Annotated in this window: 40 protein-coding genes and 4 pseudogenes (2 of these 44 only partly in view); 15 read left to right on the top strand and 29 right to left on the bottom strand. The window is 60.4% G+C overall.

What is annotated here, in order from left to right:
* A protein-coding gene (locus CAURIM_RS05345; protein WP_201828378.1) for a DEAD/DEAH box helicase crosses the window boundary here: on the bottom strand, positions 1-1411 show its 5' end (the start). Its footprint begins 1661 nt before the window's first position; 1411 of the gene's 3072 nt are visible here — the first part of the coding sequence; the start codon lies at positions 1409-1411; its stop codon lies off the left edge, out of view.
* Positions 1412-1654: 243 nt separating this feature from the next.
* Here CAURIM_RS05345 and putP point away from each other — a divergent pair, with 243 nt between their 5' ends.
* From putP to CAURIM_RS05330, 3 genes are all read left to right on the top strand, one after another.
* Positions 1655-3217, top strand: a complete 1563-nt coding sequence (gene putP, locus CAURIM_RS05340) for a sodium/proline symporter PutP (RefSeq protein ID WP_070443710.1) — start codon at positions 1655-1657, stop codon at positions 3215-3217.
* Between the two features lie 325 nt (positions 3218-3542).
* Complete coding sequence (locus CAURIM_RS05335) at positions 3543-4085, top strand: HNH endonuclease family protein (protein ID WP_070443707.1); 543 nt, start codon at positions 3543-3545, stop codon at positions 4083-4085.
* A gap of 47 nt (positions 4086-4132) precedes the next feature.
* Positions 4133-4576 (top strand): DUF2269 domain-containing protein, encoded by a 444-nt coding sequence (locus tag CAURIM_RS05330; RefSeq protein ID WP_070443704.1) that lies wholly within the window; start codon positions 4133-4135, stop codon positions 4574-4576.
* A 103-nt stretch (positions 4577-4679) separates the two neighbouring features.
* On the opposite strand, the gene CAURIM_RS05325 is transcribed toward CAURIM_RS05330, so the two are convergent.
* The 12 genes and pseudogenes from CAURIM_RS05325 to CAURIM_RS05270 form a co-directional block, all read right to left on the bottom strand.
* Positions 4680-6674 (bottom strand): DEAD/DEAH box helicase, encoded by a 1995-nt coding sequence (locus CAURIM_RS05325; RefSeq protein WP_201828379.1) that lies wholly within the window; start codon positions 6672-6674, stop codon positions 4680-4682.
* A gap of 76 nt (positions 6675-6750) precedes the next feature.
* Positions 6751-8301, bottom strand: a complete 1551-nt coding sequence (locus CAURIM_RS05320; protein WP_201828380.1) for an RNA/DNA-binding domain-containing protein — start codon at positions 8299-8301, stop codon at positions 6751-6753.
* A 58-nt stretch (positions 8302-8359) separates the two neighbouring features.
* Positions 8360-9538: an imidazolonepropionase gene (gene hutI / locus CAURIM_RS05315; RefSeq protein WP_201828381.1), complete on the bottom strand. Its 1179-nt coding sequence runs from the start codon at positions 9536-9538 to the stop codon at positions 8360-8362.
* A 21-nt stretch (positions 9539-9559) separates the two neighbouring features.
* Positions 9560-11236 carry a urocanate hydratase gene (gene hutU, locus CAURIM_RS05310; protein ID WP_201828382.1) on the bottom strand — a complete coding sequence of 559 codons (1677 nt, stop codon included), beginning with the start codon at positions 11234-11236 and terminating at the stop codon, positions 9560-9562.
* Between the two features lie 306 nt (positions 11237-11542).
* Positions 11543-12762: pseudogene (locus CAURIM_RS05305) on the bottom strand (IS30 family transposase).
* Between the two features lie 19 nt (positions 12763-12781).
* Positions 12782-12991: pseudogene (locus tag CAURIM_RS05300) on the bottom strand (helix-turn-helix domain-containing protein); the annotation flags it as partial.
* Positions 12992-13281: 290 nt separating this feature from the next.
* Entirely contained in the window at positions 13282-14154 is an 873-nt protein-coding gene (locus CAURIM_RS05295; RefSeq protein ID WP_201828383.1) for an endonuclease domain-containing protein, read from the bottom strand.
* 197 nt (positions 14155-14351) lie between these two features.
* Positions 14352-15571 (bottom strand): annotated as a pseudogene (locus CAURIM_RS05290) (IS30 family transposase).
* Between the two features lie 19 nt (positions 15572-15590).
* Positions 15591-15800 (bottom strand): annotated as a pseudogene (locus CAURIM_RS05285) (helix-turn-helix domain-containing protein); the annotation flags it as partial.
* A gap of 347 nt (positions 15801-16147) precedes the next feature.
* Positions 16148-17701, bottom strand: coding sequence for a histidine ammonia-lyase (gene hutH / locus CAURIM_RS05280; protein WP_201828384.1), 1554 nt, complete (start codon positions 17699-17701; stop codon positions 16148-16150).
* 185 nt (positions 17702-17886) lie between these two features.
* Positions 17887-18615 carry an IclR family transcriptional regulator gene (locus CAURIM_RS05275; RefSeq protein WP_201828385.1) on the bottom strand — a complete coding sequence of 243 codons (729 nt, stop codon included), beginning with the start codon at positions 18613-18615 and terminating at the stop codon, positions 17887-17889.
* 37 nt (positions 18616-18652) lie between these two features.
* Positions 18653-19999, bottom strand: coding sequence for a YjiH family protein (locus CAURIM_RS05270; protein ID WP_201828386.1), 1347 nt, complete (start codon positions 19997-19999; stop codon positions 18653-18655).
* Between the two features lie 362 nt (positions 20000-20361).
* Here CAURIM_RS05270 and CAURIM_RS05265 point away from each other — a divergent pair, with 362 nt between their 5' ends.
* The 5 genes from CAURIM_RS05265 (at position 20362) to CAURIM_RS05245 (ending at position 27592) form a co-directional block, all read left to right on the top strand.
* On the top strand, positions 20362-21777 hold the full coding sequence (locus tag CAURIM_RS05265) for an amino acid permease (protein ID WP_201828387.1): 1416 nt from the start codon (positions 20362-20364) through the stop codon (positions 21775-21777).
* Between the two features lie 2 nt (positions 21778-21779).
* A complete protein-coding gene (hutG, locus tag CAURIM_RS05260) occupies positions 21780-22748 on the top strand; it encodes a formimidoylglutamase (RefSeq protein WP_201828388.1) in 969 nt (322 codons plus the stop codon).
* Positions 22749-22781: 33 nt separating this feature from the next.
* On the top strand, positions 22782-23108 hold the full coding sequence (locus CAURIM_RS05255) for a (deoxy)nucleoside triphosphate pyrophosphohydrolase (protein ID WP_201828389.1): 327 nt from the start codon (positions 22782-22784) through the stop codon (positions 23106-23108).
* A 64-nt stretch (positions 23109-23172) separates the two neighbouring features.
* A protein-coding gene (locus CAURIM_RS05250) for an IS3 family transposase (protein ID WP_408909948.1) occupies positions 23173-24365 on the top strand; the annotation gives its coding sequence in 2 pieces (ribosomal slippage) (positions 23173-23455 and positions 23455-24365; 1194 coding nt in all).
* 110 nt (positions 24366-24475) lie between these two features.
* Complete coding sequence (locus CAURIM_RS05245; protein WP_201828391.1) at positions 24476-27592, top strand: DUF3427 domain-containing protein; 3117 nt, start codon at positions 24476-24478, stop codon at positions 27590-27592.
* Between the two features lie 345 nt (positions 27593-27937).
* On the opposite strand, the gene CAURIM_RS05240 is transcribed toward CAURIM_RS05245, so the two are convergent.
* Positions 27938-29173 carry an MFS transporter gene (locus CAURIM_RS05240; RefSeq protein WP_201828392.1) on the bottom strand — a complete coding sequence of 412 codons (1236 nt, stop codon included), beginning with the start codon at positions 29171-29173 and terminating at the stop codon, positions 27938-27940.
* Positions 29174-29267: 94 nt separating this feature from the next.
* Between CAURIM_RS05240 and CAURIM_RS05235 the strand changes: the two genes are divergently transcribed.
* Positions 29268-29789, top strand: a complete 522-nt coding sequence (locus CAURIM_RS05235) for a hypothetical protein (RefSeq protein WP_236659285.1) — start codon at positions 29268-29270, stop codon at positions 29787-29789.
* A 68-nt stretch (positions 29790-29857) separates the two neighbouring features.
* On the opposite strand, the gene CAURIM_RS05230 is transcribed toward CAURIM_RS05235, so the two are convergent.
* From CAURIM_RS05230 to CAURIM_RS05220, 3 genes are all read right to left on the bottom strand, one after another.
* Positions 29858-30709, bottom strand: coding sequence for a hypothetical protein (locus tag CAURIM_RS05230; protein ID WP_201828393.1), 852 nt, complete (start codon positions 30707-30709; stop codon positions 29858-29860).
* A gap of 62 nt (positions 30710-30771) precedes the next feature.
* On the bottom strand, positions 30772-31644 hold the full coding sequence (locus CAURIM_RS05225; RefSeq protein WP_070718768.1) for a DNA primase: 873 nt from the start codon (positions 31642-31644) through the stop codon (positions 30772-30774).
* Positions 31645-31720: 76 nt separating this feature from the next.
* Positions 31721-33442: a carboxylesterase/lipase family protein gene (locus CAURIM_RS05220; RefSeq protein WP_201828394.1), complete on the bottom strand. Its 1722-nt coding sequence runs from the start codon at positions 33440-33442 to the stop codon at positions 31721-31723.
* A gap of 115 nt (positions 33443-33557) precedes the next feature.
* Here CAURIM_RS05220 and CAURIM_RS05215 point away from each other — a divergent pair, with 115 nt between their 5' ends.
* On the top strand, positions 33558-34325 hold the full coding sequence (locus CAURIM_RS05215) for a hypothetical protein (RefSeq protein WP_201828395.1): 768 nt from the start codon (positions 33558-33560) through the stop codon (positions 34323-34325).
* 153 nt (positions 34326-34478) lie between these two features.
* Entirely contained in the window at positions 34479-38222 is a 3744-nt protein-coding gene (locus CAURIM_RS05210) for a multifunctional oxoglutarate decarboxylase/oxoglutarate dehydrogenase thiamine pyrophosphate-binding subunit/dihydrolipoyllysine-residue succinyltransferase subunit (RefSeq protein WP_201828396.1), read from the top strand.
* A 652-nt stretch (positions 38223-38874) separates the two neighbouring features.
* On the opposite strand, the gene CAURIM_RS05205 is transcribed toward CAURIM_RS05210, so the two are convergent.
* From CAURIM_RS05205 to CAURIM_RS05195, 3 genes are all read right to left on the bottom strand, one after another.
* On the bottom strand, positions 38875-44289 hold the full coding sequence (locus CAURIM_RS05205; RefSeq protein ID WP_236659286.1) for a G5 domain-containing protein: 5415 nt from the start codon (positions 44287-44289) through the stop codon (positions 38875-38877).
* A 120-nt stretch (positions 44290-44409) separates the two neighbouring features.
* Positions 44410-45006 (bottom strand): adhesin domain containing protein, encoded by a 597-nt coding sequence (locus CAURIM_RS05200; protein WP_201828397.1) that lies wholly within the window; start codon positions 45004-45006, stop codon positions 44410-44412.
* Positions 45007-45392: 386 nt separating this feature from the next.
* A complete protein-coding gene (locus CAURIM_RS05195; protein ID WP_201828398.1) occupies positions 45393-46169 on the bottom strand; it encodes a hypothetical protein in 777 nt (258 codons plus the stop codon).
* A gap of 161 nt (positions 46170-46330) precedes the next feature.
* Here CAURIM_RS05195 and CAURIM_RS05190 point away from each other — a divergent pair, with 161 nt between their 5' ends.
* Positions 46331-47470 carry an Mrp/NBP35 family ATP-binding protein gene (locus tag CAURIM_RS05190; RefSeq protein ID WP_201828399.1) on the top strand — a complete coding sequence of 380 codons (1140 nt, stop codon included), beginning with the start codon at positions 46331-46333 and terminating at the stop codon, positions 47468-47470.
* Positions 47471-47477: 7 nt separating this feature from the next.
* Here the strand turns inward: CAURIM_RS05190 and CAURIM_RS05185 are convergent, their stop codons facing one another.
* The 3 genes from CAURIM_RS05185 to sigE all read right to left on the bottom strand — a co-directional run bounded on the left by CAURIM_RS05185 (position 47478) and on the right by sigE (position 49333).
* On the bottom strand, positions 47478-48056 hold the full coding sequence (locus CAURIM_RS05185; protein WP_070718753.1) for a twin-arginine translocase TatA/TatE family subunit: 579 nt from the start codon (positions 48054-48056) through the stop codon (positions 47478-47480).
* Positions 48057-48123: 67 nt separating this feature from the next.
* Positions 48124-48573, bottom strand: coding sequence for an anti-sigma factor family protein (locus CAURIM_RS05180; protein ID WP_083276391.1), 450 nt, complete (start codon positions 48571-48573; stop codon positions 48124-48126).
* Between the two features lie 94 nt (positions 48574-48667).
* Complete coding sequence (gene sigE / locus CAURIM_RS05175) at positions 48668-49333, bottom strand: RNA polymerase sigma factor SigE (protein ID WP_201828400.1); 666 nt, start codon at positions 49331-49333, stop codon at positions 48668-48670.
* A 162-nt stretch (positions 49334-49495) separates the two neighbouring features.
* On the opposite strand from sigE, the gene CAURIM_RS05170 reads away from it, so the two are divergent.
* A complete protein-coding gene (locus CAURIM_RS05170) occupies positions 49496-50143 on the top strand; it encodes an O-methyltransferase (RefSeq protein WP_070443206.1) in 648 nt (215 codons plus the stop codon).
* 393 nt (positions 50144-50536) lie between these two features.
* Here CAURIM_RS05170 and glgC read toward each other — a convergent pair whose 3' ends face one another.
* Complete coding sequence (glgC, locus tag CAURIM_RS05165; protein WP_070443154.1) at positions 50537-51754, bottom strand: glucose-1-phosphate adenylyltransferase; 1218 nt, start codon at positions 51752-51754, stop codon at positions 50537-50539.
* 165 nt (positions 51755-51919) lie between these two features.
* Here glgC and glgA point away from each other — a divergent pair, with 165 nt between their 5' ends.
* Entirely contained in the window at positions 51920-53074 is a 1155-nt protein-coding gene (gene glgA, locus CAURIM_RS05160) for a glycogen synthase (protein ID WP_201828402.1), read from the top strand.
* A gap of 11 nt (positions 53075-53085) precedes the next feature.
* Positions 53086-54543, top strand: coding sequence for a GH32 C-terminal domain-containing protein (locus CAURIM_RS05155; RefSeq protein ID WP_201828403.1), 1458 nt, complete (start codon positions 53086-53088; stop codon positions 54541-54543).
* Positions 54544-54882: 339 nt separating this feature from the next.
* Here CAURIM_RS05155 and CAURIM_RS05150 read toward each other — a convergent pair whose 3' ends face one another.
* From CAURIM_RS05150 to folP, 5 genes are all read right to left on the bottom strand, one after another.
* On the bottom strand, positions 54883-55770 hold the full coding sequence (locus CAURIM_RS05150; RefSeq protein WP_201828404.1) for a methyltransferase domain-containing protein: 888 nt from the start codon (positions 55768-55770) through the stop codon (positions 54883-54885).
* 9 nt (positions 55771-55779) lie between these two features.
* The gene (locus CAURIM_RS05145; protein WP_010187237.1) at positions 55780-55947 is read right to left on the bottom strand and encodes a DUF3117 domain-containing protein; all 168 of its coding nucleotides are present in this window, start codon (positions 55945-55947) and stop codon (positions 55780-55782) included.
* A gap of 131 nt (positions 55948-56078) precedes the next feature.
* Entirely contained in the window at positions 56079-56375 is a 297-nt protein-coding gene (locus CAURIM_RS05140; protein WP_201828405.1) for a DivIVA domain-containing protein, read from the bottom strand.
* 3 nt (positions 56376-56378) lie between these two features.
* Positions 56379-57116 carry a glucosyl-3-phosphoglycerate synthase gene (locus CAURIM_RS05135; protein ID WP_201828406.1) on the bottom strand — a complete coding sequence of 246 codons (738 nt, stop codon included), beginning with the start codon at positions 57114-57116 and terminating at the stop codon, positions 56379-56381.
* Positions 57117-57119: 3 nt separating this feature from the next.
* Positions 57120-57671: the 3' portion of a dihydropteroate synthase gene (gene folP / locus CAURIM_RS05130; RefSeq protein WP_201829591.1), read on the bottom strand. It continues 261 nt past the right edge of the window; only the last 552 of its 813 coding nucleotides appear in the window; its start codon lies off the right edge, out of view — the gene reads right to left on this strand; its stop codon occupies positions 57120-57122.

Genomic DNA, 57671 nt, shown 5'->3' with positions numbered 1-57671 from the left:
CAACGAGCTCTTCCCAGCCAGGCTGTTCCAGCTGGCGGGCCATCTCCGCGGTCGCGGCGAGCTGCTCCAGTTCCTTTAGGGCGCGCTTACGGGCGGTATCGGCCAGTTCGCGCATGTACTGCGAGATCTTGTTGAGGGCCTGTGTATCCGCCATGACCCACTCGCCGCGCAGACGAATCAGGCCGGACTTGGAGGAGATGAGCTCGTGCATTTCGGCGTCGGTAAGCTGCGTATCCCCCACCGAAAGCTTCCAGTCATAGCTGAACAGCTTCTCCATGCCGATGTGCGCCTTGGTGGCGGCATCAGCAGGATCGCGCACCTCTGTGGTTTCCAGCTTGGCTTTGGTCTCCATGTGGGACCACGACTTGGGCAGCAGCACGGTAAAGCCGGCTTTGCGCAGGGCGGCGGCGTCGTGGGTGACAAAATCCACGAGCTGTTCCGTGGTCAGGTACACATCCCAGTCCCCCGCATTCCGGCTCGCCGGCGCGGAATTGTACTTTAGCCGCGGAGCCACATCGAAGGCGTGACGACGGGCTTCACGCAGCTTCTCGACGCTCCCCCGGTCCAACTGGTCTTGGCGCACCGGCAGGGGTGAATCGGTCCCGGAGCGAACCAGCAGACGGATGGGCCACGCTGCGTCCTCGACGGCGACATTATCATTTGGTGGCTCCTCCACGAGGAACACCAGCTGCAGATCGACGGAGGTAATGGAGTCCTTCCACTCGTTGAGCCCGCGCAACAGCTGGGCCCGCCCTTTCTTCACGGGCGCGGTTTTCAGCAGCGCTTGGGCGAAGTCGTGCCAGGGGGCAGCACGTGGGGCGTCGATCTGCGGGCGCAGCTGGGCATAGGCAATCCAGTGCGTGAGCTCATCGGCCAAATCATCAGACAGGGCCCGGTTATTAATGGACAGGATGCCGGGTGCAGACGCCAGCATTTCCGCCAACCAGCTGCGCTCGCCCAAACCGGAGGCCAGCTGCCACATCGGATACCACTCGCCGGCTTGATAGGACAGGCGGATGGTCACGCGGCCGGCGCGGACAAAACGGTAAAGCCCGCGGTAGGCGCGGATGAGCCACAGGAGATCCGGCGCGATGGTCGCACGCTGCTCCACGGAGACCGCTTGGCTTTCGGTGTCGAGGTATTCCAGCTTGGCCAGTGTTTCCACCGCTTCATCCGGGGCAAACATGGCCATGGGCACCATGAGGGAGACATCCTTGCCCTTCGGAGTGCGCAGGGAGACTCGCGCGCGGTTGCGGAAGGTCTTCTTGCTCAGGATGCTATCGACCACATCCGGGAAAGTTCCCTCTGGGACTGCTGAGGGCATGATGATCTTGTGCCCTTCGACCTGTTCGATCCATAGGCTCAGGCCGGAGACGGGCAGCCAGAGGCCATGCAGCAGGTAAGAAGCCATAGGGCCCAGTTTAGCAGCACGCCTTCTGGGGGTCAGGGTTGCAGAAAGTTCCCAAATCCAGCCCAAATAAGCAATCGTTACAGTCTCGTTACATAACGACGTAACACCAGTAAGACCGTACATTAAGCTGTGACCAAGGTAACCAAATACTGGTCAACCAGCCAATTTTCAGTTGGGTAGGAGCTTGTGCCTCGTTAGCGTGGTGAGGTCCTATTTTTTAATCTCAATCTCAAGGAGAGATCAGTGCAAGACTCCACTTGGTATGTCGTTGCGATGATCATCTACCTGCTTGCCATGGCCGCTATCGGCTTCTGGAGCTACAAGCAGACGGATGAGTATGACGACTACGTTCTCGCCGGCCGCGGCCTTCACCCGTTCGTAGCCGCCCTGTCCGCCGGCGCTTCCGATATGTCGGGTTGGCTGCTCATGGGCCTGCCGGGCGCTTTGTTCCTGACCGGTATGTCCGAGCTGTGGATGGCCATCGGCCTCCTCATCGGCGCTTGGGCCAACTGGAAGTGGGTCGCGCCGCGCCTGCGCTCCTACTCCGAAATTGCCGGCAACTCTATTACCGTCCCCTCCTTCTTTGAGAACCGCCTGCACGATAAGTCGCGCGTGCTGCGCATCATCGCGGCGGCGATCATTATCTTCTTCTTCACCTTCTACGTCTCTTCCGGCATGGTGGCTGGCGGCCGTTACTTCGAGTCCAGCTTCGGCGGTGACTACATGGTCGGCATGCTCGTCGTGGCTGCCGTGACGGTCTTCTACACTTTCGTCGGTGGCTTCCTTGCGGTGTCCTACACCGATACCGTCCAGGGCCTGCTCATGTTCGCCTCCCTCATCATCGTGCCGATCATGGTGCTCTTCTCCTTGGACAACCCGGGCGAGATCTTCAGCTTCGCTGCTGAGAACCCCTACGCCACCAATGGCGTTATTGAGAACCCCGATTACTTCTCCCTGTTCTCTGGCGTATCCGCCGCCGTCATCATCGGTAACTTGGCTTGGGGCTTGGGTTACTTTGGCCAGCCGCACATCATCGTGCGTTTCATGGCGCTGCGTAAGCCTTCCGATGCCCGCGCGGGCCGCTTCTACGGTGTCAGCTGGATGGGGATTTCCCTGATTGGCGCTATCTTCGTGGCGCTGTCGGGTACCGTGTTCTTCACCCAGACCGGCCACTCCATTACTGACCAGGAAAACTACGAGACCATCTTCCTGGACATGGCTCAGGTCATGTTCCACCCGCTGTTTGCTGGTCTGGTTCTGACCGCCGTTCTCGCAGCCATCATGTCCACGATGTCCTCCCAGATGCTGGTTGTCTCCACCTCCCTCATCGAGGACCTCTACCTCATCTTCGCTAAGAAGAAGCCGCGCCAGGAGGTTCTGATCAACCTCTCCCGTACCGCCGTCGTGGCCATCGCCATCATCGCTGCCGTGCTGGCCATCAACCCGTCGGATTCGATCCTGGGCCTAGTTGGCTTCGCCTGGGCTGGCTTCGGCTCCGCCTTCGGCCCAATCGTCCTGCTGGCGCTGTACTGGAAGCGCCTCAACTCCACCGGCGCTATCGCCGGCATGCTCACCGGTGCGATCGTGGCCATCGGCTGGGGCATGAGCCCGCTGGGCGATACCCTCTACGAGCTGGTTCCGGGCTTCATCTCCGCTCTACTCGTGGCTGTCGGCGTTTCCCTGGCCACCAAGGCCCCGGATGCGAAGGTCACCCAGGAGTTCGAGGAGGCTACCCGCTTGGCCAAGCTCGTTGAGAAGAACGATGACTTGGACTTCGAGGAGGCCGCAGAGAAGGTTCAGAAGTAACCCTCCTCTCTCCCCGATCCTTCTGCGCAAACCCCGCTTCAGCAGTCCAGTTACTGCTGTGGCGGGGTTTCGCTTGTGATTGACTCGGATGGCTCTACAAGGTCGCTACTCAAAAGCCTCTATTCAAAAGGCATTTCTCAAAAGGTGCCTTTGCCTCGAAAACGCCGTGTGCGAGCCTCTAAAAGGTGCCTTTGCCCCCAAAGAAACCTTCTGACTAATGCCTTTTGGGAAAAGCCGTATGGCTGCCCCACCTAACCCGTTTCTACAGTCACGTGCTTCCTGCTTATACGGGAACCGCTCATACACCCAAGCAGTCTAAAAGTGCATGAACCTGCGCGCGGCCTATATCGGTTTCCTCTCTATAGCCACGGTGGCCTACGGCGGCTACCACCTCCTCCCCGGCCCCGACCTGGGTGTGACTACCGTGCCTGCGCGCGTGGAGGCCCCTGGCTATGACCGCGATGACTTCGGCGGCTGGGCTCCCGGAACCCGCGATAATGTCAAAGCCGCGCAGACCACCAACGGCACACTCTATGACCCCTATTCCCGCGCTCCGGCGCCGGCGCGCGTGGAAGTCGACCACGTCTTTCCGCTCTCAGCGGCCTGGGACCTTGGCGCATCAACGTGGCCGCGTGATAAGAAAATGGCCTTCGCCAATGATCCGCTCAACCTCGTCGCTACCGCCCGCAATTTGAACCAAGCCAAGTCCGATTCCTTGCCGGCGGACTGGCTCCCACCGGCTGATCGTTGCGACTATTCGCAGCGGCTTGCCGCTGTGGCCCGCAAGTATCAACTCCCGCTTCCCTCCCGCGACTATGCGGTCATGCGCCACCAGTGCCGATTCGATTTCATCTCACAGCACCGTTAGACTTTCGCTGGGAAAAGCCCCGTACAGAAAGGTAAAGCGCACTCCCCATGACTAGCTTGCTCATTTTCCTCCACGCCTTCGCCGCTATCTTGTTGGTCGGTACCGTATGTATCTCCACCTCCGCCTTCCCAGCACAGCTGGCAAAGGCTGGCGCTGGTGATGCTTCGGCTGCTGGTGCCGCCGGCATCCTCAACAAGATCACCTCGACCTATGGCTATATTTCCGCCATTGTTCCGGTTATTGGCCTGGCCGTTTTCCTTACCGACCTGGATGCCTACAAGTCCCAGGTCCAGTTCCACATTGCCCTTCTGCTCTCCGTCATCGCTTGGGTTATTCTGCTCGTGGTGGTTATCCCGAAGCAGAACAAGGCCATGGCTGCGATTGCTAGCCCGGGCAGCGCCGATGTGGCCAAGCTGAAGAAGCAGCTGGCTATGTTCTCCGGCATCTTCAACCTGCTGTGGGTTGTCTGCGCCATCCTGATGTACGTCTAAACTTTCCGGTTTAGCCCTCAATAGCAAAACCTCCCAAGCCCTCAATGAGAGTTTGGGAGGTTTTCTCGTGCAGCATTAAGGCCGCTGCGTTGCCTGGCAGAGACTAGTCGCGCCAGCCGCCGCGGCGCCCACCACGATCACGACCGCGTCCACCGCGGTCACGGTCGCGGTATCCGCCGCGCTCACCGCGTCCACCACGGCCACGTCCACCGTAGCCGCCGCGGCCGCGATCATCGTCGAAGTTCCGGCGCGGTGGGCGGCCGGTGTCCTTCTGAATCTTGATGAGCTGTCCGGAAATACGGGTGTCCTTCAGACGATCCAGCACCGCCGGGTCCAGGTTCTTCGGCAGGTCCACCAAGGTGTGGCCCACCGCGATGGTGATGCGGCCGAAGTCCTTGGAGGACAGGCCACCTTCATTGGCCAGCGCGCCCACGATGGCTCCGGGGCGCACGTTCTGGCGCTTGCCGACGTCCAACCGGTACGTCTCAAAGTCCCCGTCCGGTCGGCGCGGGCCGCGGTCACGGTCGCGGCCAGCGCGCTCACGGCCACGGCCACGCCCGTCGCGTTCGAAGCGGTCGCGCTCGCGACGGTCCTTCTTGGATACCGGACGCTCCTTGAGCAGGAAGTCCGTCCCGCCCTGTAACTGCACGGCCAGAGCAGCAGCGATATCATCCATCGCCACGTTCTCAGCCGCGGAGTACTCGCGCACCATGTCACGGAAGAACTCGAACTGCTTGTCCTCCTGCGAAGCGCCGATGGAAGCGAAGAACTTCTCCTTGCGCTTAGCGTTGACCTCATCCGCGGTCGGAAGGTCCATCTCCTCCAAGCGGGCATTGGTCACGCGCTCGATGGAGCGCAGCATGCGGCGCTCACGCGGGGTGACAAACAGGATGGCCTCACCAGTGCGGCCAGCACGGCCGGTACGGCCGATGCGGTGCACGTAGGACTCGGTGTCATTCGGGATGTCGTAGTTGACCACGTGGGTAATGCGGTCCACGTCAAGACCGCGAGCAGCCACGTCGGTAGCCACCAGGATGTCCAGGCGGCCATCCTTGAGCTGATCGACGGTGCGTTCACGCTGCTGCTGGGCAATATCACCATTGATGGCAGCAGCGTTGTAGCCGGCCTCCTTGAGGCTGTCGGCCACGTCCTCGGTCGCGTGCTTGGTGCGGCAGAAGACGATGATGGCGTCGTAGTCAATGACCTCGAGGATGCGGGTGAAGGCATCCATCTTGTGGCGGTGCGGGGTCAGCAGGAAGCGCTGCGTGATGTTGTCATTCGTGCGGCGCTCCGACTTCACAGTGACCTCAGCGGGGTTGTTGAGGTACTGCTTGGACAGGCGGCGAATCGAGTTCGGCATGGTGGCCGAAAACAGTGCGACCTGCTTTTCTTCCGGGGTGTCCTCAAGAATGCGCTCGACGTCTTCCTGGAAGCCCATGTTGAGCATCTCGTCCGCCTCGTCGAGGACGAGGAAGCGCAGCTGTGAGATGTCCAGGGAGCCCTTCTCCAGGTGGTCAATGACGCGGCCTGGGGTGCCGACGATGATCTGGGCGCCACGGCGCAGCCCGGAGAGCTGAATGCCATAAGCCTGGCCACCGTAGATAGGCAGAACCTCGATGCGACCCAAGTGGTCAGCGAAGGACTGGAAGGAGTCCGCTACCTGGAGGGCCAGTTCACGAGTGGGTGCCAGGACCAAAGCCTGCGGGTAGCGGGCCTCGGTATCGATCTGGGAGAGAACCGGCAGCGCGAAGGCTGCGGTCTTACCCGTACCCGTCTGGGCGAGGCCGACGACGTCGCGGCCTTCCATGAGGATCGGGATGGTTTCTTCCTGAATTGGGGATGGCTTGGTAAAGCCCACCTTGGACACGGCTTCCTGAACGTCATCGGGAAGGCCGAGGTGTGCAAAACCCTGGGAGTTGTCGTTGGCTGATTCTTCTTCAGCGCCGGTGTCCTCAGGGTTATTCGCAGCCCCGGTGTCCTGATTCGACACCTGCGAAGCGTCCAATGCTTCGCCACCTTGCGAGTTTTCCTGAGATTCCGACTTATTGAATTCTTCCGGCTCGTTGACGCCGCCGGTGGCGTTATCGGTAATGCTCATTGCTCACACCAGAGTACGGTACCAACATCCAATTAGCTATTTCGCCGAAGATTTACCCGAGCTTTTCCACTAGGGGCTACTCCTTCGCAGCGTAACGCGTGGCTCGGTCACCGTGTTTGCCGCGCATGATGACGTGCCCAGACTCGATAAGCTTGCCCAGCGCGTAACGCACCTGGCCGCGGGTGAGCTGCGTACTGTTTACGATGTCCACGAGCGAGAGCTCGCCCTTCCGGCGCAACGCAGCAAGCACAAGTGCGGGGTTTCCGCCGAGCTTGGCGACGAGCCCGTCTTCCACCACACTGCCCTCACTGCCTATGCTCGCAGACTCCGGAGCAGACAGAGAGGAAGCGTTAGCGCCGTGCGGTGCCGCGTCATGTTCGTCATCGTCTCGCCCCGCCCTCCAGAGGATCACGGTGAAGCGCACACCAGTGTCGATGAGGACGGGCGGACGCAATCCAGCTTTCCGAAGCGATTCAAAAACCACCCGCATTCCTCCGCCCTGGCCCTCAATGACACGCTCGCCGTCCTCAAGCCGCAGCTTCGTGCTCAATGTGTATAGGCGCGGGTTCACAGCGACGGGTGACAGCATCTTTCCCCTAAGCTCTTCCACGGAGATGCCCCGCAATCCACCGGGGCTGGTCACAATCAGTGCTTGGCGGGTCAGCCGGACAGTGACAAATTTGCCGGCGCCTAAGCTTTCTGGGCCAAGGTCGCGGTGGACCACGGCATTAGCAATGACTTCACGAACAGCCTCCAGCGGTAGTTCTGGAACCTCGCGCAGGTGGCCATCTGTGTCATAGACCAAGTCAGTGTCGATATTCCTGTGCACCCACGCCACGGCTCCATCCACCAGATCCGGCACAGGGCCGTAGAATTCCTCCAGATTCCGGGTACGCGGTCCTTCTTCCCCCGCTGGGTATTGCACGGCCGCAGAAATATGCAGGTCGGGAAAGAATCCCTGCGGAAAGCGCCCCAGAGCGTATAAACCTGCCACACTCAGCTGCCCTTGTGAATCAACCACGCGGAATAGCTCCAGCAGCTCGGCATCGCTCGCACCCCGCAAACGAGGGGTGGCGCTGCGCAGCTCCGCCACCGCCTCCTTAAGCACCGAAGCATCACAGACTTCTAGGTTTGACCCGGGAACCGGTGCTGAGTCATAGGCAATGGCCTCGCGAGCGTGCAGCTTATCCACCTCGACCATGCGAAGATCATTGGCGCTCATGACGTAGTCACCATCCGCCATTCGCAGGTAAGGCCGACCCCGATAGAGTGCCGGCCGCTGGTGCGGCAGCACGCCTTCGACGTGTCCAAGCACGACAGCTCGCCCTTCGACGTACAGGGTCTGAGTCTCAATGAAGGGCGCGGGTTCCACTAGAGTGCGTGCCTGATCCGCCAGCGCGCTTTCGATGGCGCCGGGATCGTCCACGCCGTGCACCGCAAAGTCGGGTTCCGCCACTCCAATAATGACGGTGCCACCGCGCGGCATGTTGGCGAAGGCACACAGAGTAGCCCCGAGGGACTGCGGCATTCCCCCGCGTCCCGACTTCACTTCCACGGTCGTAGTATCCGACTGCAAAAGGCGACAGTGCTCGAGGTATTCCTCGAGCTCATCAACCGTCCACATCATGCCTGCAGAATACCGCAGACTACAAAGTTTTACACTCTAGAGTGCAAGACTTTACGTTCTAGACTTCACGGCCACCCACGAAGGTCTTCCAGGTCATCGGCATGCCCGGGCGATAAGCCAGGTGGATAGCGCTCGGGGCATCGAGGACATGCAGGTCGGCGGCAGCACCGACCACCAGCGAGCCCTTAGCCGGGCGGCCTTGCGCGTCCTTACCTGAGCCAACATCCTGGCGGCGCAGCGCGGTGGCACCGCCCAGCGTGCCGGCGGCGATGGCCTCATCAAGCGTGAGGTGCTGCTGGAGCACAGCCGTGGTCACGCAGAAGTTCAGCGAGGAGGTATACGAGGTACCCGGGTTGAGGTTCGAGGCGATGGCGACGGTCGCGCCGGCATCAATAAGCTTCCGGCCCGGCGCCAGCGGCTCGCGTGTGGACAGATCGCAGGCTGGCAGCAGCGTAGCCACCGTATCGGAGGAGGCCAGCGCCTCGACATCGGCATCGCTGAGGTAGTTGACGTGGTCCACGGAGGCAGCGCCCAACTCCACCGCGAGTGCTACGCCTGGGCCCTCGCCGAGCTGGTTGCCGTGCACTCGCACGCCTAAGCCCCGGGCCTTGCCCGCCTCGAGCACGCGGCGCGACTGCCCCTCGTCGAAGGCGCCGCGCTCGCAGAAGACATCGATCCACTGCACGTGCTCGGCCACACCGTCCAGCATCGGGCCGACAACCTCGTCGAGGTAAGTCTCGGCTTCCGCTCCCGGCGGCACGAGGTGTGCGCCGAGGAAGGTAACGTCATCGACGTGGCGAGCCGCCACGCGAGCGGCCTCCACCTCAGATTCAGTATTAAGACCGTAGCCGGTCTTCGTCTCCAAGGTCGTCGTACCCCCGCGGCGGGCGGCGGCAATGCGCTCCACCAACAGCTTTTCCAGGCGCTCCTCCCCCGCCGAGCGGGTAGCGTCCATGGTCACCGCGATGCCACCGGCCTGGTAGGACTCACCCGCCATGCGGGCTTCGAACTCGGCGGAGCGGTCGCCGTCGAAGATCATGTGCGTATGAGAATCCACCCATCCCGGCAGGACCGCGCGCCCGCCCAGGTCGACTTTCTCATCCGCGGCCGGCGCCTCGGACTCCGGTCCGATCCAGGCGATGGTGCCGTCGGTGTTGGCGATGAGGGAGGCGTCGGCAAGCGTGCCAGCCTCCGACACCGTGCGCAGCTCTGAGATTCCAGTAAACAGGGTGGACATGATCTTCTTTTCCTCTCTTATCTAGTCGCGGGCCTTGAATTCCATCGGGATACGCACGCCGCGCTCGTCGGCGACTTCCTTGGCGCGAGTGTAACCGGAATCCACGTGGCGGATAACACCCATGCCCGGGTCGTTGGTCAGCACGGCGCGCAGCTTGGCGGCGGCCAGCTCGGTGCCGTCGGCCACGGTGACCTGACCGGCGTGAATGGAGCGGCCCATGCCCACGCCGCCGCCGTGGTGGATGGATACCCAGGTGGCACCGGAGGAGACAGCGGTCATGGCGTTGAGCAGCGGCCAGTCAGCCACGGCATCGGTGCCGTCGAGCATGGCCTCGGTCTCGCGGTACGGGGAGGCCACGGAACCGGAGTCGAGGTGGTCGCGTCCAATAACGATCGGAGCCTTGATCTTGCCTTCCTTGACCAGGTCATTGAAGAGCAGGCCAGCCTTGTGGCGCTCGTTGTAGCCCAGCCAGCAAATACGTGCCGGCAGGCCCTCGAACTCCACGTACTCCTCGGCGGCATCAAGCCAGTTGTGCAGGTGCTCGTTGTCCGGGAAGAGCTCCTTGAGCGCTTGGTCGGTGACCTTGATGTCCTCAGGGTCGCCGGAAAGCGCTGCCCAGCGGAAGGGGCCAAGACCCTCGCAGAAGAGCGGGCGGATGTAGGCCGGGACAAAACCTGGGAACTCGAAGGCACGCTGGTAGCCGGCCTTGCGGGCCTCGTCGCGGATGGAGTTGCCGTAGTCGAAGACCTCAGCACCCTCGTCCTGGAATTCCACCATGGCCTGGACCTGGGCGGCCATGGCCTCGCGGGCCTTCTTGGTAAAGGTGGTCGGGTCCGCCTTGGCCTCGTTGTGCCAGTCCTCCACGGTGATTTCGGTGGGTAGGTAGCTCAGCGGGTCGTGCGCGGAGGTCTGGTCCGTGACGATGTCCACGGTGAATTCACCCGCGCGCTGTCGGCGCAGGACCTCCGGGAAGACCTCAGCGGCGTTGCCCACGAGACCCACGGACAGCGGCTTCTTGTTCTCCTTGGCGTCGAGCACCAGCTTGAGGGCCTCATCCAGGTCGGTAACAACCTCATCGAGGTAGCGCTTGTGCTGGCGGCGCTTCAGGCGGGTCTCATCCACATCGACGATGAGGCAGGCTCCGCCGTTCAAAGTAACAGACAGCGGCTGTGCGCCACCCATGCCGCCGCAGCCACCAGTGAGGGTAAAGGTGCCGGCGAGCGTGCCGTTGAAGCGCTTCTTTGCCACGGCCGCGAAGGTCTCGAAGGTACCCTGCAGGATGCCCTGGGTAGCGATGTAAATCCAGGAGCCGGCCGTCATCTGGCCATACATCATCAGGCCTTCGTCTTCGAGTTTGCGGAAGTGCTCCCAGTTGGCCCAGTCACCGACAAGGTTGGAGTTGGCGATGAGCACGCGCGGTGCCCACTCATTGGTCTTCCAGATGCCGACCGGCTTGCCGGACTGCACCAGCAACGTCTCGTCGGACTCGAGGTTCTTGAGGGACTCCACGATGGCATCAAAAGCCTCCCAGCTGCGGGCAGCACGCCCGGTGCCGCCGTAGACTACGAGGTCCTCGGGACGCTCGGCAACCTCGGGATCAAGGTTGTTCATGAGCATGCGCAGCGGGGCTTCGGTCTGCCAAGACTTGGCGGAGATTTCGGTTCCGCGCGGGGCGCGTACTTCGCGGGGTTCAGACATGACTTCCTTTCGCTCGTGCATTTCGACGCCCTCCCAAACCCCCAAGGCCGGTTCCCCGGGGCTGTCCCTAGTGGGGCTTGGTCAGCGTCACACAGGACAAGTTACTGTGACGCAGAACCATGAGCCAGGACACTTTTGGCCTAGCTGTCTCAGATACGAGACTGCCGCGCGACTGGCACTGCAGCGGTGCGCTGGCTGCCCCCGCCACAGCCAACGCCAAACCCAAAAGTGCAGACCTGGAAGTACATACGCGCAGGTGGGCGTCGTAAAGCGCCAAGACAGTGCTTGACGACGACCAGGGCGGAATCAAGCGGTGGATGCGCCACGCTTGAATAGTTCGTTAAGTATTTCACGTGGGGTTGCGCCGCCGAGGATTTGTCGGGGTGTTTCGTTGAGCTCATTTTGTACCCACGCGACATGTTCGGGTGTGACGGTGGCAAAGTCGGTGCCTTTTTTGTAGAACCGGCGCCTGATCTCGCCGTTGGTGTTCTCGTTGGTTGGTCTCTGCCACGGTGAGTGCGGGTCGCAGAAAAACACCTGGCAGCCGTCTTTGATCTGGACCTGTGCTGTGACAGCCATTTCTGCCCCTTGGTCCCATGTGATGGTTTTTAGCTGCTCGATGTTGAGGTCTTTGACCATGTCCTGCAAGGTTGCGACCACGGTTTGTGAACTGTGCTCATCGGGGAGGTGTCCAAGCAGGGTGTAGCGGCTGGTGCGCTCTACTAGGGTAATCAGTGCGCTTTTGCCGCCTTTACCAATGACAAGGTCGCCCTCCCAGTGCCCGGGGATAGCCCTGTCATCAGCTTCCGGGTTGCGGTGGGTGATCTCAGCACCTTTGATCCAAGGGCGACCGGTTAACACGCCAGCGTTTCGGGCACGACTCTTGCGTGTTGCGCCGCCGCGGATAAGTACGTCTTTAGTCTTCATGACTTCTTCAAGCTCGGCTCGCAGGCTGCCTTTACCTTGAATGTATAAGGCACTGTAGATCGCTTCGTGGGAAATACGCATGCTTTCATCATCGCTGAAAGCATGCTCAAGCCATGCACTAATGCGCCCAGGTGACCACCTGCGGGCAAGGCAATCGATCACTACACCCCGAAGCGTTGGGCTTTCATCGAGCTTGCGTAGTTTTGGCCGCACCATCCGACCAGCAGTAGAAACAGCAGCGTTGTGGGCGTTATACCGCAGCTGCTCTGTGCCGTCCTCATCGATAATCTTCCAACCATTACGGGTGATTTCACGGGCGACGACACTGTGGTGCCTATTTATTTTCTGTGCGATAGCACGTGCCGAATCACCGACACGACATCCCGCTTCAATAGCAACACGGTCTTCAACAGTAAGCCTGCGACCACGCCCTACTAAGGCGTGTTTGTCGAATACGCCGCTAGGAAATCCATCAATGGCTTGAGCTTTCATCGGTGCTGGCATAACAGTATCTTTACCCAGCTTCTTGCCGGTATCTGGCATAGACACCACCGCCTCATCAGGCGTTCGACGGTGTCGCTGCCGGCGTAATTCCGCATACCGTTGCTTCCTTATCCACTGATACACCGTGGAAGGATGCACACCGACCGCATCAGCCACCGTCTGACAGCTCTCACCAGCAAGCACTCGCTCCACGGCCTGGACACGTTCATCAGGTGACAAGCGGGCGCGTCTAGGCCGTACTTCGATTACACCAGCTTTCTTTAACCTACTGTGAAGCACGCCAGTCGATAATCCAACAGTCTGTGCTGCTTGATTGATCGACATACCTGCACACACCAACCCAACGGCCTCACGGACAAACGGATCACGCAGACGACTCGCACGCCTGCCAGGAGGTTCGACACCTCTTACCCTCAACCATCCGTAAACAGTTTCAGGGCCCACACCGACATCACGCGCGACCAGGCTAACTGCCTCGCCCGCAGCCACTCGCTCAACAGCAGCATCCTTAACATCCTTCGGAGTCCAACGCGTCACAACTACCTCCCGGTCGAAGTGGCGCATTCACCCCTTGACAGCACGCAGGGCGGGTCTGCACTTCCAGGTCTGCACATCTACAAACGCGGACCGCGCGCCAAGTGCTTCCCCACGGTCTCCTGGAAGTAGTCGGGGCGTGCGCTTAATTGTTCTGGGCTAAACCTCAAGACGATGTAGCCCTTGTTGAGGATGTGCTGCTGCCGCCGATGCTCCGCGCGTATTACCTCTTCGGCCTCGAAGCGGTACTTGACGTTCCCGTCAATCTCAATCACCAACCACCCATTAATAACCAGGTCCGCTCGATACCTTTCAACCACATGTTGCGCCTTGACCCAACGCAGATCTGGGTAGTCCGCCGCAAGGATCAAGGCACGGGCATAGGATTCCCACGGTGACTCCGCGCAGTTAATACTTTCAGCAACCGCCCGCCGCGCGGCGGCAACGCCCTTAACTCTCCCCATAGCGCCGAGTGTCTCATTGATCCAGAACTGGCCAACATTGCGCGCCCGCACATCATCGACGGCAACGAGACCCTCCTCAAATCCATAGAACCGCGCAATATCAATGGCCGTGCGTTCCAGCGAAGACACGCGAATCCCGTGAACAACCGTCTCTTTACCGCGCAAGTCCATGCGCCGGTAGCGGACATTGGAAGTCGCGCGTTGTGGTACCGAGTTCGAAGGCAACGTTACCTCCCACTCGGCAGGTGGCACAACCAGGGGAATCCCGTGAATGAGCGCGGCGGACTTTCCCACTAATGTTGCCTTGGGCAAGCTCAGCCCGAGCACGTATGCCTTCGCAGTCTCCTTTTGCCACGGCTTGAGCTCGTGCCAGTGCACCAACGGCAGCACGTAACACCACGCCAGTGTGGCCACCTTGCCAGCATGCACTTTCTTCCACCGGGGATCATCATTGGGTAGCTTGCGAAGGTCGATAAGGTGCTGGTCCACGAAGTTTAAAAGTGTTCATTGTTCATGCACTACTCATAACCCAGCTTTGTGTGCTTCGCCACAGATAGGCTTGTGTTCTTCACCACCGCCACGCTCCTACGTTTCGGCGCGAATGCAAAAGTGCAGACCTAGAAGTGCAGACCTGCTGGTCGTCGCAAAGCACTGCCCGGGTGCTGGACGACGCCCGCTGGGCGGAATCAAGCGGTGGATGCGCCACGCTTGAATAGTTCGTTAAGTATTTCACGTGGGGTTGCGCCGCCGAGGATTTGTCGGGGTGTTTCGTTGAGCTCATTTTGTACCCACGCGACATGTTCGGGTGTGACGGTGGCAAAGTCGGTGCCTTTTTTGTAGAACCGGCGCCTGATCTCGCCGTTGGTGTTCTCGTTGGTTGGTCTCTGCCACGGTGAGTGCGGGTCGCAGAAAAACACCTGGCAGCCGTCTTTGATCTGGACCTGTGCTGTGACAGCCATTTCTGCCCCTTGGTCCCATGTGATGGTTTTTAGCTGCTCGATGTTGAGGTCTTTGACCATGTCCTGCAAGGTTGCGACCACGGTTTGTGAACTGTGCTCATCGGGGAGGTGTCCAAGCAGGGTGTAGCGGCTGGTGCGCTCTACTAGGGTAATCAGTGCGCTTTTGCCGCCTTTACCAATGACAAGGTCGCCCTCCCAGTGCCCGGGGATAGCCCTGTCATCAGCTTCCGGGTTGCGGTGGGTGATCTCAGCACCTTTGATCCAAGGGCGACCGGTTAACACGCCAGCGTTTCGGGCACGACTCTTGCGTGTTGCGCCGCCGCGGATAAGTACGTCTTTAGTCTTCATGACTTCTTCAAGCTCGGCTCGCAGGCTGCCTTTACCTTGAATGTATAAGGCACTGTAGATCGCTTCGTGGGAAATACGCATGCTTTCATCATCGCTGAAAGCATGCTCAAGCCATGCACTAATGCGCCCAGGTGACCACCTGCGGGCAAGGCAATCGATCACTACACCCCGAAGCGTTGGGCTTTCATCGAGCTTGCGTAGTTTTGGCCGCACCATCCGACCAGCAGTAGAAACAGCAGCGTTGTGGGCGTTATACCGCAGCTGCTCTGTGCCGTCCTCATCGATAATCTTCCAACCATTACGGGTGATTTCACGGGCGACGACACTGTGGTGCCTATTTATTTTCTGTGCGATAGCACGTGCCGAATCACCGACACGACATCCCGCTTCAATAGCAACACGGTCTTCAACAGTAAGCCTGCGACCACGCCCTACTAAGGCGTGTTTGTCGAATACGCCGCTAGGAAATCCATCAATGGCTTGAGCTTTCATCGGTGCTGGCATAACAGTATCTTTACCCAGCTTCTTGCCGGTATCTGGCATAGACACCACCGCCTCATCAGGCGTTCGACGGTGTCGCTGCCGGCGTAATTCCGCATACCGTTGCTTCCTTATCCACTGATACACCGTGGAAGGATGCACACCGACCGCATCAGCCACCGTCTGACAGCTCTCACCAGCAAGCACTCGCTCCACGGCCTGGACACGTTCATCAGGTGACAAGCGGGCGCGTCTAGGCCGTACTTCGATTACACCAGCTTTCTTTAACCTACTGTGAAGCACGCCAGTCGATAATCCAACAGTCTGTGCTGCTTGATTGATCGACATACCTGCACACACCAACCCAACGGCCTCACGGACAAACGGATCACGCAGACGACTCGCACGCCTGCCAGGAGGTTCGACACCTCTTACCCTCAACCATCCGTAAACAGTTTCAGGGCCCACACCGACATCACGCGCGACCAGGCTAACTGCCTCGCCCGCAGCCACTCGCTCAACAGCAGCATCCTTAACATCCTTCGGAGTCCAACGCGTCACAACTACCTCCCGGTCGAAGTGGCGCATTCACCCCTTGACAGCACGCTGCGCGTATGTACTTCCAGGTCTGCACTTTTGAAATCAAGGGCGCACGAAAAAGCCCCATGACATACGCCATGGGGCTGAAGTGATGCTTAACGCAGCTTGCCGACGGCCCCCTCTACCGCAGCCACCAGCGCACCTTCCTTGACCAGGCGCACGGTCTCTTCGATCTCCGGGGACAGATAGCGGTCGGTGCCCGGACCTTGGACGGTCTGGCGCAGAGCATCGATGACCGCCCCGGTGCCCTTGGCGGGCTGGCCCTCGCGCATATCGATGGCGCGGGCGGCGGTGAGGATTTCGATGGCGAGGACGCGCTGCAGGCCGTCCACGGCCTTGCGCAACTTGCGCGCACCCGACCAGCCCATGGACACGTGGTCTTCCTGCATGGCCGAAGATGGGATGGAATCCGCAGAAGACGGGTTGGCCAAGCGCTTGAGCTCAGAGACAATGCCTGCCTGCGCATACTGCGCAATCATATGGCCAGAGTCGACGCCTGGGTCATCGGCCAGGAAGGCGTTGAGGCCGCGGTTGCGGGCGACGTCGAGGAACCGGTCGGTGCGGCGCTCCGAAATAGAGGCCAGGTCAGCCACGACGATGGCCAGGAAGTCCAGCGCATAGGCCACCGGCGCGCCGTGGAAGTTTCCATTGGAGACCACGCGCCCGTCTTTGGCCACCACCGGGTTATCCACGGCGGCAGCGAGCTCGCGCTCCGCAACCGTTGCTGTGTGCGCCACAGTATCGCGGAAGCCGCCGGCTACCTGCGGCGCACAGCGTACGGAGTAGGCATCCTGCACCTGCTTCTTCTTGAATTCCTCGAGAGCCGACGCAAGAATCTCCGATCCTTCCGCCACCGTCAGGATATTGGCCGCGGCATCCGCCTGGCCCGGATGCGGGCGCAGCTGCTGCAGGTCATCAGCGAAGACCACCAAGGTCCCCAGCAAGCCCTCCACCGTCATTGCGGTGGCGATGTCGGCGGTCTTGGCAAGCTCGCGCAGGTCAGTGATAGCCAGGCAGAGCTGCCCCAGCATGCCGTCGGTGCCGTTAATGAGTGCTAAGCCTTCCTTCTCCCGCAGCTTGAGCGGTTCAATGCCCGCAGCCGACAGCGCCTCGGCGGCCGGGGTGACCTGGCCGCCATCGACGCGCACCTCACCCTCACCCAGCAGCGCCAGCGCACAGTGTGCCAGCGGCGCCAAGTCACCGGAGCAGCCCAGGGAGCCGTATTCGCGGACCACCGGATGGATATTGGCGTTGAGCACCGCGGCATAAGTTTCCGCCACCACCGGACGCACGCCGGTACGTCCAGTGCACAGGGTGGACAAGCGCAGCAACATCAGCGCACGGATGACCTCTTGCTCAACTTCCGGGCCCGTTCCCGCCGCATGCGAGCGCACGAGTGAGAGCTGCAGTTGCGCGCGCATCTCCTCCGGAATGTGGCGCCGCGCCAGCGCACCGAAGCCGGTGGAAATACCGTAGACCGGGGTCGGATCCTGGGCTAGTTCCTCGACGCGCTCGCGGGTCGAGGCGATTTCCTCAATCGCATCCTGGGAAATCTCCACCTTCGCGCCGTAGCGTGCCACGGCCACGACTTCTTCGATACTCAGCGCCCCGATACCCACGGTCACGGTGGAAGGATAAGAATTAGACATGTAAGGCTCCTTTAACGTCGCTGCGTTACCCACGTCCCACCACCCACGTGAAAGGGAAGAAGGCACGTGAAAACACGTACTCGTTTTCACAAGAATAGAAAAATAGTGATACGCGCGACAGCCTTACGCGTTGCGCTCATAGTACAACAGGCTGCCCGGCGCGCCAATACCTCGGGCACTACCTGTTAACGGCGCCCGTACATCCTCTCCGCCACCTGCTGCGCGGCCGCGCGCAGTTGCTGTGTGACGTCGGCGGCGTCGGCAGTCCCCACCGGGAAAGTCACCGCGAGTGCCGCTGCTGGCCTGCCCACGTGGTCAACCACCGCCACGCCTACCGACGCCTGCCCGCGCGCAACCACCTCAACCTCTTCGGCCCAGCCACGCTCACGCACGTGACGCAAGATCTCCTTGTATTCCCCAAAACCTAAGGACCCCGGGATATAGGCTGCGCGCCATTCCGCCTCCGGGAGCAGGGCCAGCATCGCCCGCCCGGAGGCCGTGCGCTGTGCTTGCAACCGCACCCCCTTCTCCGTGACCAGTGACAGCGCCCCCGGAGCGCGCACCTCGTTGAGGTAGAGAATCCCCGTTCCCGCTAAACGCGATAAATGTCCCGAGCCCCCGACGCTGCTGGCAATCCGCTCGAGGTGCCCCTGGGTCGCCCGCACCAAGGGCTGCTGCGTGGCATAGGCCGCGGCCATCGAGTAGGCAGCAAGCCCCAACCCGTAGGTTTGGTTCTCCGGCAGGTGTACCACGAATCCCGCGTCCACCATCTCCTTGAGCAGGTGGTAAGTAGTTGAGCGTGGCAGGTCCAGCTCACTGCGGATGCGCGCGGCGGAAATCGGCACGTCGATGGTCGACAGCAGCCGGAGGATCTCCAGTGCATTGCGCGCCGCCGGGACTCGGGAGGTACTCATGGGCCCACATTCTAATGAGCCCTCGTACAAGCCCCAGCTAAGTCACCAGGAAGGCAATCGGCGTCGCAATAATGATGGTCAGCACCACGCGCTCGAACCAGATGACCACGATCTGCCACAGCTTGATCGGAATCTTGGTGGCCAAGATGCACGGCACCAGCGCGGAGAAGAAGATAATGGCGGAGATAGCCACCACACCGATGACGAACTTGAGCACCATGCTTTCTGAGCCCGCCACAGCCGTCGCCGGCAGGAACATCTCCGCAATGCCCATGGCCGCGGCCTTACCCGCCAGTTCCGGTTCCGGTAATTGAACAATCCAGGCGAACGGGTAGAACAGGTACCCCAGCCAGTCGAAGAGAGGGGTGTAGTTTGCCAGCAGCAAACCAATCAGGCCCACGGACATGATGGAGGGCACAATCGCCGACGCCATGCGCACGCCATCGCGCAGGTTCTCCCAAATGGCAGCGCCTAAAGACGGCGCGCGGTCCAACGCTAGCAGCGCTTCCCGCCAGGCGGCCTTAAAGAAATTGCCCTTTACCGGCTTTTCCGGGTCCGGCTTTACACCATCTACGTAGTCATTAGGAATCCTACTCAGCGGCGGAATCCACACGGTAATCGCCGTGACCAGGAAGGTCACCACAAGGGATACTGCGAAGTACACGCCCCACATATCCATCAAGTCCAGCTGCTTGGCCACGATGACCATGAACGCTGCCGAGACCGTCGAGAAGCCCGTCGCGATGATGGAGGCCTCACGCGCGGTGTAGCCGCCGCGCTGGTACACACGGTCAGTAATGAGGATTCCCAAAGAGTAGGAGCCCACGAAGGAGGCTACCGCGTCGATGGCGGAGCGCCCCGGTGTGCGCCAGAGCGGGCGCATGATGGGCTGCATAAATACGCCCACGAATTCCAGAAAGCCGTAGCTGATGAGCAGAGCTAGGAATGCGCCGCCGATGGGTACGATGAGGCCGACGGGTGTCGCAACCGAATTCCACAGGAAGGGCACGATGTCCTCGTTGCCGAGTACCCCTGGAAGCTTTCCGATGACCATCAAGAAGGAGACCACCAGGCCCACCACGTTGAGCGCGGTAAAGACCGCTTGCAGCGGGCCTTCCTGCCAGTTTTTATTCACGATACTGCGCACCGTGCCATAGAGCGCTAGCGCCAGGATAAACCAGGGCACCAAGACTTCGGCATAGGTGCGGATGATGGTGACCATGTGGTCAAGCGGGATGGATTTCTTTCCGTCATAACTAATGGGAAAGAAGAATACGAAAGCGCCGATAGCGCTGTAGACGAAGAGGCGCCAGATGCCCTTCTTGGAGGGCACGTCATCCTCGTTCTCGTAGAAGGCGTCAACGATTGCGTCTTCAGAGTTCATGTTCTACCTCACGGTGGTGGAAACGACACGTCATTAGCACGGCCACGCACGCGCCCTTTAAAGGAACGCGCCAAGCACACACGCCGCTACACAGCGATTGCTTCTAGCCATGCCCACGCGACAGCCACACGCAGGTCTCCCACATACTAGCGGCACCCCACACAAATGTCACGCACGTCACCCCCACGCACGAAATGAGGCGCCCACCATAGCGCCGGATGAAGCTACCCACCACAAAATTGACCCCGCGTCTCAACTAGAGGAAAGTAGCTCCCAGACCCACTCGCACCAACCACTCCCCACATTCGCGGTGCTAGAACCAACTAGCGCCCGCACAGGGGGACAGAGGAGGACGCATCCCCGTGGCAGAAACCACCACCAAGCGCGCCGGCTTGAAACACCGGCACCTGCACTTCATCGCCTTAGGCTCAGCTATCGGCACCGGCCTGTTCTACGGTTCTGCCGGCGCCATCCAAGCCGCCGGCCCCTCGGTCCTCTTGGTCTATCTCCTCGGCGGCGCCGTGGTTTATTTCCTCCTGCGCGCACTCGGTGAGATGTCCGTGCACCACCCCGTTACCGGCTCCTTCGCCGAATACGCCCGCACTTTCTTAGGCCCCTGGGCCGGCTACATCACCGGCTGGATGTTCGCCTTCGAGATGGTCATCGTGGCCCTCGCCGACCTCACCGCTATTGGCGTCTACATGCAATTCTGGTTCCCCGGCTCACCCAAGTGGGTGTGGGTCGCCGCCACACTGCTTCTCGTCGGCGGCGCCAACCTCGCCACCGTCAAGGCTTTCGGCGAGCTGGAATTCGCCTTCACCATCGTCAAGGTCGGCGCGGTCATCGCGATGATCCTAGGTGGCGTGGCCGTCCTAGTCTTCGGCCTCTCCACCGCGGAGACCACCGGCCCGGCCAACCTCGTCAACGATGGCGGCTTCTTCCCCAACGGCGTCTCCGGCATGGTCGCCTCCTTCATCCTCGTTCTCTTCGCCTTCGGCGGCACGGAGATCGTCGGCGTCGCCAGTGCGGAGGCAGAAGATCCCGCCAAGTCCGTGCCCAAAGCCGTCAACACCATCCCGGTGCGCATCCTGCTTTTCTACGTCCTGGCCATCCTGGTCATCCTCATGATCAACCCCTGGCGCAGCATCACCGGTGAGGAAAGCCCCTTCGTCCAAATCTTCTCCACCCTCGGCGTCACCTGGGCTGCCGCCGCACTCAACGTCGTTGTCATCACCGCGGCGGTGTCCGCCATCAATGCGGATCTCTTCGGCGCCGGCAACGTTCTCACCGGCCTGGCACGCCAGAACCTCGCGCCAAAGGTCATGGCCAAAAAGACCCGAGGTGTGCCGGTCATGACCATGATCATCCTGCTTATCGTCATGATTATCGGCACCGGACTCAACGCGCTCATCCCGGATAACGTCTTCGAAGTCATCGCCTCCCTGGCCACGTTTGCCACCATCTACGTGTGGCTGATGATCCTCTTGGCCCACGTGGCTTCCCGCCGCCAGATGCCCACCGAGGAACGCGCCAGCCTGGAATACACCGTCCCCTTCTGGCCCTGGGGCCAATACTTCTCCATCGCCTTCATCATCTTCACTTTTGGCATCATGGTGTGGCAGGAGCAATACCGCCCGGCACTCGCCACGGGCGTTATCTTCATCCTCCTTATGACCGCCATCTTCTACCTCACCGGCCGCCGCAGCGCCGCCGCGAGCACCCCACAGGAAGCAGCCCTGCAAAATACAGCCGAACAAGAAACAGACGCGAAAGGATAGCCATGAACACCGTTGATGCCCCCGCCTACTCCCCTGCCCCCGAGTGGTCCGGCCGCTCCGATGGCCCAGGCCCCGAGCATGCGCGGTGGCACAGCGTAGTTCGTCCCCTCGACCTAGCGAACCCCCAGGAACAACCCGGCGTGGCACTCCTGGGCTTTGCCTCCGACGAGGGCGTTGAGCGCAACCATGGCCGCCCCGGCGCGGCTGCAGGCCCAGCTGCCCTGCGCGGCGCCCTGGGTTCCCTGGCGCTGCACCATCCGCATCCGCTGTACGACGCCGGCACGATCACCACCCAAGGCACCGACCTGGAGGCCGCCCACGAGCGCCTCTCCAATGCGGTGGAATCACTCTCACGCGCCGGGCACCTGCCCATCATCCTCGGCGGCGGCCACGAAACCGCCTTCGGCTCCCACCGCGGTGCTTTCCGCGCCCAGGGGCCTCTGCAGATCATCAACTTGGACGCGCACTTCGATCTCCGCACCACGGACGTGCCTACCTCCGGCACCCCGTTTAAACAAATTTCTGAGCTGGTAGGCCGGGAGGACTTCGACTATTCCGTCCTGGGAATCTCCCGCCCCAACAACACGCCCGTGCTTTTCCACGAAGCCTCCGCCCTCGGCGTCACCGTCGTCCTCGACGAGGATTTGCTCAGCATGGATCGCTCCCAGCTGCGCACAACCATCGACAGCATCTACTCCGGCACCAAGCCCATCCACCTCTCCATCGACTTGGATGTCCTCCCCGCCGACCAGGCACCGGGTGTCTCCGCCCCCGCTGGCCTCGGCGTGCCAGTAAACACCATCCGGGCACTGGCGCTGAGCATCGCCGCCACGGGACGCCTCGCGATTGTCGACGTCGTCGAGCTCAACCCCACCTTCGACACCGACAGCCACACCGCCAAGCTGGCCGCGCGGTTGATTGATGACATTGTGACAGCGCACTTTTCTGCTACCACAGGAGCGAATTCCTAGATAAGGTGCGGGCCAGCCGGCATACTAGTGCCCATGAGTTCACCGATTCGTGTTGTCGGAGCCGTCTTCGTAGACGGCAATCGATTCCTGGCCTGCCGCAAAGCTCCAGGAAAATCACTAGCCGGCATGTGGGAGTTTCCGGGCGGCAAGATTGAAGAAGGCGAGACGCCTAAGCAGGCTCTCGCACGTGAAATCAAAGAAGAGCTGTCCGTCAGCGCACATGTTGGTGACCAGGTCACCACGACCGTCTACGAGTATGATTTCGCCACCATCGAGCTCACGACGTTCCTGTGCACCAAGGAATCTGGGGAACTCGTTCTTAGTGATCACGATGCCACCCGTTGGGTCACCCGGACCTGACCCCTGTTAGGTAGACACCTGATATCCAGCCCTGTTGGGTTGGGAAGAAAGGTAATCTACCACCATGCCTAGGTACTCCGAACAGTTCAAACGTGATGCTGTGGCCCTCTACGAAAACAATGAGGACCTCTCACTTCACGCGGCTTCAGCAGAGCTAGGAATCAATCGTTCCTCACTTTATTCCTGGCTTAAGCAGTACGGCACCGGCAAGCGTGTCCGCACAAAAAGCATGCGCGACAAGGCACAGGCGACGACTGATTCTGAACGAATCCGTCAGCTAGAAAAAGAAGTCTCTAAGCTTCGTGAAGAACGCGACATCCTGCGTAAGGCCGCGAAATATTTTGCCGAAGAGACACGCTGGTAATCCGCTTCCAGTTTGTCTATGACCATCGAACCGAGTACTCGGTCAAGCGGATGTGCCACGTGTTAAAGCTCAATCGCTCCTCGTTCTACAAATGGGTCAACACCCGCGAAAAACGCAGGTTAAAGATGTGTTCGGATGCTCTTATTGGTGCACGAATCAAGAGCATCTTCGATGATGAGCACGGGCTTTATGGTGCTAAACGCATCGCTGCAAGCCTTAAAGCCGATACGGACTTTCCTCCGATCAATCACAAGAAGGTCGCACGCATTATGAAATCCATGGGGCTAAAAGGCTTTACTAAACAACGTCGATGTGTCACTACCAGGCGCAAGCCTGGTCATCGAGTCATGCCAGATTTAGTAGGCCGCAAATTCACCGCTGATAAGCCGAACCAGGTGTATGTAGGCGATATCACCTACCTGCCGTGTAAGGGAGGCAAGAACATGTACCTTGCCACAGTCATCGACGTCTACTCGCGCAAACTTGTCGGTCATGCGCTCGCCGATCACATGCGGGTATCGCTGGTTATCGAAGCTTTGTCCCATGCCAGCAAGGTTCGCGGAAGCCTTAAAGGGGTAATTTTCCATTCTGATCATGGCAGTGTGTACACCTCACAGGCTTTTCAAGACCACTGCACCCAACTTGGTGTTCGCCAATCCATGGGAGCAGTGGGAACGAGTGCCGATAATGCCCTGGCAGAATCGTTTAACGCCACTTTAAAGCGTGAAGTTCTGCGAGATAGGAAAGTTTTTGACAATCCCATCATCTGCCGCCAAGAAGTCTTCCGATGGTGCATGCGCTACAACACGCGCAGACGGCACTCCTGGTGCAACCTTCTAGCCCCCGATGACTTCGAAGCACTCACATCAGCTACACTGACCCAAGCAGCATAGCTAACCCCCGACGTGTCTACTTTCCGGGGGTCAGGCCCCCCTACTGAGGCCCGGGAACTCGACTGGGCCCCTGCAGATATCCCCGCCGTCAAACTGCTTTCTTCGCGCCTATGAGTTCCGAGTCGATTCTGCCGTTTGGCATCTACGAAACCCCAGTCACCGCCCGAGTCCAGGAGCGAATCGAGGAAACCAAGAGAGCTCGACCCACGGCAGCAACCGGCATCGCCCACGGTTCCAAGAAGGATGTCGACCCGCGGTTCGCCGCGGCAGTGTCCCAGCATTTTGCCAAGGCCCTTGAGCGCAAGCTCACAGAGTTATCAAAGCCCGAAGAGCGTGTGGCCCTCATCAATGGGCTCGCGCAACACCTCGGGGTGGATGAGTCCATCTCCGCCGAGGAACTGCTTTACGCCATCTATAGATTAGAGCTCGAAGAGGCCCCGAAACTCCCGGAAGTCTCGCTCAACTCCAGCGCCTTGTTCACCAACAGCGTGGACGACACAAATATGTCGGTCGAGATTGCCCGCGAGATCCGAACGGCCGACTCCGTCGATCTATTGTGCGCTTTCATCAAGACTTCGGGCATCGCGGTCATCAGCGATGAATTGGAATACCTCAGGGATCACCAGATCCCGCTGCGCGTCATCACTTCGACGTACTGCGGGGCGACCGAAGCCGCCGCCGTGCGCCGCCTCGTGGAAGACTACGGCGCTGACGTCCGGATCTGCTACGAAAGCAAGACCACACGGTTACATGCCAAAGCCTGGCTTTTCCGCCGTCAGTCCGGATTCGACACCGCCTTCATCGGTAGCTCAAACCTCTCGCGATCAGCGCTTGTTGACGGTTGGGAATGGAACGTCCGGGGCTCTCGTTCCTCCACGCCGGAGATAATCGAAAAGTTCATCAAGACCTTCGACAGCTATTGGTACGACACCCATTTCAAAGCATTTGACCCGGACCAAGACTTCGAGCGCCTCAAGGAGGCCCTCGGCAGCGCCAGATTTCTTGAAGCAAAGCCCGGTGAAAAGCTCGAACTCTCAGGCCTTCGCGTTGAGCCCTATCCCTACCAGGAGGAGATGCTCGAAGCTTTAGATTCCGAGCGCGAAGTTCACGATCGTCATCGCAATCTCCTCATTGCCGCTACTGGTACAGGCAAGACTGTTGTGGCAGCACTGGACTACCGCCGCCTATGCGAGAAGCTGGGGCGCAAGCCACGACTACTTTTCATTGCCCACCGGCGCGAGATTCTTACCCAGGCCCAGCGGACCTATCGCGAGGTGCTTAGCACCGTAGGTTTTGGCGAGCTCCTCGTCGGCGAAAGGAAGCCCGCCGAGTGGGACCATGTCTTTGCGAGCATCCAGTCTCTGCATAGCAAGCGCCTGTCAAACATTGCACCGGACCATTTTGAAGTCGTCGTCATTGACGAGTTTCACCACGCTGAGGCCCCGACCTACCGCGCAGTTCTTGACTACCTGCAACCGCGCGAGCTCTTGGGGCTAACCGCCACGCCGGAGCGCGGTGACGGCGAGAACGTACAAAAGTACTTCGACTACCGCGTGGCCCATGAACTCCGCCTCTGGGATGCATTGCGTCTCCAGCTTCTCGCCCCGTTGCACTACTACGGAGTCGACGATGATACTGACCTGACGAGCTTGACCTGGAACCGCGGGAAGAAGGATTACCAGGTTTCGGAGCTGAGCGAGTTTTACATCAAGGCCGGTGAAAAGCGCACTCGGTTCATCATCAACGAGCTCAACCGCCGCATCTTCGATCTCTCCGACATGAAGGCCCTCGGATTTTGCGTATCCATCGCCCATGCCGAATACATGGCCGAGCAATTCAACTTTTTCGGCATCCCTGCCCAAGCGGTCAGCAGCAAGCTCAGTGTTGATGAGCGTCGACGTGCCATTGAGCAGCTTCGCGAAGGCACCATCAGCATCATCTTTGCGGTCGATATTTTCAACGAGGGCGTGGACATCCCCGAGGTCAACACGCTGCTGCTTCTACGCCCGACACAGAGCCCAGTACTCTTTGTCCAACAATTGGGCCGCGGTTTACGCCTCCACGAGAAAAAGAATGCCTGCACTGTCTTTGATTTCTTGGGTGTACAGCACGAAGAATTCGATTTCGAAGAGCGATTCAAGGCTCTGACCCCCGCGCGAGGGAAGAACCTTGCCAAGGAGGTCGAGCAGGGCTTCCCCACTGCCCCACCGGGCTCCAACATCACGCTGGACCGTGTGACTACCAAGCGCGTTCTAAAAAACATCAAACGTTTGGCCCGTAACTCGATTAAGAAGATACGAGCACTCATCACTGATTACGGCACTACCGACCTCGCTAGCTTCATTAATAGCTCCGGTGTTCCGGTGGAAGACATCTACCGTCGCAAGGGCATTACGTGGACCACGCTGCTGCGCGACGAAGAACTGTTGCCCTCCGCCCCCGCAAATGAACACGAGGAGTTTCTTCTCAGCCGAATCCGCGTGCTACTGCACATCAATGACCCGAACCGCGTAGCGGCCTACAGTCTTCTTATTTCTCCGGACGGGCCCAACGAGAAAGACATGACTCCCGAGCAAACCCGATATGCCACCATGCTCGTGCTGGCTCTGTGGGCAAATTCAAATACAACGGTGCCGGAATCCCTTGATGAGGCCCTGCGTACCATCCGGGCCTGTCCTTCCTTCGTCGCTGAAGTTACTCAGGTCATGCAGCTCACGCTCGACCGGTCCCGCGTCATCCCGGAGAAATCAACAAATAGCGTCTTGGAGACTCACGGGGACTACAGCCTGGCTGAGCTCGTTGGAGCTTTGGACGATGGCCCTTTGCGTAAACTCGCAAATTTGCCGCGAGAGGGAGTACGCCGCTTCGACGCCACTAATACCGATCTCTTCCTGGTAACTTTCCAGAAGGATGAGAACGTGAGTGCCTCCACGAATTACCGCGATTACCCACTGGCGCCTGATCGGCTGCACTGGGAATCCCAATCCACTACGTCGCTCAAGTCCGCAATGGCCCGACGCTACATCCACCACCACGAACTCAACGGCAACATCATCATCGCCACGCGTTTTACCAAGCGGAACAAGGTGGACACGGCATCGGCATACACCTTCTTAGGAAATGTCGATTACGTCTCGCACAGGGGCGAGAAACCCATCCAGTTTGAATGGAGCCTTCGCCGCGATATGCCTAAGCAGCTCTACGCCGCCGGGCGCACTGTCGCTTAAACCTCAATTACGGTCAGGTTATGAAGTTGACGCCGTAAGCACCGTTAAATTAAGATTTCCTTAGCAGATTAAGCAAATATTATTCTCTGATGCCGTGGTGCAGAAGTGTGGAGGACGGTTATGGCAGCCGCGAGCGAGCGTAGCCGGAAGAGGTGGAGCCGCCCAGATAACGGTTCTGAAACTTCCATCTATGGCTTTACGCGCTTTCGGGAGCGCAGCTTCAAAACCGGCACCACCCCTCGCTGGGCTGCGTGCAGCAAGAAAGCGCGCCGCACCCACTAGAACTAAACGGCCCTGAAGACTCTGCCAGAAAGATACTGACGGAGCCTTCCAGTCTTTTGCCCATCAACGCCGCGGGCGGTAGCGGTGGCGCAGGCCCTGCAGGATTCCCTTTCTCTCCGCCAAGGTGTCGCGTCCGAAAATCCACGCCACAACGCCAGCTGCAGCAACTACCGCACAGAAGCCAAAGGCTGTCTCAAACCCGTACCTATCCGCCAGCAGTCCAATGACGATGGGGCCTAAGATTTGCCCAAAGTCACCTGCCATCTGGAATGTCGACAGCACCTGACCACCCGAGCGCTTCGAGCCGACGATATCCGCCACGGCTGCCTGCTGCGAGGGGGCGATTAGGCCAGAAGCGGCGCCGGACAGGGCGGAGAGGATGAGGAGGGAGACGATGTTCGTCGCCAAGCCCAGCGTGCCCACGAACAACGCGGAGCCCACAAGTCCCGCAACGGTGAGTGGCCGGCGCCCCACGCGGTCCGACCAGGAGCCGGAGAACTGCAAGACGATGGCATTGCCCGCGGCAAAGGCCGCTAGCGCAACGCCTGATGTAGATGCACCGTTGGCAAAAATGGCGGCCGCGAACAGTGGCAGAACCGCTACGCGCACACCCATATTGATCCAGCCCTGGGCGAAGTTCGACGTCAGCACTGCACGGTAAGCAGTATCCGCCCAGGCTTCCTCCAAGCGCATGGGCGTAAGGTGACGCCGACGTTCATCGGCCTCATTGACCGAGGGCATCAGGATCCACACAACGAGTGCGGCGATGGCGACGCCAACGCCATAGATAAAGAAAGGCCAGCGGAATCCTAAGAAAGAGAGGCTCGCGCCCACGAGCGGGCCAATCACGTTGCCAAGAAGGAAAGACGTGGCATAGGTTGCCGAACAGCGCCCGCGAATGCTGGGTGGTGCTAGGCGCACAATGAGCCCCATCGCCGCGACAGTGAACATCGTCGAGCCAATGCCGGCGATAGTGCGCAGCGCAACGATCTGCCAATACTCCTGCGCCACGCCCACTAAACCGGTGGTCACTGCCACGGTGAACAGGCCCGTCACGTAGACGCGGCGCGTGCCGACGCGGTCGATGAGGAACCCGGCGGCGGGTGCGAAGACAAGGCGGCTAGCAGAAAAGACGGAGACTACGAGACCAGCCGCAGCCATTGAGACGTCGAAGCTGACGATGAACTGCGGCAGCAGCGGTGCAATGAGCCCGTACCCCAAGGCGATGATGAACCCGGCGGTGACCATGACCCAAATTTCCCGCGGGATTTTTACCTGCGGTTCTGCAGTATTTTTCATATCGCCACTCACTTTAGCCCACGACGTCAAATCGTCGAACAATAGTTCGACACTTTGACGTGGAATGTCCGCACAGGCATCTAGTGTGTGCGCCATGAAGAATTACAGCAGCATTCCCCAGTCCGTTCAGTCCCCGTCCACGCTCAGCCCCGGTGAGCTGACCACGGAGATCCTCTACCACCACCATGAAACTCTTCGCTCCATGGAGAGCATCATCCGCCATCCTCGCTCACTCGCGCGGCCCACTCCGCAGTGGCGGCCACCATCGAAGGTTCTGCCACCAGTGGCCATAGAAGGCGGCGAATCGCTACCGCTGACTTTTACTGTGTCGCGCCACCGCGTGGGCGAGCGGGCCAAGGCCCGCGTGCTGGGTTATGGCGAAAAGCGCGTGCCTTCTTATCTCATTACCGTACGCATCACCGATCCGACTGGACGTCCCGTTACTCCCTCGCTAGCGGAAGCCTGGGTGCGGGCACTGGTCCCAGAAGAGCTTGTCTCCGCAGTTCATGAGATTTCCAGCAGCAGTGCGGCGACGTTTGTGTGGCTGGTAGATAGCACCTACACCCCGGTGCATTCACCGCTTTCCCTCTTCGAAGGCTTCAGCCAAGCCGCCTAATACTCTCTTGGCTCCTGTCCAATGCGGCTGTCGCCCGAGTGGCTGGAGCCACGCAGCTACGAGAGCTCTTAAAAGAAGCGCTGCATCCGGTCCAGGAGGTTGCGGGGTGGTTCCTCATCGAGGGAAAGCGTGAACCTGTCCTCCGTTAAGACGCGGTCTCGGGATGGGCGCGTCTCCGGGTAGTCATAAAGACAGAGGAGCGGTTTCGGTGCGAAGCGGATGGCTGCGCAAACCACCAGAGTCGTGAACGTTTTATCAATCACGTCGGAGCTCAGACTCTGCAAGAGAACTGCCAGGCGTCCGTCATGCAAAATTAGCTCCCACAGTGCCATGAGCTTGATGGGTCCGCTTTGTCCATACTCACCGGGCAAGAGCAAGGTACACATCGTGGTCAACAGCCCAGCAACTACTCCCACACCAGCGCCGGCGAGCATCATGACCAGCATCCGTTTAAAGGCGCCTCGACGCGCCAGCCAGCCAAACAGGTACGCTACCGTCACGGCTACCGGTAGATACACCAAGAGCAGTGGGTTATAAATACTGGCCAAGCAAGCAGTCAAAACGGCCGTACCCATACCTAGGACTGGGCCATAGACGATCGCGATGAATGCCGTGCCCATCATGTCCAGATACAGGGGGATGTTCACGTTGAAGATCAACGATGACATCAACAGGTTCACCGCCACTGCCAGCAATGGGTTGAACAGCGCATGGTGGCCTAAAGAACACCATTGCGTGGCAAAGAAGAAAAGTGCGCCGGCGAGGCTCAGGCACCACACGCTGGTGGAAAGGGCGGAAGCGAAAATAAATTCCCCATGCCCGTAATCCGAATTCAACGACAGAGCCCAAGCCAGAGCCGCACACACTAGGGCGGAGCCAACACACAGGCGTTGGCTCCGAGATGCCTTCTTGTCCGGCATGTGTTTTGGTTGCTCCTCATTAACGTAGGGAAAAGTACGCACCTACCCTACCCTGGGAGCTTTTAGTCCTCGGAGTCACCGTCGCTATCGGCGTCCTCTGCTCCGTCCTCGTCGTAATCATCGTCTTCGTCATCATCGTCTTCGAAGAGAACGTCATCGTCCTCATCATCGGCGCCGAAGATGTCATAAACCTCAGGCTCGTCGAAGTCATCGTCATCGATGCTCACCAGCTGTGCTTCCCAATCTAAGGCTTGATCGGAGACCAAGCTGAGCACATCGAAGAGGCGGTCGAAGTCGGTGTAGGTACCCAGTTCGAGTGCCTCAGCCGGGACCTCAATGATGGGGGCTAGCCCGCCGTCTTCGTCGTCTGCATCGCCGAAGATGGCAACGCGCTCTTCCTCACTCATGTCCTCCGGAGTATCGATTTCCCAGAGCTTGCTGATCGCCTCATCCTCCAGTTCGTCGAGCTCTTCCTCATCGAAGTCGAAGGAGAGGAAACGCACGATCGCGCTCGGGACACCGTCGATGGTTTCCACGAGCACGCGCAGCTCCGAGTCGTTGGCGACTTCCGCCACGACTAGGTTCGGGTTGAACTCATCCTGGAGAAACTCCAACTCGGCGATGCGCTCGTCAGTGCCCTCCAGCAGGTCACGCAGCACCGTCACCACCTGGTCCGTGGCAATGTGGCGGGATACGGCCTCAACCGCATCGTCCACAGAAAACGCCACGGACACCAAAACGGCCTCGAAGTCTTCATCATCTTCATCCACATCGGCCGCGGCAATGTAGACGTTGGCCGCCGGCAGGATGGGGTCAATTTCCACAAACTGGATTTCCAAATCGGAGGTGATGGGCACGAACATCACATCGTCGTTGACGCGGGACTCAATGCCCTCCCCGTCCAGCGCAGAGGCGATATCTTCAAAAAAGCTCATGTGATTAACATCCGTCCATGTGGGAGTCTCACCCGGGCTGCTGCCAAGGCCCCACACATCTTACCTGCGATCTCCGTCAATAGCTCTCCTCATCGAGCAGGAATCCCAGTTCCTTCAGAATCTCCGGGCGCCCAGTACCCCACTCCAACATGTCATAGGCCTCCCATGCTTGGCGACGCCCCTCCATCGGCGCCTCCTCCACGCGCGGCTCCACATCGAAAACCATGGTCGAGCGCTGCGGCGCGCGGTATTGCGGCCAGTTGTCTAGAGGCGCTCCGCCCCGAATGAACTCGCCCCACTGCGCCTGCATGGTCTCGGTCACGTCCTCCATTTCGGAAGGCTTAGCGATGCTGTTCAGGAAGGACACTCTCGACGCCCCTGGATCGCCAAAGATGTTGGATAGCTCCATCGAATGCATCGCACCCAGACCTAACCAGCGCAGCGCCGCCGGAGCGAAGTCGAAGCGATACATCCACGTGGGATAGCGCCGTGCGTGCTCGGAAGCTACGCGGACGGTCGGGGCCCAGAAGAGGGCGTCGGTCAGCAAATCCCCGAAATCGCGGCGTGAGACCGCACCGCCGTAGGCCGCGATGACATCCGGCGCGCTCTCCGGATCGAAGGAAGCCAGAAGTCGCAGGGCCGCGCGCTCCCGGGCGCTCTGGCGCTGGAAGAGGAACTTTCCAAAGCTAGCCTCACCGGAGTTGGTTCCCACCAGCAGCGGCACTGGGTGCTGGTTGCCGTCCTCAAAGGCCTCGATGGGATGTTGCGGGATGAGGTCGCCGTCGACAGTCGGCGCATAGCAGGAGTTCAGGTACAGCAACTCGCCCGCGCGCCACATCATGGACTGACCGGAGCGCACCAGGTCCGCGAAGTCCTCCCGGCGCAGATCATCGGCGGTGGTATCGCGTGGCAAGGCCATCTTGTGAACCAGCTCGCGGGCCCAAAACACCGACTGCGCCCGCGAATGAATCATGCCTATCGGCGGTGACTGCGCAATCGCGCGGTGGAAGAGCCCTTCTGCGCGCGGCACCGCCATGAGAGTCAGGACCGCTGCGCCGCCAGCGGATTCGCCCATGAGCGTGACGTTGTCCGGGTCCCCGCCGAAGGCCGCGATATTCTCGCGCACCCACTCCAGCGCTAAGACCTGATCTGCCACGGCCGGGTTGGCGCACGCCTCCCCGCCCAAGCTGCGAACATCAAGGTAACCCAAAGCCCCTAAACGAAAGTTGACCGAAACATAGACCACTCCCATCTGGGCCGCGAACTCGAAGCCGCGCAACATCAGCATGTGGGAGGAACCGACGATGAAACTGCCGCCATGCAGATACACCACGACGGGCAACTTCTCCCCTGCCTTAGAACCCGACGGTGTATCGGGTGAACCCGTGTGGTGCGGCCGGACGACATCAAGGGTCAGGCAATCTTCTGCACCCTCGATGCGGTCGGTCCAGGAGTACACCGGCTGCGGGGCCACGTGCCCGAACTCACGGCAATCCCGGATTCCTTCCCACGCCGGGGCAGGCCGCGGCTCCATGAAACGGTTGGCGCCCGAGGTATCTGCGCCAAAAGGGATACCGCGCCACGAGCGGACAGGAGCGCTGAGCGGGCGGTCCGTGCGTAACTCTTCCTCGATGCAACCTCGTACCCAGCCGCCGGTGGTGAGCACCGTGAGATCGTCGGCAAGCGCGGTGCGTGCCGCCTCCTGTGCGGCGAGGGCACGGGCGTGGAGGGAATCTGCAAGCAAGCGCGCCGCAGCCGCGCTGACCTCACGCGGAGGGAAAGGCTCAAACTCGCTCATGCCTCATACCCTAGTGCGCCACCCTGCTAGCGCGCTGGATAAAGCTTTTTCGATACGGTGGTAAACATACAGTTCAGATTCACAATCAGATTTAGTTAAAAAGTTAGGTGAGACAATGTTGGACAAGGTCTTTAACAAGGAGAAAAAGGGCAAGGACATTAGTCGCCGGGATGCATCGGTCGATCAGGCCGGCTCCGCAGAGGCTGTGGGAACCTTGGAGGTGGATGAGGCCAACCGCATCACCAAGGGATTCCTGGCGGCCATCGACAAAGTCGTCTCCGTCCAGTCCTCCGTCATCATCAACTATGTCGAGGGCCTAAAGAAGCGCAACCCCGACGCCAGCCCTGCGGAGCTGCAAGAGCTCATCGACAAGCATTTCATGAACATCATCACCGGTACCGGTGCTGCCGCGGGCGCCTCCGCGGCTATCCCTGGCATCGGCCTAGTCACCGGCGCAGCCACTATCGGCGCGGAATCCCTGGTCTTCCTTGAAGCCGCCGCCTGGTACATTCTCGCCTCCGCGCACCTGCGCGGTGACAACATCCGGGATAAGGAGCGCCGCCGCGCGCTGGTCTTGGTGGTGCTCACCGGCTCCCAAGGCAGCGCGTTGGTTGATACCTTTGTGGGTGATGCAACCTCGCTGTCGGGCGTCACCTCCGCTGCTACCCTCTCGCGTTTTTCCGGCCCTACCCTCAGCGGTCTCAACGGCCGCCTGACCAAGCTCTTCATGAAGCAGGCCACCAAGAAGCTCAAGTGGGCATGGGTATCCAAACTGCTGCCGATGGGTGTAGGCGCGGTGCTGGGAACAACCGCCAACCGTAAATTGGGCCGCCAAGTAATCAGCCATGCGGGCACCCAACTCTCCCCCCTGCAGGGGGAATAAAAGGGGCGAAACCCGCTCAGGTTAGTGAGCAAACTTACAAGGGCCGTATCATAAGGAGAGACACTTTTCGGGGTGCCTTTCGCACCCGTGGATTGGCCTACTAGAGTCGAATAAAGACAAACTTAGAAGCACAGAAAGAGGCGAGCATCTGCCGTGAGCAACTCGAGCATCTATGGCCCGAATGCGTGGCTGATTGACGAACAGTTTCAGCAGTACTCCAAGGACCCGAACTCCGTAGACAAGGAGTGGCGCGAGTACTTTGAGGCCAACGGAGCACCGAAGTCGGCCGCACAGTCCAAGGCTGCGAACGCTCAATCCAGCACCCCCACCAAGAAGAAGGACGCGGCACAGGCCGCGCCGAAGAAGACCCAGGCTGAGGAGAAGTCTTCCGCTGTTCCAGGCGTTAAGGCACCGAGCGATTCCAAGACTTCCGCCGCATCCAAGAAGAACGCGAAGAAGACGGAGAAGAAGTCCGAGTCCCCGCTGGACCGCATCAAGGAGGCACCGGAGCCGGGCTCCCGCGTACTCAAGGGCATGTTCAAGGCAATTGCCAAGAACATGGACGAGTCCCTGGAGATCCCCACCGCTACGACCGTGCGTGACATCCCGGTCAAGCTCATGTGGGAAAACCGCGCGATGATCAACGATCACCTCAAGCGCACCCGCGGCGGCAAGATCTCCTTCACCCACATCCTGGGCTACGCGCTGGTGAAGGCCGTTCAGATCCACCCGGATATGAACGTCCGCTACGAAATCCAGGACGGCAAGCCCACCGTGGTTCAGCCGGAGCACATCAACCTGGGCCTGGCTATTGACCTTCCACAGAAGGATGGCTCCCGCGCCCTCGTCGTCGCCGCCATCAAGGAGGCCGAGAACAAGACCTTCTCCGAGTTCATCGATGCCTACCAGGACATCGTTGACCGCTCCCGCAAGAACAAGCTGACGATGGATGATTTCTCCGGCGTCACCATCAACCTGACCAACCCGGGTGGCATCGGTACCCGCCACTCCATCGCCCGCCTGACCAAGGGCTCCGGCTCCATCATCGGTGTGGGATCCATGGATTACCCGGCAGAGTTTGCCGGCACCTCCGCCGACCGCTTGGCAGACCTCGGCGTCGGCCGCCTAGTTACCCTGACCTCCACCTATGACCACCGCGTTATTCAGGGCGCGGAGTCCGGTGAATTCCTGCGCACCGTGGGCCAGCTCATCCTGGATGATGCCTTCTGGGACGAGCTCTTCGAGTCCATGGGTGTTCCCTACCAGCCCTTCCGCTGGGCAGCCGACGTGCCGAACACGGGCGTCGACAAGAACACCCGCGTCATGCAGTACATCGAGGCCTACCGCTCCCGTGGCCACCTTCTCGCGGACATCAACCCGCTGGGTTGGAAGCAGCCGGGCCTGCCCTGGCCGGATCACCGCGACCTCGACCTGGCTACCCACGGCCTGACCATCTGGGATCTGGACCGCACCTTCAACGTTGGCGGTTTCGGCGGCAAGGAGACCATGACGCTGCGCGAGGTGGTTACCCGCCTGCGCTCCGCCTACACCCTCAAGGTTGGCTCCGAGTACGCCCACATCCTCGACCGCGATGAGCGCGGCTGGCTGCAGGAGCAGATTGAGGCCGGCATGCCGAAGCCGACTAACTCTGAGCAGAAGTACATCCTGCAGAAGGTCAACGCCGCTGAGGCTTTTGAGAACTTCCTGCAGACCAAGTACGTAGGCCAGAAGCGCTTCTCCTTGGAGGGCGCTGAGTCCCTCATTGCCCTGCTGGATTCCATCGTGGACACCGCAGCAGGCCAGGACCTCGACGAAGTTGTTATCGGCATGCCGCATCGTGGCCGCCTCAACGTCCTCTTCAACATCGTGGGCAAGCCACTGGCAGATATCTTCGGTGAGTTCGACGGCAACTACAAGGGCGGCCAGATGGGCGGCTCCGGTGACGTGAAGTACCACCTGGGCGCAGAGGGCGAGCACCTGCAGATGTTCGGTGACGGGGAAATCAAGGTCACCCTGGCTGCTAACCCGTCTCACCTCGAGGCCGTCGACCCGGTCATGGAAGGTATCGCACGCGCCAAGCAGGACATCCTGGACAAGGGTGCTGAGGGCCACACTGTTGTGCCGATCATGCTCCACGGCGATGCATCCTTCACCGGCCTGGGCGTGGTCCAGGAGACCATCAATCTTTCCCAGCTGCGCGGCTACACCACCGGCGGTACCGTCCACGTGGTGGTTAACAACCAGGTTGGTTTCACCACCACCCCGGATTCCGGTCGCTCCACGCACTACGCCACCGACCTGGCCAAGGGCTTCGATTGCCCGGTCTTCCACGTCAATGGCGACAACCCAGAGGCTGTTGTCTGGGTGGGCAAGCTGGCCACCGAGTACCGCCGCCGCTTTGGCAAGGACGTCTTCATTGACCTCGTTTGCTACCGCCTGCGCGGCCACAATGAGGCCGATGACCCGTCCATGACCCAGCCACGTCTCTACGACATCATCGATGACCACAAGTCCGTCCGTGAGCGCTACACCGAAGAGCTCATCGGCCGCGGTGACCTCTCCGATGAAGAGGCAGAGGCAGCTGCACGTGACTTCCACGACCAGATGGAGTCCGTCTTCGCTGACCACAAGAAGGCACAAGAGGCTGGCCCGAAGGAGCAGACTGGTATCACCTCCTCCCAGGAGCTGACCCGCGGTCTGGACACTTCCATTACCGCTGAGGAGATCGCCGAGATTGGTGATGCCTACGGCAACCCGACGGAGGGCTTCGAGTACCACAAGCGCGTGGCCAAGGTGGCCAAGGAGCGCCAGAAGTCCTCGCGCGAGGGCGGCATCGACTGGGGCTGGGGCGAGCTCATCGCCTTCGGTTCCCTGGCTAACTCCGGCAAGGTCGTGCGCCTGGCCGGTGAGGATTCTCGCCGCGGTACCTTCACCCAGCGCCACGCGGTGGCCTTCGACCCGCGCACGGGTGAGGAGCACAACCCGATTGCTCAGCTGGCTTCGTCCAAGGGCAATGGCGGTAAGTTCATGGTCTACAACTCGGCCCTGACCGAATACGCCGGCATGGGCTATGAGTACGGCTACACCGTGGGTAACCCGGATGCCGTGGTGGCCTGGGAGGCACAGTTCGGTGACTTCGCCAACGGTGCGCAGACCATCATCGATGAGTATGTCTCCTCCGGTGAGGCCAAGTGGGGCCAGCTCTCCAGCTTGATCCTGCTGCTGCCGCACGGCTACGAGGGCCAGGGCCCGGACCACTCCTCCGCACGCATCGAGCGCTTCCTGCAGCTGTGCGCTGAGGGCTCCATGACCGTGGCTCAGCCTTCCACCCCGGCTAACCACTTCCACCTGCTGCGCCGCCAGGCTCTTGGTGAGATGAAGCGCCCGCTGGTGGTCTTCACCCCGAAGTCCATGCTGCGCAACAAGGCCGCAACCTCCTCCGTGGAGGACTTTACTGAGGTCAAGAAGTTCCAGTCCGTTATCAACGACCCGAACTTCGTAGACATCAACGGCAAGAAGGTCGGCGATACTGACAAGGTCAAGACCATCATGCTGGTTTCCGGCAAGCTCTACTGGGAGCTGGCCAAGAAGAAGGAAGCCGATGGCCGCGATGACATCGCCATCGTGCGCGTGGAGATGCTCCACCCGATTCCGTTCAATCGCCTGCGTGAGGCTTTCGAGGCTTACCCGAACGCAACGCAGATTCGCTTCGTACAGGACGAGCCGGCCAACCAGGGCCCGTGGCCGTTCTACAACGAGCACCTGCGTGAGCTCATCCCGGATATGCCGGAGTTGGTCCGCGTCTCCCGCCGCTCGCAGTCCTCGACTGCCACCGGCAACGCGAAGGTCCACCAGATTGAGCAGAAGAACCTGCTGGAGGAAGCCTTCGACATCTAAAGGCGCTTAAGCCCCAGGCGCTGGCACAAAGCACAGCGCTACCTCAGGCCCCGGCCACCACGAACTCACAGCGAGTGTGGTGGCCGGGGTCTTTCTTGCTAGTGGAATCGGCGGGTCCGCGCCAAGTACAACAGCCTCACTGCGCGCCTATGCCTTCCCTCTCCCTCCCTTCGCGCTCACTCACCTGCCCTTCGCGCTCACCGGCGACCTCAATCAGCAGCCACGGGCGCTCCCGGTGAGCGCGAAGGGAGACGCGCATAAGAAGCCCTTCTCGAACACCCGACGAAAGACCGGGCAACATTGCACAAGGAGCTAAAGCTATAGAGAAACCCCTCAGCGGTCCACGCGTGCTCCATCGCGGTCGATCACGATGACTCGCTCGCTGACGACGAACGTGTCAGAGCTCGCGGCAGTACTAAGGAACTTGTTGGGCAAGACAACGAGCTCCCAATCTTGCTCACGCCGGATGGAATGGTGCTTTACGACGAAAACAGCCAGACCCAACTCGATATGACATCGAGTTTCGAAATCGCTTTTCGGCTGACGCAGTGCGAGTGAGCAAAAAGAAACGCCCGAGCTAATGCTCGGGCGTTTGCTCGTGGTCTATTCAACCACTGCCTTGGGGCCGGCGGGCCCTGAGGACACCTAGGACTTAGGAATCCTTGCGGCGGCTAGGACGCAGAATCAGAGCTGCACCAGCGATGAGTGCCAGTGCCACACCAATGAGGCCCAGGACGTTAGCACCGGTGTTGGCAAGCTTGCCAGACGAGGTGCTCTTGGAAGAGGCCGGAGTGCTCGATGTCGTTCCAGGCTGGCTAGCCTGGCTCGGCTGAGCGCTCGGGGTCTGCTCGGACGTCGGCTGAGCTTCCTCGATCGGTGCCTCTGGCGTCTTCGCCTCCTCAGGCTTCAGCGGCTCCACTGGCTTGGCCGGCTTCGTCGGCAGCTCCGGAAGGTGCGGAGTTTTAAAGAAGTGGGCCAATGCCGGCGGGATAATCACCAGCGGGATAAGCGGCCACAGGCTACTGAGGTTCGGGATGCTCGAGGTGCCGGGCTTATCCGGTTCCTCGGACGGTTCCTCGGACGGTTCTTCGGACGGTTCTTCGGACGGTTCTTCGGACGGTTCTTCGGACGGTTCCTCGGACGGTTCTTCAGACGGCTCTTCGGACGGTTCCTCCGATGGTTCCTCCGATGGTTCCTCGGACGGTTCCTCCGATGGTTCCTCGGACGGTTCTTCAGACGGCTCTTCGGACGGTTCCTCCGATGGTTCCTCGGATGGTTCCTCAGACGGTTCCTCGGACGGCACCTCACACTTGCACTTGGTACCCACGCGCAGCTTGCGCGGTTGCGGGTCCTTGATAACTTCCTCGGAAGTCTCCGGATCACCTTCCGGCACGCCGTCCTTGAGCTTCCAGGTCTTGGTTACTTCCTTCTCACCGAATTCACCAGCCTGTTCTTCGACGACCTTGCCAACCTCCATGTTCGGGTCGTACTCAATGATGGTGTCGTAAGGAGTGTTCTCCTTGTGCTTATCCGTCAGCTCAGTCTCGTGGTGCGTCGCAGGACCAACCTCGATGATGTGCGTGGTCGGATCGCTGATCTTCTCAGTGGATTCGTCCTTGGTCGCTTCACCATCCTCAGCATTGACAGTGACGGTGTGCTTAATTTCGCCCTGCTTGCCCTGCTGGACGACCTTGCTCTCACCTGGCTGCAGCGCAGGGTTAACGCGCACCTCAACCTCAAACGGGGTGTGCTCGGTCCATTCGACGACCGTGGAGGCAGGCTTGCCCTTCGTGCCGACCTTTACGATCTTCTTAACTGGATCGGTGACCCGCTCAATGTTGGTCTCCGAATCCGTGACCTTCGAATTCTCAATGGACTTGGTCGTGATGACCTTGTCCTTACCCAGCTTGCCCTCTTGGACAGTTTCCTGGGTACCGGCTTCCATCGTGTCATCGAAGATGAACTCGGTCTCGAACGGCACATCAACCTCGTACTCGGAGGTGTCAGAGCCCTCAGTCTTGGTGCCCACGCGAATGATCTGCTTGGTCGGCTCCTTAGTGCGCTCAGTCGTCACCGTCGGGTCACCCGAAGGCTTGCCGTCGACGATCTTCTGGGTAGAGGTTACGACCTCAGTACCAGTCTCGCCCTGCTGATCAACCTTCTGCTGACCTTTTTCAAGGGAGTCGTCGAAGATGATCTCGGTTTCGAACGGAACAGGCTTCTCCACCTTGGTCACCACAGTGGTGTCCTCGGCCGCCGGACCATACTCGATGATCTCCTTGACTGGATCCTTGGTCTGCCTCTCCTCCGGGGTAACCGTTGCTTGGGCGCCCTTAGCAGTAAAGTCAGCGGTGTAGGTCTTCTCGCCGGGCACGCCCTTCTGGACAACCTTGATCTCACCCGGCTTCAAATCCGGGTTCGGGCGAGTCTCAACCGCAAACGGAACCTCGGCAGTCCACGTGACCTTCTCGGACGCCTCTGACGGCTTGGTGCCGACCTTAATCACCTGGTCCACCGGCTCCTCGGTGACCTTCTCCTCGACCGTGGCTTCGCCATCCGGCTGGGAGTTGGTGACCTTCTGAGTCACAGTGATGGTCTTCCTACCCGGCTTACCCTCAGTGACAACCTCGGAGGTGCCAGCAGGCAGGTTCGGGTCAAACTCGACCTTTACGCCGAATGGAACCTCAGACTCAACCGACTTCTTGATTTCACCGGTGGTCTTGGTACCCACGCGAATCTTGGCGTTCTTCGGCGCCTTCGTCTGCTCAGTGGTCACGGTCGGATCGCCGTCCGGCTTGCCGTCCTTGATCTTCTGAGTCGAAGTTACAACTTCGGTACCAAGCTCACCCTGCTGATCGACGACCTGCTTTCCCTCCTCTAGGGTGTCGTCGAAGTCGATCTCAGTCTCGAATGGAACAGGCTTCTCAACCTTGGTCACCACAGAGGTGTCCTCAGCCGCCGGACCGTACTCGATGATCTCGTTGACCGGATCCTTGGTCTGCTTCTCTTCAGGGGTCACAGTTGCCTGGTCACCCTTGGCAGTAAAGTCCGCGCTGTAGGTCTTCTCGCCGGGCACGCCCTTCTGGACAACCTTGATCTCACCCGGCTTCAACTCCGAGTTCGGACGGGTCTCAACGTCGAACGGAACCTGAGCAGTCCAGGTGACCTTCTCGGACGCCTCAGACGGCTTCGTTCCGACGGTAATGACCTCATCAACAGGCTGCTTGGTAATCTCCTCGGTGATCTGCGGATCACCCGGCTTGGAGTTGACGATGTCGCGCTTGATCGTCACCGTCTTCTCACCCGGGACACCCGGCGTGGTCACCTTGGACTCACCAGCAGGCATGTTCGGGTCGTACTTAACAACGACCTTGTACGGAGCCTCGGCCTTGTAAGTCTCAGTGTTCTCACCGGTGGTCTTGGTTCCGACGCGGATAATCTGCTTGACCGGTTCCTTGGTGCGTTCAGTAGTCACGGTCGGGTCGCCGGAGGGTTTGCCGTCGACAAGCTTCTGCGTCGATGTGACAACATCAGTGCCAAGCTCACCCGACTGGTCAACAACCTGTTGCCCCTCTTCCAAGGTGTCATCGAAGACCACCTCGGTTACGAACGGGACCGGTTTCTCGGTCTTGGTTACCAGCTCGCTCGGAGCGAGTCCCGGACCGTATTCGATGATGCGCTTGACCGGTTCCTTGGTGGTCTTCTCCTCATCTACCTCAGCCTTGTCGCCCTTAGCGGTGAACTTAGCAGTGTAAGTCTTCTCACCGTTCTCGCCTTCCTGAACAACACGGGTCTCACCAGGCTTCAGTTCTGGGTTCTCGCGAACCTCAGTCGGGAAAGGAATCGGGACCGTCCAGGTCACGTCCTTAGCGCTCTCGGCAGGCTTGGTGCCGACAACGACAACTTCGTTGACGGGAGCCTTGGTGCGCTCCCAGCTACCGTCCTTGTTCTGCTTCTCCGAGCCAGGCACGCCCTCGGTTTCAACCGTGTAGGTACCCGCCGGGACGGTGTCGTCGTACTTGTACTCGACCTTGAACGGAACCTCACGGGTTGGAACGTCGACAACGTTTACGACAGCGTAAGCGGTATCGGTAGAGCCGTCCTCGTAGGTCACAGAAACCGGAATCTTGACCTGGTCACCTGGCTTCGCATCCGCGGGTGCGGTTGCGGTGACCTGGCCATTGTCGTCAATGCTGACCTTCCAGCCGGTAGGAACATCACCCAACTTGTATGGGTTTTCCTTCGCGACGTTGACGTGCTCCGGCTTGTCGAGAGCGACCGGCAGCGTAGCGGTATCGCCCGGGTACACCGTTTCTACCGGGTAGGACGGCTCAGCTTCCCAGTTGTTGGTCAGCTTTACCACGGTGGTAACAGGCACCTTCGGGGAAGCACCGTCCGGAGCCTCAACCGTCACATTGACGGTGTTCTGGTCACCCGGCTTCGCATCTGCCGGCGGCGTGGAGGTGACTTCGCCGGTTGTCGGATTGACCTTGTACTTCCAGTCGTCGACCTCCTGCTCGGTGATAGGCTCGCCGTTCTCGTCCTTACCGAAGGAGAACTTCGAGCCCTTCGGAGCGTCCTGAACCTGGTGGTTAACGGCCTGGTTTGGGCCGGTGACCTTGACGTCGTAAGTCGGCGCAATGTCGCTCTTCAGAACAACGACGGTGCCCTTGACCTCTTGCGGCTTGTCAGCGTTGTCGTAGTGGGCAAGAACCGGAACGTTCAGGATGTAGCCCTCGGGCGCGGTCCGTGGAATGGTCGTGGTGATTTCACCAGTGTTCTCGTCAATCTTGACGGTCCACGTGCCACTGTCATCCGTGTGGGTATATTCCGTCTTGCCGTCCGTGAAGGTGTAGCGCTTCGGTGCCTCGTCGGTCGTGTTGCCGCTCAGGCCGCGCTCCGGAATCTCAGGCTTGAGGGAGACCTTGGCAGTCGGCTTATTGGTGACCGTGTCGTAGTTCGGGATCTTGATGTCGACGATCGCCTGGAACTGGGTCTCGATCTCGTCCGTGGTCTGGTCCGGGTAGGTCGCCTTCACCTTCGGGGTGATGATGGTCCCCGGTGCAACAGAGTCGTCCGCCTTCGCGGTGACCTTGCCGGTGTCATCGACGGTGACGGTCCAGCCATCCGGGACAGTGGACTCGTCGATTTCGAACTTGGCCGGGTGGACCGGCTTGTGGCCCTTCATGATGGACTTGGTTCCCACCTGAGCGGTGATGTCCTCATTCAGCTTGCCCTTGGACAGACCAGGGCGCACCAGGTCGGTGACCTGGGTGTTGTTCGGGTCGACCACGACGAGCAACTCGAGCTCATCGGTGGAGCCGTTGGAGTACTCGACGGTGATCTTCGGGCGTGCGAAGGTGCCCGGACGTGGGTTCTCCGGAGCGGTGACGGTGACGTTGTAGTCCTCGTCCATCTCGACGGTCCAGCCCTCGTAGACGTACTTCTCGTCCAGGGTGACCTTGGCCTCGTAGCCGTTCTCCCCCTTCTCCTTCGCCAATTCCTTGATCAGGTCAGGGGTCTGGGTGAAGGTGACCTTCTGCGGCTCGGTCGCGATCGGGCCGGTAGCACTATCGACACCGGAGATGATCGACAAGTCCGTCTTGTCGTACTTCGGGGCGTGGTACTCGGTGTCATCCAGCGAGAACGCCTTAGAGTCGATGACGTTCGCCTTGCTGTAGCGGTCCAGCGAGTTGGAACTGTCGAAGGCCTTACCTGCGCCGTAGCTGTTGTGCTCAACAGCAGCCTGCAGTTCCTCAACGGTACGCGGCTTCGCCAGAACGGAGAAGTTGACGTTCTTGTCGGTCGCCAAGTCAGTACCGCGGTACTCCGGCCAGGTGAAGTAGATGTCGCCGGTCGTTTCGTCGATACGCAGGTTCTGCGTACCGCCCGACGCTGCCGGGTCTGTGGTGCCGATGAACTTGCCGTTGCCGTCGTAGGCCTCTACGACCATGCGGGACATAGAATCGTCCTCGCCTTCGTCCTCCACGGGAGGAACGTTGATCGTGCCGACCTTGGTTTCGTCACCGGGCACGATGACGTGCTTCTCCCAGTTCTCCCACGACACCGTGATCGGGTTACATTCGATGTTCTCGCTCGGCCACGGGTTTACAACAGCGTTGAATGTCGAGCTGGGACCTCGCGTGGCATAGAGATTGCCAGAATGGTCCTTCGTGTAGTTACCCTGTCAGGCGTAGCGCACGGGATTGTCGGCAGTGGCCGAAGCGAACTGCTTGACTTTGTCATCGGTCAGCTCTGCGTAGAGATTCAGGTTTCGTTGTGTGCGAGAAGCAGTAATCTCAATGCTTTCGTCGGCCTTGTGAGTGACGCTCTCGTCAAGGAAGGTCTGGCCGGCCTCCATGGAAGGCACCTCGCCGGTATCCAAGAGTGCGCCATGGTTCCCCGCATTGGAAAAGTACCAATCGGCGAATGTGCGGTCCTTCGAGTTATCAAAGGATACGCTCAGGCCCCACAAGGTCTTGTCACCGTCCGAACCCGGCTCCCGGGTGTTCCAGCTGAAACCAGCCTGGCTGTGATTATCGGTGTTGGCCTCTGAAACAACACACGAACCGGCCGGCAGGTCGGACGGCTTCTGGGCGTCGGTCTCCACCGCGCCGGACTTGTCGCGGATGCCGCCGCTCAGCGTCGCAGCGGTGGCCTCGGGCATCACCGTGTTAAAAGAGGTGATGCTCAACCCACTGAGCGCGAGTGTAATAGCAGAAAGAGCTGCCACTCCTTTACGGGAAGAGCGTCGCTGAGCGGCGCCGTTCCTTGATGCATTCATTCCTTAGGTCCTTTCAAATGCAGTACCCTGCTCCACCCCACAGTGCGGAAACCCAAAAGCCACGGAGACTTCTCAAGACAGTTCCTCACAGATTCCCTACAGAGTTGACAGGAAAAAGGCAGGTGAACCCTAAAAATAATACCCTCCCACACATAAAATCGCAATAAAAAAGGATTTTACCTGCAATTTTTAAAAATAAGCACTTAACTATATGGCAATTATAGATTCCCCAGAATTGCCAGCTCTGTGAGATACTCTCCGGTTTCTGCACGTAGAGGGCGGGCGGTGCTGTGAGGCGTCGCCAAGCTAGGCGCGTTCAGCGCCGTTTTATACAGTCCTAGGTTGTCCCCCTGGTGCCGAGGACTGCGCCCCCTAGTTTTTCTCTTCTAGGATTCCTGGTGGACCAAGTCGGAGCCGCCGGACGAGTTGGAGTCCCCCTCCTCGTTGAGGTTCTGCATGAGGTTGGCCTCCATCCAGGCACGCACGGCCGCCTCAAAGTCCTCGGAGTCTTCCACTTCCTGCACGACTTCATCAAGATCCTGCGTGGTGAGGAACTTGGTGAAGGAGGCTATCTCCAGCTTCTCATCGCGGTTGAATAGCCCATCCTGGTAGACCACGACGTAATTCTGTGGAAGCTCCGGCTTAGAGCTAGGGCAACCTTCAGCACCGGCTGGCTCCACCACGGAGACCTCTGGCGGCAGCGAGGCCATGAGGGCGACGTGGGTGCGCTCCAAAAAGTCCACCCCCTTGGTGCCCTCTTCCTTGGCAGCCACGTAGTCCTTGGAAACCGCGCGGGCTTCCTCCGGGTTGTAGACGCTTAAGAATTCACCCGTGCAGCCGACGAAGAAGTTGCCATTAGTGCTTACCCCGCTGACATGTTCCCCTCCCTGGCGCACCAGCATTGGCTTCTGAGAAACGGTAGCCGCGCGTCCCTCATCGCGCAGGGTCTGGCGATAGATCTCCGCCAGCACGCGCTGCTCATGGGAAGTCGGATCAATCATGATGGTGATCGGCGCCGAGTTCACTGGGTTCGGTTCCGGCTTGGGTTCATACCCAGAGCAGGCGCTTAACGACGCCCCCACAACCCCCACCAAGGCCACCCCAACAATGCGGGCGAAGGTGCGGGAATGTGCAATAAGGCGGGGCATCAGAATCAGGCGCATTCTTTCTATTCAACTGGACATGTCGAGCACACATGTCGCTGTTCTTCAGGGTCCAAAGTCCGCAGCGCTGGGCCGCAGCATCTGGCTGAATTTTACACGCCCCGCTGGCCAGACGGCGGGGTGGCTCTCCCCGATAGCACGTGACTAGACTAATGCCCGTTATGACTAGCGCTATTACTGAATCTTCCGTTCGCGACGCGCTCACCCGCGTCGATGACCCAGAAATCGGCCGCCCCATCACGGAGCTCGGCATGGTGAAGTCCGTGACTGTTAACGGTTCGGACGTGGATATCGAGCTTTATCTCACCATCGCCGGCTGCCCGATGAAGGGCACCATCGAGTCCAATACCCGCGCGGCCGTCGCAGAGCTCGACGGTGTCGGCGACATCAGCATCTCCATGACGCCGATGAGCGACGAGCAGCGTAAAGAACTCAAGCAGAAGCTGCGCGGCGGCCAAGCCGAGCCGGAGATCCCCTTTGCCAAGCCGGAGTCCACTACCCGAGTCTTTGCGGTGGCCTCCGGCAAGGGTGGCGTGGGCAAGTCTTCCGTCACGGTGAACCTTGCCGCGGCCTTGGTCAAGAAGGGCCTCAAGGTAGGAATCGTGGACGCCGATATTTACGGCCACTCCGTCCCCAGCCTGCTGGGTTCCACGGCGGGCCCCACAGTGCTTGACGACGAAATGCTGCTTCCCCCCATCTCCCACGGCATCAAGCACATTTCCATTGGCCAGTTCGTGGAGGGCAATGCGCCCGTGGTCTGGCGCGGGCCGATGCTCCACCGCGCACTTCAGCAGTTCCTCGCAGATGTCTTCTGGGGTGACTTGGACGTGCTCCTGCTGGACCTGCCACCGGGTACTGGTGACGTTGCCCTGTCCGTAGCCCAGCTCATCCCTAATGCGGAGCTCCTCATCGTGACCACGCCGCAGGCGGCCGCCGCCGAGGTGGCCGAGCGTGCCGGTTCCATCTCCCAGCAAACGCGCCAGCGCGTGGCCGGCGTGATTGAGAACATGGGTGCCATGGTCATGCCGGATGGTTCCACCATGGACATCTTCGGCTCCGGCGGCGGCAGCGTGGTGGCCGAGCGCCTCAGCGTGCTGCTGGGCCACGAGGTTCCCCTGCTGGCCAGCATTCCGCTCGATCCGAGCCTGCGCGCGGCTGGCGATGCCGGAATCCCCATCGTCATTTCCGCGCCCGACTCCCCCGCTACCCAAGCCATCACCAAGGTGACGGATTCCATTGCGGTGCGCTCCGATTCCCTCGTGGGCAAGAAGCTCGGCTTGGGTGTAACCCGCAAAGGCTAAATAGCCTTTAGGTGACATCCTCCCAGGAGGAGCTGCCCTCGCCGGTGGGCGCATTCCCACCGCGCGGGGGCTGTGTCGTTTTAGTCGCCTTCTCCCCCGTCGGCTGTTGTACTCCGGCGTTCAGGTCCGGGTAGACCTCCGAATAATCAAAAGTCGGCCGGCCAGGGGTCTGCTGCGGCGCTGGCTGCGCCGGACCCTGCTGCGTGTGCGCGGGTTGGTTGTTCATATCCGCATCGTGCTCATACGGGCTGGTGCTCTTCTTGATGTCCTCAGCCATCTTCTTCGGGTTGAAGTCATCCCAGGCGGAATCGTCGCCGTCGAAAAGCGCCTTGGTGATAACCCCGCGCGGGCCCATCCGCGTCCACTCCGCCGCCTGACTCAAAGGCACCCGGAGATCGTCGAACTCCGCCCCGAGACCGCTCATCTCGCCGTTGAGCTCCGCCTTGGCGTTGGCAATGGCCTTGCGCGCCGCGTAGATAGCCGCACGGACATCCATAATCACGCCGGGCAGGCGCTCGGGACCAATGATCACCAGCCCCAGCAGCACGATGACGAGGATCTCTACCCAACCAATTGAGGAAAACACGAAACTATCTTAACTACTTAGCTAGTGGTGACTGGGCGACGGGCGCGCGGGAGGCTTCGGTCTCTTGTTAGCCCCGCTGGTTATGCCGGATGGCGCGCACCACCATTTCCACCTTGTCCAGGAAATCCTGGCGTGGCTGGTGCGCGGGCGCTTCCGCATCCGGCCCGGGCCCTATGCCCTGATGGGCGATACCCGCGAGCTTCGCCATGAGGGAATCCGGGGCCTTAACATGGGATTCCACACTGCATTCACGAACCCACTCGGCGGCGTTGCGCTGGTGGTGAATCTCCGCCCGGCATTCCGGGCAGTGCACGAGGTGGATGCGTACGCGGTGGGCATATTTGGCCGGCATTTCGCCGTCGACAAAAGCGACGACCGCCTCGGGCCCCAAATGGCCGATAGTATCTGCCCGCTGGGCGCGGGACTTTGCTTTATCGCGGACTTTGGCTTGGGCCTCGGTGAAGAACCCGGACAGGCTCAGGGAATGCCCGTCGCTGCTATGTCCTTCTGCATTCACCTCAACGTCACCTCACCTCAGTGCATGCTCTTCTGCAGTGGCCTAGCGCTTAGCTGCGGGAGTCTAGCCCTCTATGATTCAAACGCTGCCCAGTCTAGCGGGTACGCAGCAGGCTGCGCGTGTCTGCGTTTGTCTGGGCTTCCTTTTCCAGCGCGGCACGCAGCTGGGAGCGGCCGCGGTGGATGCGCGAACGCACAGTACCCATTTTCACGCCGAGGGTTTCAGCGATTTCGTCGTAGCTCATACCCACGACATCACAGAGAACCACCGCCACACGGAAGTCCGGCGCCAGGTTATCCAGGGCTGATTGCAACGCCGGATCCAGGTTGGCCACCGAGTAGGCCTGCTCCGGGGTCATATCTGTACCTGGGACACGCTCATAATCCTCCGGCAGCGCCTCCATGCGGATCTTGGAGCGGTGGCGGACCATATCCAAAAAGAGATTGGTGGTAATCCGGTGCAGCCAGCCCCCAAAGGTTCCTGCTTGGTACTTATCCAAGGAGCGGAAGACGCGCATGAAGGTTTCCTGCGTGAGGTCTTCGGCATCATGCTGGTTACCAGACAGGCGATACGCCAAGCGATAGACATCATCGGCGTGCTCAGCCACGAGCTCACTCCACGAAGGCATCTCGGCCTGGCCGGCGTCGAATGCAGCGGTTCCGGTCAACTCCTCAGTTTCAGCGCTGACAGCATGGCTGTCAGTGGCAGAGGAATCGGTGGAACGGTGAGCATGCTCAAACTCGCGCTGCTGTGTGGTCATGGCGAATATCTTTCTATAGTGCGCGTCGAAACTCCAGCCACGGCCCTGTGAGCAGCCTGTGAATCCGTCACACCTCTTACATGCGCTTCTTGCGTCACAGCTGATGAGAGTTGCGGGCGATTCTCGGCACGCAGCTGAGGCGATTTCACTATGGTTTTCTTTGTGACTACTACGGCTTATGACGCAATGCGTACCTATATCGAATCCACCAGCGAGGTCTCCGAGGTGCTCGCCGGCGCCCGCGCCCATGCGGAGGAGTACGGCCTGCCGGCCCCGGATGAAGCCACCGGCCAGCTGCTCAGCACGCTCGCGGCGGCTTCATCCGGCACCACCTCCCGCCCGCAAGCGGTAGCGATTACTCCCGCAGCATCCGTCGTGGGCCTCTACTTGCTCGCCGGCATGCCGGAGAACGGAATCCTTACCTGCATTGACCCGGAAGCCGAGCACCAGGCCAGCGCCAAGAGAACTTTCCGCGAGGCCGGCTACTCCCCTAGCCGTGGGCGCTTCTTGCCCTCGCGGCCCCTCGACATCATGGGCCGCCTAGCCAATGACACCTACCAGGTGATTTACGCCGAGGTCCCAGCGCTCGATATGCCCGCGCTGCTCAAGGCCGCTTGGCCTCTACTGCATCAGCACGGCACCTTGGTGTTGGCCAATGCGCTTCTCGACGGCACCGTCGCCGACCCCTCCCGCACCGACCGCGACACCGCCGCCGCCCGCGAAGCCGACGAATACGCTCGCTCTCTCGAGGGTGCTGCCGTCACTCGCCTGCCGTATGGGGCGGGCCTAACACTCATCACCAAGCTGTAGTCGCCTTCTGAAACTGCCCGATCTGCCAAAACCATCGCCCGTTTTTCGATCGGCACGGAGATTTTCGTCATCTAGGGCACCGTTGGTTTAGCCACTGATACGTCTCCGAGCTAAACCCCGCCCTGTGTCGCCGGTGTCCTTTTGGCGCCGACTTTTTATTCCTTCTCCGTTCCCCCACCCTTCGCGCTCACCGTGGGGGCTTCTCTAGGCGGGCTGCGCGCTCTCGGTGAGCGCGAAGGGAGTGTACTGAAAGGTGCGGTGTTGCAGGGCGTTGTTACGCAGCTCCTGAAGCATTCCGGGACTCGTCGGCACCACCAAAACCACGAAAAGCGGACGTGGAGTGGACTTCAATCCACCCACACGCCCGCTTAAGGCGCTGCGCTGTCTCGCGGCTTAGACCTTTACGTTCTTGCCCACGACAACCACGCCGCCCTCAGACACCTTGAATCGCTCCTCATCGCGCTCGCGGTCAACACCAATGATGGCCCCGTCGCTGACCACCACGTTCTTGTCCAAGATGGCATGACGAACTACCGCGCCCCGGCCAATGCGCACGCCTGGCAGGATGACGGAGCCTTCCACCGTCGCGCCATCCGCCACGTGCACGTCTGAAGCCAACACGGAGTTGCGCACCGTACCACCGGAGACGATGCAGCCCGGAGCCACCATCGAAGACTGCGCAATACCGTTCTGCACGAACTTCGCCGGCGGGAAATTGGAATCATCCGTGGAGTGAATGGGCCACGAACGGTTGTACAGGTTGAAAATCGGGTGCACCGAAATCATGTCCATGTGTGCCTCATAGAAGGAGTCGATGGTGCCAACATCACGCCAATAGCCATGGTCACGCTCCGTGGCACCGGGCACCTCATTGGCCATGAAGTCATAAACATGCGCCTGCCCACGCTCCACAAAATAAGGAATGATGTTGCCGCCCATGTCATGTGCGGAGTCCTCATCCTTTTCGTCTTCCAGCAAAGCGTCGATAAGCGCCTGCGTGGTAAAGACATAGTTGCCCATGGAGGCGTAGGTCATGTTCGGGTCGTCCGGGGTCGCCGGAGGATTGGCAGGCTTCTCGACGAACTCCGTAATCGTACCCATCCCATCCGCCTGAATGCAGCCAAAGGCAGAAGCCTCAGAACGCGGGACGCGGATGCCCGCCACCGAGCAGTCCAGGCCAGTCGCGATGTGCTCCTCCACCATCTGCGCTGGGTCCATGCGGTAGACGTGGTCAGCACCGAAGACGATGACATAATCCGGCTTCTCGTCATAGATGAGGTTCAGCGACTGCAGGATCGCATCGGCCGAACCGTTGTACCAGCGCTTACCGCGGCGCTGCTGAGCGGGCACGGAAGCGATGTACTGCGGAGTCGGACCAGACAGGTTCCACGCTTGGGAGATGTGGCGGTCCAGAGAGTGGGACTTGTACTGGGTCAGCACAGCAATTTTGAGGAATCCGGCGTTGACAAGGTTCGACAGCACGAAGTCGATCAGGCGATAGGAACCACCGAAAGGAACGGCGGGCTTAGCGCGGTCTTCCGTCAGCGGAAAGAGGCGCTTTCCCTCGCCGCCGGCAAGGACAATAGCAAGGACATTAGGAAGGCTTCTCACACCACCCAATTTATAGACGTTTTCTGGATCGCGCAGAAGAAGTGCGTTTGTTTCTACCCCCCATTGTCCACCTCACACCTCGCCCGCTGCTTTCCGACGAACCACCGCACCGACCTGTCCATCAAGGTTTAGCGCGAGCTGTGGATAATCCGTATTCTGGCGAGTATGAGAGCCGGAATATTTTCTAAGGAGTATCCGCCAGAGATTTATGGCGGAGCGGGCGTCCACGTTGCAGAGCTCACGCGCTTCATGCGTGAGATTATTGATGTCTCTGTGCACTGCATGGGTTCTGAACGCGATGAGAAGGACGTCTTTGTACATGGCATTGATCCTGCGTTGAAGGAGGCCAATGCCGCCGTGCAGACGCTTTCCACGGGTCTGCGTATGGCCAATGCCGCTTCTGATATCGATGTGGCTCACTCCCATACCTGGTACACCGGTCTAGGTGGCCACCTTGCCGGCCGCCTATACGGCATCCCCCACGTGGTCACCGCGCACTCGCTCGAACCGCACCGCCCATGGAAGCGCGAGCAACTCGGTGGTGGCTATGAGATCTCCTCGTGGTCCGAGAAGAACGCTATGGAATATGCCGATGCCGTCATCGCCGTGTCGGCCGGGATGAAAGATTCCATCTTGGATGCCTACCCCCGCATCGACGCCGACAAGGTCCATGTAGTCCTTAACGGCATTGATACTCAGGTCTGGCAGCCGGGTGAATCCACGGTGCTGGATGAGCTGGGCGTCGACAAGCAGCGTCCCATCGTTGCCTTCGTGGGCCGGATTACTCGGCAGAAAGGCGTCAAGCACCTGCTCAAGGCTGCCCAGAGCTTTGATGCAGACATTCAGCTTGTGCTGTGTGCTGGCGCGCCGGACACACCGGAGATTGCGGCAGAGACCGAAGCCCTCGTGGAGGAACTGCGCGCGCAACGTGACGGCGTGTACTGGGTCAAGGACATGCTCTCGCGCGAGGAGATCAAGCAGGTCTACTCCGGTGCGGAGGTTTTCGTGTGCCCCTCTATTTATGAGCCGCTGGGGATTGTCAACCTTGAGGCAATGGCCTGTGGCACCGCGGTTGTGGCCTCCAATGTGGGTGGCATCCCTGAGGTCGTCGTGGACGGCGAAACCGGCGTTCTGGTCAACTATGACGCAAATGACGAAGCCACCTTTGAAGCTGATCTGGCTGCCGCTGTGAACCGTGTCGCCGCCGATAAAGAGCTGGCATTACGATTCGGTTCCGCCGGCCGCCAGCGCGCCATCGAGGACTTCTCGTGGGCTACCATCGCGCAGCAGACCGTGGACATTTACCGCTCGTTAATGTAGGAAGGACTGCCGTGACGCATAAAGAAACGCACCATCGCCCAGAACTTCACTTCGTTCCCGATAGCGGGATCCTCGACGCCCCCGCAGGAATCGTTCGGGACGGTCATACCTGGCACTTGTTCCACCAGTACCGTCCTGATGCCGGCCAGCCTGCGCGCTGGGGCCATTCCACCTCTGAGGAAACGGCCTTCGAGTGGCTGGAGTGCGACGACGTCCTCGCCACCGTCGGCGGCGAGCTATCGCTGCGTGCAGGATCCGTGGCGGAAGGAAAGGACGCTCTCAACCTGTATTTCACTTCGGTGACCTCGGTCGGCACTAGCGTGCGCTTGGCGCGCTACACCGACTACGCCGATGAATGCATCGTGTCAGATGACCCTTCGGCGCTCGACCCAGACGTTGTCCGCTTCGGGGAAGCCGTAGGCGCCCATACCAATTATGACCGCTTCCGCTCGCCCTCCGTGGTCCCGGACTGGGCCAAGGAAGACCGCGAAGAGGGACACGATGGCTGGCTTATGCTGGCGCTAACCGGGCATTCCGATGCACCAGTACCGGTGATCCTGGACAGCCCCAATGGCGAATCCTGGACGCTTCTCGGGCCCTTGAGCTTCGATGGTGATCCTGGCTTTAAGGAGGGCGAAGTTCCGGCCACCTCTCCCATCCCGCCGGTGGTTTCACCGCGTCTGGTACGCCTGCGCGACGAGGTGGATAGGGAAATTTACGACGTTCTCTTCGTGACCTTGGAACGCGAGGGCCGCGATGTCTCCGGATATATCGTGGGCCGCCTTGATGGCACTGTGTTCACCGTGGCGAAGGGCTTCCAGCGCGTGGACTTTGGCCATGACTTCTCCCGCCCGCGCAACACCAACACCACGACCGGAACAATTCCGCAGGATTGCCGCTACGACCGCGCAGTCATCCTCGGTCTGCTCAACGGCAACGGCCGCGGCGATGATGCCACCAAGCACCCCACGTGGGAGGCTGAGGGCTGGGCTAATAGCTTGTCCCTGCCGCGCGCGGTGACGCTGCAGGACGGCGTGCTGTTCCAAACCCCGGCGGAGGGGCTGCCGGATGCTGTAAAGCTTTCGGATTACGCACAGTCTTGGACGGGCGTCCTCGAAGTACCTACGGGTTCGAGCGTGACCGTGACGCTGAAGGACGGCTCTGGCGATACCGCTGCGGTCATTCGCCATACTGGTGAAGAAATCAGTCTGGACCGCTCCATGTCCAAGGCCTTCGATAACTACTTCAAGGACTCCGCTCCTGCGGTAGCGCCGCTGGCTGAGGGGGATTCGGATACCCTCACCGTCATTCAGGATGGTGCCAGCGTTGAGGTCTTCGTCGACGGCGGTTTGGTGGCCATGAGCTCCCGTGTCTACTTCGATGGTGGTTGCTCCGCCATCGAGGTCAGCACCGATGGCGAAGCTGTCATTGAGCAATCGTGGAGCCGCAAGGGTACCAAGCGCTCCTAATCGCATCGACTGCGAGACGGCATATAGGAGGAGGACCGAGTTGTCTCGGTCCTCTTTTTAATGCGCCCCCTACCCTTCGCGCTCACCGGGGTTCTCAAACAACCACCGCGGGCGCTGCCGGTGAGCGCGAAAGGAGATTGAGGCGGAGGTCGATGCAGATGCCTTCGAGCGCCGACAAGACCACGCAACGTCAGAGCCACAACGAGCCAGGCCGGGCCTCACCCCGCCCTTCGCGCTCACCGCGGACATCAAACAACCACCGCGGGCGCTGCCGGTGAGCGCGAAGGGTGGTTTCGAAGAGACGCAGCGAAGGAAGGCCCTAAAAAGGAGCGTCAGCAATTAGGCCGAGCGCAGGCGATCCAGGCGAGCGCGAGCCGTCACGGTCAGCGACTGCGGCAAGGAGGCCATGCGCTCTGCCAGCTCTTCCGGACTGATGTGGCGCGCCGACGGGCTCATGCCGACCTGTGCGGCGATGGAGGCCTTATCCAAGACGATGGGGAAGGAAATATCGACCGGGTCGGCTGCCTGCTCCAAGAAACCTTCCGCCTGCGCGTAAAGGCGTTCCACCTTGCCTTCTTCCACACCGAGGATGCCCAGAGGCTCCCGCAGCTCGTCCAGATGGCCCGCCTGTGGAGTCAGCACGATGACCTCCCCGCCCGGTGCGAGAACGCGCTGGAACTCCGCCGGATTGCGCGGGGCGAAGACCACCGAGATGGCGTGAATCGAATCATCCTTTAGCGGAAGACGCTCCCATACATCCGCAACCACGGCACCAACTCGCTCATGCGACTTGGCCAAGTGCTTAGCCGCGTGCGTAGAGATATCCAGGCCAACGCCGCGTGCGCCCGCAATCGAATCAAGGGTGTGAGCGAGGTAGTAGCCAGTACCCGCGCCGACCTCAAGGAGCGCAGGGGCGGTGTCCGCATTCAGGCCAGCCGCATGTTCAGCCGCATCCTGGGTCTCCAGAGAATCCTGCACCGCACCGGTGACTGCCTCCACGAAGGGAGCAAAGTGTCCCATGGCCAGGTAGGTTTCGCGGGCGTTGACCATCGCAGCATCATCGCCTTGGTGCTTCAAACCGGCACCAGCTGCCAGCGTGACGTAGCCCTGCTTGGCCACATCATAGGAATGGCCGGTCTCCGACACGAGGCGGGAAAAATCATCCGCACCCTGCAGGGCGCTGCCATCGGCGGGATCGGCCAGAATATCGACGATATGTGAAAGCATGCTCCTAGACTAGCTAGAAACTGCTACGAGGAGTGAACCCAGCTCCGCTGCTTCTTCTTTGCTGAGCTCAATCACAATGCGCCCACCCCCGTCAGAAGGAATGCGCATGACAATCTTGCGGGACTCCTCTACCGCTTCCATCTCTCCACCAGTGGTACGGGGCTTCATCGCTGCCATATTGAGTCTCCTTCGACTGAGTTTTGTACGTCCCTCTAGTCTAGCCCTTTTTCAGCCGACGGCGGCAGGCTCGTTCCCACAGGCTTCCCCGCAAGCTCCCTCACGGCTTCGTCCAAGGACGAGTCAAAGGGCTACGCCGAAGGTTCGGAAGAAGCGTCAGACGATGTCGCCGGCGCGGCCTTTAAACGGCGCTCCACCGCAGCTAGGAGGGCATCCACCTGGTCCTGACGGTAGCCGCGCGCGACCACGTCGAAACGCAGGTCGTCGAAACGCCCCTCGTCAAGAGCCTGCAGATTCTCATTAACAGTGCTCACCGCTATGTCGGGTGCGTCCATGACAGTTCCGCGCCCCACAAGGGTTCCCCACAACCATGTACCAATGATCACGAGAGCGATGAGGACAACGAACAGCAGCATCCAGGACAACATGCGCTAAATCTTACCCAGCAGCGGCGGTCGTTGGGTAACAGGCCCGACCACGCCCGCGCGGGAGAGGATGGTGCGCGAAACTACATCGGCCATCGGGGATAGCTCATGGAGCGGGCGGTTGCGGTGGGCGCGAGTGCCCAGGTCCACTTCGGCGATGGCGTGGGGGCCGTGGCGCTTGGCGACGTCTATCAGTAACCCCGCTTCCACCCCATAGCCCGCGACGAAAGGCAACCCCACAGCCGCATCGCGGCGAATTGCATACTCCCCGCCCAAAGGCTGATCAATGTGCGCGAGCTCTGGGAAAAACATGCGCAGAAGCGGCTTGGCGCTCAGCTCCGTGACCCGCCCGCCACCTGTGGGCTGACCGTTCAGGCTGCGTGTATAGCGCGCCTTGACCAGCTGCACGTGGGGGTCCACAAAAGGCTCACTTAGCGCGGTCACCATGCCGGGGGCGGCGGATTCTAAATCCGCATCGATGAAGACGACGACCTCGCCCCGGGCCGCGGCCACCCCGCGCCACAAGGACTCGCCCTTGCCAGGCTGCGGCGGCTCCTCCACCACGTCGCGCCAATTGCACACCCGAGCCCCGGCCGCGGCTGCCTGTGCTGCGGTCCCATCGGTGGAGTCGGCGTCGACGACGATGACCTCTAACGGATCGTCCGCCAGGCAGGCGCGCACCACGTGGGCGACGGTGCGCTCCTCATTAAGCGCAGGGATGACTACAGAAACGCTGACAGACATGGCTTAGGCTAGCCCCCGGGTCGTCGCCAAGGGCGCCATCTGGCCCTGGATGGCGGCGGTCATCCGAATGACATCGAGCGTCGGGGCCACCTCATGGACCCGGAATGCCGCCACGCCCCGTGCCGCCGACCATGCCGTTGCCGCCAGTGTGCCCGCGACGCGCTGGTCCACGGCGCGGTCGAGGGTCTCACCCACAAAGTCCTTGTTCGACAAGGCCATGAGCACCGGCCAGCCCGTCGCCACGATCTCCTCTATGCGCCGCAACAACTCCAAACCGTGGAATGTGTTTTTGCCAAAGTCGTGTGTGGGGTCGATGAACGTCAACTCCTCCGGACAGCCGAGGTCGGCGGCGCGCTCAGCTAGCCGCGTGGTCTCGGTGATGACATCGGCGACCACATCGTCGAAGTGCACACGATGCGGGCGGGTGCGTGGGGTCACGCCACCGGTGTGCGAGCACACGTAGCCCACCTTGTGGTGGCCAGCCACCTCGATGAGCTCGGGGTCCCAGCCGGCCCACGTGTCGTTGACCAGACCAGCACCGGCGGCGATAGCCGC

This window comes from Corynebacterium aurimucosum, assembly GCF_030408555.1.
Lineage (GTDB): Bacteria > Actinomycetota > Actinomycetes > Mycobacteriales > Mycobacteriaceae > Corynebacterium > Corynebacterium aurimucosum.
The sequence above is the reverse complement of the archived record's forward strand: the minus strand, read 5'-3'. Positions and strand labels throughout refer to the sequence as shown.

Coding starts and splice junctions, on each gene's coding strand:
- CAURIM_RS05270 (WP_201828386.1), bottom strand. CDS start 19,999: ATGAACTCTGAAGACGCAATCGTTGACGCCTTCTACGAGAACGAGGAT.
- CAURIM_RS05255 (WP_201828389.1), top strand. CDS start 22,782: ATGAGTTCACCGATTCGTGTTGTCGGAGCCGTCTTCGTAGACGGCAAT.
- CAURIM_RS05335 (WP_070443707.1), top strand. CDS start 3,543: ATGAACCTGCGCGCGGCCTATATCGGTTTCCTCTCTATAGCCACGGTG.
- CAURIM_RS05240 (WP_201828392.1), bottom strand. CDS start 29,173: ATGAAAAATACTGCAGAACCGCAGGTAAAAATCCCGCGGGAAATTTGG.
- CAURIM_RS05320 (WP_201828380.1), bottom strand. CDS start 8,301: ATGATGTGGACGGTTGATGAGCTCGAGGAATACCTCGAGCACTGTCGC.
- CAURIM_RS05330 (WP_070443704.1), top strand. CDS start 4,133: ATGACTAGCTTGCTCATTTTCCTCCACGCCTTCGCCGCTATCTTGTTG.
- hutH (WP_201828384.1), bottom strand. CDS start 17,701: ATGTCTAATTCTTATCCTTCCACCGTGACCGTGGGTATCGGGGCGCTG.
- CAURIM_RS05225 (WP_070718768.1), bottom strand. CDS start 31,644: ATGAGCTTTTTTGAAGATATCGCCTCTGCGCTGGACGGGGAGGGCATT.
- sigE (WP_201828400.1), bottom strand. CDS start 49,333: ATGACCACACAGCAGCGCGAGTTTGAGCATGCTCACCGTTCCACCGAT.
- CAURIM_RS05215 (WP_201828395.1), top strand. CDS start 33,558: ATGTTGGACAAGGTCTTTAACAAGGAGAAAAAGGGCAAGGACATTAGT.
- CAURIM_RS05245 (WP_201828391.1), top strand. CDS start 24,476: ATGAGTTCCGAGTCGATTCTGCCGTTTGGCATCTACGAAACCCCAGTC.
- CAURIM_RS05220 (WP_201828394.1), bottom strand. CDS start 33,442: ATGAGCGAGTTTGAGCCTTTCCCTCCGCGTGAGGTCAGCGCGGCTGCG.
- hutG (WP_201828388.1), top strand. CDS start 21,780: ATGAACACCGTTGATGCCCCCGCCTACTCCCCTGCCCCCGAGTGGTCC.
- CAURIM_RS05275 (WP_201828385.1), bottom strand. CDS start 18,615: ATGAGTACCTCCCGAGTCCCGGCGGCGCGCAATGCACTGGAGATCCTC.
- CAURIM_RS05150 (WP_201828404.1), bottom strand. CDS start 55,770: ATGCTTTCACATATCGTCGATATTCTGGCCGATCCCGCCGATGGCAGC.
- CAURIM_RS05200 (WP_201828397.1), bottom strand. CDS start 45,006: ATGAATGCATCAAGGAACGGCGCCGCTCAGCGACGCTCTTCCCGTAAA.
- CAURIM_RS05325 (WP_201828379.1), bottom strand. CDS start 6,674: ATGAGCATTACCGATAACGCCACCGGCGGCGTCAACGAGCCGGAAGAA.
- CAURIM_RS05145 (WP_010187237.1), bottom strand. CDS start 55,947: ATGGCAGCGATGAAGCCCCGTACCACTGGTGGAGAGATGGAAGCGGTA.
- CAURIM_RS05140 (WP_201828405.1), bottom strand. CDS start 56,375: ATGTTGTCCTGGATGCTGCTGTTCGTTGTCCTCATCGCTCTCGTGATC.
- CAURIM_RS05195 (WP_201828398.1), bottom strand. CDS start 46,169: ATGCGCCTGATTCTGATGCCCCGCCTTATTGCACATTCCCGCACCTTC.
- hutI (WP_201828381.1), bottom strand. CDS start 9,538: ATGTCCACCCTGTTTACTGGAATCTCAGAGCTGCGCACGGTGTCGGAG.
- CAURIM_RS05230 (WP_201828393.1), bottom strand. CDS start 30,709: ATGCCGGACAAGAAGGCATCTCGGAGCCAACGCCTGTGTGTTGGCTCC.
- glgA (WP_201828402.1), top strand. CDS start 51,920: ATGAGAGCCGGAATATTTTCTAAGGAGTATCCGCCAGAGATTTATGGC.
- hutU (WP_201828382.1), bottom strand. CDS start 11,236: ATGTCTGAACCCCGCGAAGTACGCGCCCCGCGCGGAACCGAAATCTCC.
- CAURIM_RS05135 (WP_201828406.1), bottom strand. CDS start 57,116: ATGTCTGTCAGCGTTTCTGTAGTCATCCCTGCGCTTAATGAGGAGCGC.
- CAURIM_RS05235 (WP_236659285.1), top strand. CDS start 29,268: ATGAAGAATTACAGCAGCATTCCCCAGTCCGTTCAGTCCCCGTCCACG.
- CAURIM_RS05190 (WP_201828399.1), top strand. CDS start 46,331: ATGACTAGCGCTATTACTGAATCTTCCGTTCGCGACGCGCTCACCCGC.